At 58.8% G+C, this 54,715-nt stretch carries 61 protein-coding genes, 2 other RNA genes and 1 pseudogene (2 of these 64 only partly in view); 17 read left to right on the top strand and 47 right to left on the bottom strand.

Features of this window, described 5'->3' with window-relative positions; translation table 11 throughout:
- The 40 genes from ACP7E4_RS02440 to ACP7E4_RS02245 all read right to left on the bottom strand — a co-directional run.
- A protein-coding gene (locus ACP7E4_RS02440) for a phage tail tape measure protein (protein WP_426111327.1) crosses the window boundary here: on the bottom strand, positions 1-297 show its 5' portion. It extends 1,932 nt beyond the left edge of the window; only the first 297 of its 2,229 coding nucleotides appear in the window; its start codon is at positions 295-297; the stop codon falls past the left edge of the window.
- 181 nt (positions 298-478) lie between these two features.
- Positions 479-883 carry a hypothetical protein gene (locus ACP7E4_RS02435; RefSeq protein WP_426111325.1) on the bottom strand — a complete coding sequence of 135 codons (405 nt, stop codon included), beginning with the start codon at positions 881-883 and terminating at the stop codon, positions 479-481.
- 4 nt (positions 884-887) lie between these two features.
- Complete coding sequence (locus tag ACP7E4_RS02430) at positions 888-1,259, bottom strand: phage tail protein (RefSeq protein ID WP_426111323.1); 372 nt, start codon at positions 1,257-1,259, stop codon at positions 888-890.
- A gap of 13 nt (positions 1,260-1,272) precedes the next feature.
- The gene (locus ACP7E4_RS02425) at positions 1,273-2,370 is read right to left on the bottom strand and encodes a phage tail sheath C-terminal domain-containing protein (protein WP_426111321.1); all 1,098 of its coding nucleotides are present in this window, start codon (positions 2,368-2,370) and stop codon (positions 1,273-1,275) included.
- Positions 2,367-2,558 (bottom strand): hypothetical protein, encoded by a 192-nt coding sequence (locus tag ACP7E4_RS02420; protein ID WP_426111319.1) that lies wholly within the window; start codon positions 2,556-2,558, stop codon positions 2,367-2,369. Before ACP7E4_RS02420 ends, ACP7E4_RS02425 begins: the two co-directional genes overlap by 4 nt.
- Positions 2,558-3,124 (bottom strand): phage protein Gp37, encoded by a 567-nt coding sequence (locus tag ACP7E4_RS02415; protein ID WP_426111317.1) that lies wholly within the window; start codon positions 3,122-3,124, stop codon positions 2,558-2,560. Before ACP7E4_RS02415 ends, ACP7E4_RS02420 begins: the two co-directional genes overlap by 1 nt.
- Entirely contained in the window at positions 3,124-3,615 is a 492-nt protein-coding gene (locus ACP7E4_RS02410; protein ID WP_426111314.1) for a phage protein Gp36 family protein, read from the bottom strand. The genes ACP7E4_RS02415 and ACP7E4_RS02410 overlap by 1 nt, the downstream gene beginning before the upstream one ends.
- Entirely contained in the window at positions 3,612-4,142 is a 531-nt protein-coding gene (locus tag ACP7E4_RS02405) for a hypothetical protein (RefSeq protein ID WP_426111312.1), read from the bottom strand. The genes ACP7E4_RS02410 and ACP7E4_RS02405 overlap by 4 nt, the downstream gene beginning before the upstream one ends.
- A gap of 9 nt (positions 4,143-4,151) precedes the next feature.
- On the bottom strand, positions 4,152-5,045 hold the full coding sequence (locus tag ACP7E4_RS02400) for a Mu-like prophage major head subunit gpT family protein (RefSeq protein ID WP_426111310.1): 894 nt from the start codon (positions 5,043-5,045) through the stop codon (positions 4,152-4,154).
- 28 nt (positions 5,046-5,073) lie between these two features.
- Positions 5,074-6,051 (bottom strand): phage protease, encoded by a 978-nt coding sequence (locus ACP7E4_RS02395; RefSeq protein ID WP_426111308.1) that lies wholly within the window; start codon positions 6,049-6,051, stop codon positions 5,074-5,076.
- Positions 6,052-6,126: 75 nt separating this feature from the next.
- Positions 6,127-6,654 (bottom strand): hypothetical protein, encoded by a 528-nt coding sequence (locus ACP7E4_RS02390; protein WP_426111306.1) that lies wholly within the window; start codon positions 6,652-6,654, stop codon positions 6,127-6,129.
- Positions 6,655-6,855: 201 nt separating this feature from the next.
- Entirely contained in the window at positions 6,856-7,326 is a 471-nt protein-coding gene (locus ACP7E4_RS02385; protein WP_426111304.1) for a phage virion morphogenesis protein, read from the bottom strand.
- A 118-nt stretch (positions 7,327-7,444) separates the two neighbouring features.
- The gene (locus ACP7E4_RS02380) at positions 7,445-8,725 is read right to left on the bottom strand and encodes a PBECR2 nuclease fold domain-containing protein (RefSeq protein ID WP_426111302.1); all 1,281 of its coding nucleotides are present in this window, start codon (positions 8,723-8,725) and stop codon (positions 7,445-7,447) included.
- The gene (locus tag ACP7E4_RS02375) at positions 8,725-10,275 is read right to left on the bottom strand and encodes a DUF935 domain-containing protein (RefSeq protein ID WP_426111300.1); all 1,551 of its coding nucleotides are present in this window, start codon (positions 10,273-10,275) and stop codon (positions 8,725-8,727) included. Before ACP7E4_RS02375 ends, ACP7E4_RS02380 begins: the two co-directional genes overlap by 1 nt.
- Positions 10,275-11,828 carry a hypothetical protein gene (locus ACP7E4_RS02370; protein ID WP_426111298.1) on the bottom strand — a complete coding sequence of 518 codons (1,554 nt, stop codon included), beginning with the start codon at positions 11,826-11,828 and terminating at the stop codon, positions 10,275-10,277. Before ACP7E4_RS02370 ends, ACP7E4_RS02375 begins: the two co-directional genes overlap by 1 nt.
- Positions 11,825-11,974 (bottom strand): hypothetical protein, encoded by a 150-nt coding sequence (locus ACP7E4_RS02365; RefSeq protein WP_426111296.1) that lies wholly within the window; start codon positions 11,972-11,974, stop codon positions 11,825-11,827. Before ACP7E4_RS02365 ends, ACP7E4_RS02370 begins: the two co-directional genes overlap by 4 nt.
- A gap of 238 nt (positions 11,975-12,212) precedes the next feature.
- Positions 12,213-12,725, bottom strand: coding sequence for a DUF3486 family protein (locus ACP7E4_RS02360; RefSeq protein WP_426111294.1), 513 nt, complete (start codon positions 12,723-12,725; stop codon positions 12,213-12,215).
- A 4-nt stretch (positions 12,726-12,729) separates the two neighbouring features.
- A complete protein-coding gene (locus tag ACP7E4_RS02355; RefSeq protein ID WP_426111292.1) occupies positions 12,730-13,038 on the bottom strand; it encodes a hypothetical protein in 309 nt (102 codons plus the stop codon).
- Complete coding sequence (locus ACP7E4_RS02350) at positions 13,035-13,367, bottom strand: hypothetical protein (RefSeq protein WP_426111290.1); 333 nt, start codon at positions 13,365-13,367, stop codon at positions 13,035-13,037. Before ACP7E4_RS02350 ends, ACP7E4_RS02355 begins: the two co-directional genes overlap by 4 nt.
- Positions 13,364-13,576 carry a TraR/DksA family transcriptional regulator gene (locus ACP7E4_RS02345; RefSeq protein WP_426111288.1) on the bottom strand — a complete coding sequence of 71 codons (213 nt, stop codon included), beginning with the start codon at positions 13,574-13,576 and terminating at the stop codon, positions 13,364-13,366. The genes ACP7E4_RS02350 and ACP7E4_RS02345 overlap by 4 nt, the downstream gene beginning before the upstream one ends.
- Entirely contained in the window at positions 13,563-14,162 is a 600-nt protein-coding gene (locus ACP7E4_RS02340) for a DNA-packaging protein (RefSeq protein WP_426111286.1), read from the bottom strand. Before ACP7E4_RS02340 ends, ACP7E4_RS02345 begins: the two co-directional genes overlap by 14 nt.
- Positions 14,159-14,773, bottom strand: a complete 615-nt coding sequence (locus ACP7E4_RS02335; protein ID WP_426111284.1) for a transglycosylase SLT domain-containing protein — start codon at positions 14,771-14,773, stop codon at positions 14,159-14,161. The genes ACP7E4_RS02340 and ACP7E4_RS02335 overlap by 4 nt, the downstream gene beginning before the upstream one ends.
- A gap of 2 nt (positions 14,774-14,775) precedes the next feature.
- Positions 14,776-15,066, bottom strand: a complete 291-nt coding sequence (locus ACP7E4_RS02330) for a putative holin (protein WP_426111282.1) — start codon at positions 15,064-15,066, stop codon at positions 14,776-14,778.
- Positions 15,066-15,383, bottom strand: a complete 318-nt coding sequence (locus ACP7E4_RS02325) for a hypothetical protein (RefSeq protein WP_426111280.1) — start codon at positions 15,381-15,383, stop codon at positions 15,066-15,068. The genes ACP7E4_RS02330 and ACP7E4_RS02325 overlap by 1 nt, the downstream gene beginning before the upstream one ends.
- A 121-nt stretch (positions 15,384-15,504) precedes the next feature.
- Positions 15,505-16,017 carry a DUF4339 domain-containing protein gene (locus ACP7E4_RS02320; RefSeq protein ID WP_426111278.1) on the bottom strand — a complete coding sequence of 171 codons (513 nt, stop codon included), beginning with the start codon at positions 16,015-16,017 and terminating at the stop codon, positions 15,505-15,507.
- Positions 16,018-16,467: a Mor transcription activator family protein gene (locus ACP7E4_RS02315; RefSeq protein ID WP_426111276.1), complete on the bottom strand. Its 450-nt coding sequence runs from the start codon at positions 16,465-16,467 to the stop codon at positions 16,018-16,020.
- A complete protein-coding gene (locus tag ACP7E4_RS02310; protein ID WP_426111495.1) occupies positions 16,464-16,877 on the bottom strand; it encodes a gp16 family protein in 414 nt (137 codons plus the stop codon). The genes ACP7E4_RS02315 and ACP7E4_RS02310 overlap by 4 nt, the downstream gene beginning before the upstream one ends.
- Before the next feature lie 18 nt (positions 16,878-16,895).
- An RNA gene (locus ACP7E4_RS02305) (hammerhead ribozyme type II) lies at positions 16,896-16,966 on the bottom strand.
- Entirely contained in the window at positions 16,965-17,636 is a 672-nt protein-coding gene (locus ACP7E4_RS02300) for a DUF2786 domain-containing protein (RefSeq protein WP_426111274.1), read from the bottom strand. Before ACP7E4_RS02300 ends, ACP7E4_RS02305 begins: the two co-directional genes overlap by 2 nt.
- Before the next feature lie 18 nt (positions 17,637-17,654).
- An RNA gene (locus ACP7E4_RS02295) (hammerhead ribozyme type II) lies at positions 17,655-17,725 on the bottom strand.
- A complete protein-coding gene (locus ACP7E4_RS02290; protein WP_426111272.1) occupies positions 17,724-17,954 on the bottom strand; it encodes a hypothetical protein in 231 nt (76 codons plus the stop codon). Before ACP7E4_RS02290 ends, ACP7E4_RS02295 begins: the two co-directional genes overlap by 2 nt.
- A 56-nt stretch (positions 17,955-18,010) precedes the next feature.
- Positions 18,011-18,652 (bottom strand): DUF3164 family protein, encoded by a 642-nt coding sequence (locus ACP7E4_RS02285; protein WP_426111270.1) that lies wholly within the window; start codon positions 18,650-18,652, stop codon positions 18,011-18,013.
- Positions 18,649-19,041 carry a hypothetical protein gene (locus ACP7E4_RS02280; protein WP_426111268.1) on the bottom strand — a complete coding sequence of 131 codons (393 nt, stop codon included), beginning with the start codon at positions 19,039-19,041 and terminating at the stop codon, positions 18,649-18,651. Before ACP7E4_RS02280 ends, ACP7E4_RS02285 begins: the two co-directional genes overlap by 4 nt.
- The gene (locus ACP7E4_RS02275) at positions 19,031-19,525 is read right to left on the bottom strand and encodes a hypothetical protein (protein WP_426111266.1); all 495 of its coding nucleotides are present in this window, start codon (positions 19,523-19,525) and stop codon (positions 19,031-19,033) included. Before ACP7E4_RS02275 ends, ACP7E4_RS02280 begins: the two co-directional genes overlap by 11 nt.
- Positions 19,525-19,707, bottom strand: coding sequence for a hypothetical protein (locus ACP7E4_RS02270; RefSeq protein ID WP_426111264.1), 183 nt, complete (start codon positions 19,705-19,707; stop codon positions 19,525-19,527). Before ACP7E4_RS02270 ends, ACP7E4_RS02275 begins: the two co-directional genes overlap by 1 nt.
- Positions 19,691-20,065 (bottom strand): hypothetical protein, encoded by a 375-nt coding sequence (locus ACP7E4_RS02265; protein WP_426111262.1) that lies wholly within the window; start codon positions 20,063-20,065, stop codon positions 19,691-19,693. Before ACP7E4_RS02265 ends, ACP7E4_RS02270 begins: the two co-directional genes overlap by 17 nt.
- Entirely contained in the window at positions 20,065-20,802 is a 738-nt protein-coding gene (locus tag ACP7E4_RS02260; RefSeq protein WP_426111260.1) for a hypothetical protein, read from the bottom strand. Before ACP7E4_RS02260 ends, ACP7E4_RS02265 begins: the two co-directional genes overlap by 1 nt.
- Positions 20,802-21,521: an AAA family ATPase gene (locus tag ACP7E4_RS02255; protein ID WP_426111258.1), complete on the bottom strand. Its 720-nt coding sequence runs from the start codon at positions 21,519-21,521 to the stop codon at positions 20,802-20,804. The genes ACP7E4_RS02260 and ACP7E4_RS02255 overlap by 1 nt, the downstream gene beginning before the upstream one ends.
- Positions 21,522-21,580: 59 nt before the next feature.
- Entirely contained in the window at positions 21,581-23,614 is a 2,034-nt protein-coding gene (locus ACP7E4_RS02250) for a DNA-binding protein (RefSeq protein WP_426111256.1), read from the bottom strand.
- Positions 23,607-23,951: a helix-turn-helix domain-containing protein gene (locus ACP7E4_RS02245; RefSeq protein WP_426111254.1), complete on the bottom strand. Its 345-nt coding sequence runs from the start codon at positions 23,949-23,951 to the stop codon at positions 23,607-23,609. Before ACP7E4_RS02245 ends, ACP7E4_RS02250 begins: the two co-directional genes overlap by 8 nt.
- Before the next feature lie 148 nt (positions 23,952-24,099).
- On the opposite strand from ACP7E4_RS02245, the gene ACP7E4_RS02240 reads away from it, so the two are divergent.
- A complete protein-coding gene (locus ACP7E4_RS02240) occupies positions 24,100-24,816 on the top strand; it encodes a LexA family transcriptional regulator (protein ID WP_426111252.1) in 717 nt (238 codons plus the stop codon).
- Between the two features lie 270 nt (positions 24,817-25,086).
- Here the strand turns inward: ACP7E4_RS02240 and ACP7E4_RS02235 are convergent, their stop codons facing one another.
- Positions 25,087-25,323: a DUF1127 domain-containing protein gene (locus tag ACP7E4_RS02235; RefSeq protein ID WP_426111250.1), complete on the bottom strand. Its 237-nt coding sequence runs from the start codon at positions 25,321-25,323 to the stop codon at positions 25,087-25,089.
- A gap of 66 nt (positions 25,324-25,389) precedes the next feature.
- Between ACP7E4_RS02235 and ACP7E4_RS02230 the strand changes: the two genes are divergently transcribed.
- On the top strand, positions 25,390-26,271 hold the full coding sequence (locus ACP7E4_RS02230; protein ID WP_426111248.1) for a LysR substrate-binding domain-containing protein: 882 nt from the start codon (positions 25,390-25,392) through the stop codon (positions 26,269-26,271).
- Here the strand turns inward: ACP7E4_RS02230 and ACP7E4_RS02225 are convergent.
- Positions 26,261-27,007 (bottom strand): sulfite exporter TauE/SafE family protein, encoded by a 747-nt coding sequence (locus ACP7E4_RS02225; RefSeq protein WP_426111246.1) that lies wholly within the window; start codon positions 27,005-27,007, stop codon positions 26,261-26,263. The two genes, ACP7E4_RS02230 and ACP7E4_RS02225, sit on opposite strands and share 11 nt — an antisense overlap.
- A 152-nt stretch (positions 27,008-27,159) precedes the next feature.
- On the opposite strand from ACP7E4_RS02225, the gene ACP7E4_RS02220 reads away from it, so the two are divergent.
- Positions 27,160-27,633: a MarR family winged helix-turn-helix transcriptional regulator gene (locus tag ACP7E4_RS02220; protein ID WP_426111243.1), complete on the top strand. Its 474-nt coding sequence runs from the start codon at positions 27,160-27,162 to the stop codon at positions 27,631-27,633.
- Between the two features lie 262 nt (positions 27,634-27,895).
- Entirely contained in the window at positions 27,896-28,315 is a 420-nt protein-coding gene (locus ACP7E4_RS02215; RefSeq protein ID WP_426111241.1) for an organic hydroperoxide resistance protein, read from the top strand.
- Positions 28,316-28,378: 63 nt separating this feature from the next.
- Here ACP7E4_RS02215 and ACP7E4_RS02210 read toward each other — a convergent pair whose 3' ends face one another.
- Entirely contained in the window at positions 28,379-28,948 is a 570-nt protein-coding gene (locus ACP7E4_RS02210; protein ID WP_162437515.1) for an elongation factor P, read from the bottom strand.
- 96 nt (positions 28,949-29,044) lie between these two features.
- Positions 29,045-30,190 (bottom strand): elongation factor P maturation arginine rhamnosyltransferase EarP, encoded by a 1,146-nt coding sequence (gene earP, locus ACP7E4_RS02205; RefSeq protein ID WP_426111238.1) that lies wholly within the window; start codon positions 30,188-30,190, stop codon positions 29,045-29,047.
- Between the two features lie 120 nt (positions 30,191-30,310).
- On the opposite strand from earP, the gene ACP7E4_RS02200 reads away from it, so the two are divergent.
- The 6 genes and pseudogenes from ACP7E4_RS02200 to ACP7E4_RS02175 form a co-directional block, all read left to right on the top strand.
- Entirely contained in the window at positions 30,311-30,703 is a 393-nt protein-coding gene (locus tag ACP7E4_RS02200) for a hypothetical protein (protein WP_426111236.1), read from the top strand.
- A 3-nt stretch (positions 30,704-30,706) separates the two neighbouring features.
- Positions 30,707-31,189 carry a GreA/GreB family elongation factor gene (locus ACP7E4_RS02195; RefSeq protein ID WP_426111234.1) on the top strand — a complete coding sequence of 161 codons (483 nt, stop codon included), beginning with the start codon at positions 30,707-30,709 and terminating at the stop codon, positions 31,187-31,189.
- A gap of 124 nt (positions 31,190-31,313) precedes the next feature.
- Positions 31,314-31,520, top strand: coding sequence for a hypothetical protein (locus ACP7E4_RS02190; protein WP_065832671.1), 207 nt, complete (start codon positions 31,314-31,316; stop codon positions 31,518-31,520).
- A gap of 123 nt (positions 31,521-31,643) precedes the next feature.
- The gene (locus ACP7E4_RS02185) at positions 31,644-32,210 is read left to right on the top strand and encodes a DUF1003 domain-containing protein (protein ID WP_426111232.1); all 567 of its coding nucleotides are present in this window, start codon (positions 31,644-31,646) and stop codon (positions 32,208-32,210) included.
- A gap of 286 nt (positions 32,211-32,496) precedes the next feature.
- On the top strand, positions 32,497-33,036 hold the full coding sequence (locus ACP7E4_RS02180; RefSeq protein WP_426111230.1) for a PaaI family thioesterase: 540 nt from the start codon (positions 32,497-32,499) through the stop codon (positions 33,034-33,036).
- A 162-nt stretch (positions 33,037-33,198) separates the two neighbouring features.
- Positions 33,199-33,450 (top strand): annotated as a pseudogene (locus ACP7E4_RS02175) (aldo/keto reductase); the annotation flags it as partial.
- A 61-nt stretch (positions 33,451-33,511) separates the two neighbouring features.
- Here the strand turns inward: ACP7E4_RS02175 and mgtA are convergent.
- A complete protein-coding gene (mgtA, locus tag ACP7E4_RS02170) occupies positions 33,512-36,262 on the bottom strand; it encodes a magnesium-translocating P-type ATPase (protein WP_426111493.1) in 2,751 nt (916 codons plus the stop codon).
- Between the two features lie 484 nt (positions 36,263-36,746).
- Positions 36,747-38,081, bottom strand: a complete 1,335-nt coding sequence (locus tag ACP7E4_RS02165; RefSeq protein WP_426111228.1) for a lysine N(6)-hydroxylase/L-ornithine N(5)-oxygenase family protein — start codon at positions 38,079-38,081, stop codon at positions 36,747-36,749.
- 316 nt (positions 38,082-38,397) lie between these two features.
- Here ACP7E4_RS02165 and ACP7E4_RS02160 point away from each other — a divergent pair, with 316 nt between their 5' ends.
- From ACP7E4_RS02160 to ACP7E4_RS02150, 3 genes are read left to right on the top strand one after another with little or no spacing between them, the layout of a single operon-like run.
- A complete protein-coding gene (locus tag ACP7E4_RS02160) occupies positions 38,398-39,570 on the top strand; it encodes an efflux RND transporter periplasmic adaptor subunit (RefSeq protein ID WP_426111226.1) in 1,173 nt (390 codons plus the stop codon).
- Entirely contained in the window at positions 39,570-41,537 is a 1,968-nt protein-coding gene (locus tag ACP7E4_RS02155; protein ID WP_426111224.1) for a MacB family efflux pump subunit, read from the top strand. The genes ACP7E4_RS02160 and ACP7E4_RS02155 overlap by 1 nt, the downstream gene beginning before the upstream one ends.
- A gap of 7 nt (positions 41,538-41,544) precedes the next feature.
- Positions 41,545-42,936 (top strand): efflux transporter outer membrane subunit, encoded by a 1,392-nt coding sequence (locus ACP7E4_RS02150; RefSeq protein WP_426111222.1) that lies wholly within the window; start codon positions 41,545-41,547, stop codon positions 42,934-42,936.
- Between the two features lie 194 nt (positions 42,937-43,130).
- Here the strand turns inward: ACP7E4_RS02150 and ACP7E4_RS02145 are convergent, their stop codons facing one another.
- Positions 43,131-44,756: a twin-arginine translocation signal domain-containing protein gene (locus tag ACP7E4_RS02145; RefSeq protein WP_426111220.1), complete on the bottom strand. Its 1,626-nt coding sequence runs from the start codon at positions 44,754-44,756 to the stop codon at positions 43,131-43,133.
- A 278-nt stretch (positions 44,757-45,034) separates the two neighbouring features.
- Here ACP7E4_RS02145 and pvdM point away from each other — a divergent pair, with 278 nt between their 5' ends.
- The 4 genes from pvdM to ACP7E4_RS02125 form a co-directional block, all read left to right on the top strand.
- Positions 45,035-46,363, top strand: a complete 1,329-nt coding sequence (pvdM, locus tag ACP7E4_RS02140) for a pyoverdine-tailoring dipeptidase-like protein PvdM (RefSeq protein ID WP_426111218.1) — start codon at positions 45,035-45,037, stop codon at positions 46,361-46,363.
- A 30-nt stretch (positions 46,364-46,393) separates the two neighbouring features.
- Complete coding sequence (locus tag ACP7E4_RS02135) at positions 46,394-47,272, top strand: formylglycine-generating enzyme family protein (protein WP_426111216.1); 879 nt, start codon at positions 46,394-46,396, stop codon at positions 47,270-47,272.
- A gap of 190 nt (positions 47,273-47,462) precedes the next feature.
- The gene (locus ACP7E4_RS02130; protein ID WP_426111214.1) at positions 47,463-49,112 is read left to right on the top strand and encodes a cyclic peptide export ABC transporter; all 1,650 of its coding nucleotides are present in this window, start codon (positions 47,463-47,465) and stop codon (positions 49,110-49,112) included.
- A gap of 210 nt (positions 49,113-49,322) precedes the next feature.
- Positions 49,323-54,715, top strand: the 5' portion of a protein-coding gene (locus tag ACP7E4_RS02125) for an amino acid adenylation domain-containing protein (protein WP_426111209.1). Its footprint extends 2,398 nt past the window's final position; 5,393 of the gene's 7,791 nt are visible here — the first part of the coding sequence; its start codon is at positions 49,323-49,325; the stop codon falls past the right edge of the window.

The raw sequence follows: 54,715 nt of genomic DNA, 5'->3' as shown, positions 1-54,715 counted from the left end.
TTTCTTTGCCGCAGCCGACATCGCTTTCAGCTCGGCAGAGGTCTTGCTGACTTCCAACCTTGTTTCAGCGCCAGCCTTCGCTGTTTCACGCATGGCCCCACGGACGACTTTATAGCTCGTCGCCCCGGCCTGGCCTATCTTGGTCATGGCCCCGGCAGCCTTCCAGCTTTCGTCGGCCAGGGTTTTGGCGCCTTCCTTGCCTGCTTTGCGAAGGTCGCGATTGACCTGCTCGATTTCGCGCCGGCTGTTACCAGCATTGGCCGTGAAACGAAGCGCGACACGCAGATCAGAACTCATCGAACACCTCAGGAGGTCTTACAGGAAGAAGAAAGGCCCGTCATCGAGCCTTTAGGTGGTGGTGGTGTCTAGCGCTTGCCCTTCTTGCGTTTTCCGGGCTTACCCTGACGACGGCTGACATAGCGCGTGGCCGTGGACTTGCCGACGATCAGATCCACACGGGTATCGATCTCGGCGCGGGTCATGGCCCTGAATTCGGCAAGGCTGTAGCCGAACCGGATAAAGGCATGCTCGATGCGGCGGAAGTTGATGAGGCCGCGCTCGGCGGCGCGAGCTTTTTTTCCAGCTCTTCATCCGCAAGAGCGATGACTGATAAATCGCTTTCGGTCAAACCTTCCCGCAGCAAGTCGGTGGTCAGGGCTTCTGCCGGAATCGCTCCTAGCGAAAGCAGCTGACGCCGGAAGGTTTCCAGCGTCACCAGCTGGAAAGGGCCGTCCGGGTGTTCTTCCTGTGCGGCGATCAAGTCACCGGCTACACCGACTCGCAAAGTGAATGTCCGGTGGCGAGTGCCTGCGTAGTAGACGCCGATGGGCAGTTCGCGGGTGATGGTCAGACCATCCCATTGCTTATTGGCTTGCACGCTCATGAGGTCACTCTGTGTAGTAGTTGAGAGCGGAAATGGTCAGGTCACGCGTGGCCTCACCTTCGACCTGGTACTTGCTGCCCATCTCCATCAAGGCGCAACCCGTCCAGGTCTCGCGCTTACCGCCGCCGTCCTGCGGATAGATTGTCAACTTGGCATCCAGCAGAGCGCGCCAGTCCGGCTCACCGTCTTTCGGGATGGCAACCGCGATTTTCAGTTCATGCTCTTCGATGCCCTTGGACGTACCACTTGGCCGACCGGTACGGTTCATGGTCTTGACGACCTTGCGCCCGGTCTTGAGGCTAGGCTCCATACTGGTGACTTCGTATTCCGTGCCGTTGATTTCGAGGACGATTTGCCCTACGTAGCTATCAGCCATTTGAATGTTCCCCTTACAAAATCATGTCGATGCGACCGGCAAAGACATGCAGGCCATTCACAACGTCAGCTGGGATCGCGGATGCAAGCCAGTTCGCGTCTTGGGTAGAGCGTTCAACGATCAGGCCCTCGGCGTTGTCATCTACGTTCTCGATGATCTCCACCTCTTCCAGCTTTTTGAGCACGTCCAGCAGCTCACCACGAACAGCAGCCGGAGTCCTGGACGAGAGTTTGGCGCGCGGGAAGCGCAGGCGAATGCGCTCGCGGCAGGCATTGCGCACATAGAACAGCGTGCGAATAGATGTCAGGTCGAGCAGGGAGACATCCGCCGCACCCGCCGCCGACTTGGTGTAAGTCGTGATCGCACGAACGATTTGAACGACATCACCGGCCGCGACTTCCAGAGGTGTCACCCCATTGGCGAGGGCGGTTTCTTGTTCAGTACGGCCCAGCCGCTGAGCAATACCCGGCACTTTGATACCGGCTAATGCCAGCGTATTGAGTGGCCGCGCAGGATCTTCTTCGGAGGCAATGACTGCGGCGTAAGCGGCTGCAACCTGTCGTGCTGTCGATGCAGTTCCAGGGAATGCGGCAATCGTGATCTTCGCAGCATTCAGTGACGTGGCGAGCGTCGTGGCGGCTGACAGAGTGCTGACAACTGCCGCAACGCCGACGATGCTTTGTTGCTCAATGGACCCGGTGTAGGTCTCGATGTGAGTCCTCAAAGCGGTCAGTGATGTTTGGCTGTACCAGGCTGGCACCAGGAGAGTGAAACCGCCCAAGGCCGTGGCGTCGAGCGCATCCGTAATGTTCGGCTCAGCATCGCCCTGAACCACAACACCCACCACAGATAATGCGACGTAGCGATAGGCAGCGATGGCTGCCGCGACCATCTCTGCCGCAACGTCGCCGCACGCTGCCCTTGCATCGTCAGCGCTGTAAACCCGCGTAGGCACATTGGCCGCGATAGTTGCGCCTGCTCCCAACGGAACAATCAGGCAAATGCTCTGTGCGTTGCTGGCGAGCGTTCGAACAGCCAGGCTGGTGTTGAACTCCATGTAAACGCCAGGCTTACGGGTCGAAGCCGGGATAGTGTCAAAAGTTACGCTCATTCGGCGGACTCCTGTTGTGCGGTTTCTTTGGCACCGGCACGTTTTTTCGGCGCAGGCAACAACTCACCTGCCGCAATACGGCGACGGTAGTAGGAGGTATCTGGCACCTCGACCGGATCGGCCTCGATGCTTTTGAGTGGTTCGTTTTCCATCGGAACCCGATGACCAGGTGCAGCGATGACAAGCATTAGGCGTCCCTCAGTTGAACTTCATCAGTGACGGTTGCGGCTGGGTTTCCGGCCGGGACGTGGTAGCTCAATGCGATACCCTCCAGCCAAGGCAATGCCTGCTCTGGCTTGACCCAATCCAGCTCGATGACAAAGGACTGGCCCAACACGGACAGGTGGTCACTCGCGAATTTTCCGTTGACTAGGTTGGAAAGCTCCGTGGGCACGATGGCTGCGCGGTCAGGCCATGGCTGCCAGTCAACCAGCTTGTGCATGCAGGCTTCCCAAAGGGAGTAGCTGCCAGGATCGGTCGGAGTCGTACCGCGCCGAGTCTCCTTTTCGCCACGGGGGTGACGGGTAGCAATCACCAGGCGAAAGGTGATTGATATGCCGTAACGCCCTTGGCTGCGCTTACGAAGCGTGGCTTTTGGCACCATCAACAGCACTGCCGGGCAACGCTTGAGCAGGGTCGCCAACAGATCAGGGTCCGACAGCTCACCGCCGTAACTCTCGACAACCAGACGCGGCAGCACCGAATTCAGCTCTTTCAGCCGCGCCTCAATCAGATCCTCAAGCTCCCCGAGCATCAGAGCCCCCTCAAACTGCGGCGGGTCATCAGCCGTGGCTGACTGGTGACTTGCAGACCGGACTCCCCAGCCTCAGACGCCCCTTGCTGCTGATCCTCAGCCGCGAGTGTTTCCAGGCGCTTTATTACGTCCTTGTAGATAACCCGGACTGTCGAGGTTTCCGCACCGGCATCGTCATACAGGTGATACCTGGCGATCTCGGCCAGATCATCCGTGACCCAATCAGGAGCGTCAGAGCCCACCGGGCGGAAGCGCAGATAGAATGAAACCTCACTGCGCGCCCGCGTTACCGCATCGGCAATCCTTGCCAGAGTGGCAACGGCGATGGCGATATCTTCAGCAGACCAATCGTCCAGGGGCTCACCGGCCGCTGCCGCCACCAACAAGTCCGGCTCAATGACGCGCTTGTCATCCGGTACGGCGACCTCGGTAATATCGCGGGCGCCGAATCGGACCAGGAGCTGGCTGGCAGACGGCAACGACAGGTTCACTTGGCGTCGTCCTTGGGCTTGTCCGCCTTCGGCTTGTGAGCCTTCGCAGGCACTTTCGCTGGCAGCAAGGCAGCCGCATCACGGTCAGCGTATTCCTGATGGGCCTCATCCCAGCAGGCATCAGCTTCGGCCAATCGCTTGGCAGACTCGCGGGCGATGTGTTCCAGGTGCGCTTCGTCCCATGCAGTAGCTACAAGAGCCGATTCCGCATCGGTCGAAGCTCCGGCATCGACCAGGAGTTGGCCCCCAGCGTCACGAATTGACGCAGTGCTTGGCGCAGGCGACTGCGGCAAAACTTCTTGTGGGGCGCTGGACGCTTGCGGTGCCGGAACTTGCGAATTGTGTACATCAGTCAACTCCCGATCCGGCTCACCCGGTTTATAGGCGATGATCAATTGAGGCTCCAGCAGCAGGGCCTTCAGTTGTTCTTCCGTGAAATGATCGTCCGCGTAAGGGGTAGGCTGGTCGGAGTGGGCGATGCCAAAACGCCGAAAGCCGTTACGCTTTGCCGTAATGATGATGGTCATGGCGCCCCCTTAGCCCAGCCAGCTTGGCGACAGGACTTCAGCGGTGCCCGCCCATTCGTTGCCGTTGTCCGCGTCCTTGACCACGATCTTGCGTGCCGCACCTTCCAACTGGGACGGCACAACCAGCAGACCAGGGGTAACACCCAGCGGACGGCCACCGTCACCCGCAAATGCTTTCATTGCAGCGCGAGCCGAACCGTAGTTTTCGGCGGTCAGCGGCGCTTTCGAGCAATAAGCGAACTGCCAGAAGCCAAAGCCGACGTTGACGCGGGAATCAACGCCATAACGATATTCGTCGCGCATGAACACGTTTTCATCGTCAGGGCTGGTCATCGCTTTCAGGGCGTAATCGCGACGCTTCTGGAAGATGACCGGCTTGATAGCGCGGCTGACATCGAGCAGATACCAGGCCGGGCCGGTGCCTGCCTGATAGTTACTGACCGACACGGCTTCACCCGTACCGTCGGTATTGGGATAAACAGGGTGGTCGGTGTCGAAGAAGTATTGGCCGTCGTAACAGGCCGTGGTCAGGCCAGCTTTGAGCAGACCGAACACCAGTTCGTCCGGGTGCGCACTGGCGGCACGTCCCATTTCGGCGAACAGCGGCTTGTAAACGCCGATCTCATCGTCTTCGATAGCATTGCGAGGAACACCCACCGACGATTCATAGCTTTTGTTAGCAATGGCGTAGCTGTGCGCCGCCATGTTCTTCATTACGCGGTCGCCGATCCACTCGCGGAATGTCGGAAACTGGCCCAACCAACCATAGGTGTTACTGGCCGAAGACGAAGGAACCAGGGTAGCAATGCGCTGCCAGTCAGTGGGTGTCGCTGTGATAGCGGTCTGAAACTCTGCCTTGTACGCGGTGAACAGCGCGTTCAAGGTCGCGGTGGAAATGATCATGAATGCTTCCTATATATAGAAGGAGGGCTTACGCCTTACCTTTGGTGAATTCGTCGGCGCTCATCCCCATCAACGCGGCTACCTGTTGTTCCTCTGCGTTCAACGCGGTGCTGTGCGCCTGGTTGGGCTTTTGCTCGCCTAGGCTGGACGCAGCAGCAACGACCGGCGCCGCCTCCACGAACGCCTTGAAGCGAGCCAGGCCCGATTCGTCCTGGCAGGCGGCGCGGTGGTAATCGACCGTCGCAGGCGTGATCTTTCCGGCCTGAGTAGCGGCGGTGATCAGCGCGTCCACTTCCTTGTTGTGCTCAGCCTTCTTGTGAGTCGCTAGCGCTTGTTCTGCGTTGGTTGCCCGCAACTGCACTGCGTCGTAGTCGGCGCGGGGCATGAACTGTTCAAGGTTCGGACGCTGTTCGGTGTTGGCTGCCTGCGCCGTAGCCTTGAGGCTGGTCGCGGCGGCAAGGGCTTGATCTTCGGTGGCGGTGTCGGGCAGGCCGAGCAGTGCCAAAAACGCTGGGGAGAGTTTCACTGTGTGCTCCGGGTTTTCTTGGTTGAGGGCTGTCATCAGAAAATTCGGCTTGTTGGTCAGGCCCGCACTCACAAGCCGCGCGATGCGTCTGGTGTCCGGGTCAAAGTCGAATACGGGGGAAGTGAAGCGATACTCGCGGGCTTCTACCTGCATCGCCGCGCGAGGGGTCCAATCAACCTGGCCCCACAGTGCGCCGTCGCGGATCTCAAGCGACTTGATCCACGCCCCGGCTGGGGCGTCCTGACCGACCGGCGCCCGCAATTGCGTTGCGTGCTCCCAGTCCAGGGGCAAGTCAATGGCGCGCTCGGTAAAGCTGGACTGCACCAGCGATTGCGAGGCGTCATCAAACAACCAGGTGCGGCCATCACGCCCGGTGACGACCGGACCTGCGGGGATAAGCTCAACCCAGTCGGGGGCCTTCCCATCGGAAAGCTCGACGGAACTGAAGATTTCGGAGTTGAGGGCGAGTTGAGTTTTCATGCCGCCAGTGTCGGCGGCATGTCATGCGGAGGGAGTTTCGGGGGGGCTTAAGGTTAGCGCTCTATGCGCAGACCATCAGTGCTCGATATGAAGGTACTTGTGAAAAACCTTGTCGATGTCCTCTAGCACCTGGTGCATCCTGCCAGCAAGCTCAGTAAGTTCAACGTTCAAGGACTGGCCGTTAAAGTCATCGTTCGCGACTTTACGCCGCAACCCATTGTCAAAAAGCCTCGTTGCCAAGTCCCATATATCGCGGTCCAGGTATGCCTGGATCTCTTCGTCGAACAGCCATCTTGCGCCTGCCACTCCCTTCAGATAATCCTGCTGAGCCGCAAAATACTGCTCCTGCTGCATAGTCAGTGTTGAGATCAAGAACCTCTTCGCAGCGTCGTAAACTACTACCCGCCTATCGTACAAATCGAGCTTAAGCTTATTTCTGGCTATTCGAGCTTGCGTGCGAGCGATTACCAGAGCGAGCCCCGCAATTGCTGGCGTAGTCAAGGCCGTCACCCACGCCGTCCAATGAACGCCAACAGGCGGCGAAGGTGGCGCAGAGGAAACCTGAGAGAACACGTTAAAAATCTGTACAAGGTAGTGGTCCATCACAGATCCCGATGCGCAGAAAAAGAGAGACCGTTTATATCGGATGTCGTCGATCCCCACAATTCCGGTATATCTCTCACGCATCTTGCCATCGGATAGCGCTCAAGCTCCGTCTAACGCCAATCTAACGCCCCTACAGTTTGTTTTTGCGGCGGATGTATCTGCACGCGGACTACACGCCGCCTGCACGATTCTAAGCGGTCAGCCCTCCACGGGTTCCAACAGGTAATCCTGGATGATTGCGAGGATCTCCATCTCATCATCCGAGGACAGCCCAAGGTATGGCCTGGCAGGGATGTCACCCCATGGCAACGGCGTCCCTTTACTGCTCGTTCCTGACGCGCCTTTCTTCTGTCCGAACTGGTGAACTGCGCCGTATGGGCGGTCAGTACCGAATGCCAGTTCATTGCCGGTGACGGCATGGCGGAACGTGTCCTGAAGCGCTCCAGACTCACGCAGGATGCCTTTACCCTTCTTCTTTGCCAGCGTTACAGGAGAGAGCGGCGCCCAGGGCGACCCGTCCGGGGCAACCTTCTTCCGAAAGCGCTCATCTGTTGACTGGTGCAGATACTCCGCGATATCAAGAAGCGGAGTGCGCAACTCCCCTAGCCGGTTCATCAGCTCGTCCAGGGCAGCGCCTACCCGGCTGTCGTCCAACTTCACATCAAGCATTGCGCCTGCCATCCTCACCCCCTACTATCGAGACTTGTCCATTGAGTGAGCAGTCCCCGCCAGGACCTCCAGGCCTACACTCAGGATTGTTATCGCGTGTGGCGGCGCGCGGTGTTGATCATTCATCTGTTGATCTGCGATACAGCCGTACACCTAACCTGAGTTGTTCCAGGTAGTCAGGGTCGTTCGACTCCGGCGAAAAGGTTGTAACTCCGTCCCACCCGTCTTCCCCAACCTCAAACACCGACAGTGCCGGTACTGGCTCGCCATCTACGTGATAGCGTGAAATGTACCGCCGCCTGACCACCGCTTTGTTTCTGGAATAAAGCCACTCCAGCCTAACCCACACCTCATCCGGGTCTTTGATCGCATCAGCGAGCAACAGCAGCTCGCGCGCGTGACCACGCTTACGGATCTTCAAAGCGCCGGTTTTGGCACTGGTGAACAACTCCCGGCCGATGACGACGGCATCGCCAGTCACGTCCTTGAATACCACCGGGCTTGCCTCGGTCGCGCCAAACTCTGCCAGGAAGCGACCGGCATACTCTGCATCTGATAGCCCCTGCGGCAGCATTCGGCCGGGTGCCATCTCGCGAGCTGGCGGCAGCGCACCAGGCGGACGGCGGTTGGGCAGACCAGCACCTTGCACGCTACTGGCCCGCGCGCCCGGATCGGGCAACGGATCGTAGGCACGTAGCGGAGGCACTGCGGCGTTGAGGCGGGATTGACCTGGTGCAAACTCAAAGCCGGGATCGATGCCCTTTGGCACACGAACAGTGCGCGGCCCGTTCGGACTGTTCACGCCAATGGTCTTGTCTTCGTACTCGATGACCGGAGCCGGGCCAACGCTCAGTCCCTGCCGGTCCACGTCCCTTTGGCTGACCATGAACTTTTTGCACTTGCAGCCCCACCCGTTTTGCGGGCTATGACTGAACCACCACGGGTCATCCAGCGGGAGTGTGGTCCCGTCCCAAGCAAGATGTTGGGGCCGTGGGTGCGCAGAGTCTCCGTGTCGGTACACACCGAACGGACGCCGCTTGCGCAACTCCGGGTCGGCCATCTGCTGTTCACGGCCAGCGTTGTACGACTGCCGCAGGTTCGTCTCATAGATGACCCTCGACCGCCAGCCCCGACCGCCGTTGTAGTCCCAACCATGCTTTTCAACGATCTGGTCGAAGTCCTTGCGGAACTGGTCCAGCGTGAGCCCTGATGTGATGGCCTTCTCAACAGCACCGCGCATGTCAGACAGCAGCCCTTGCTTAGTCGCACCGGCTACAACGAAAGCCCAGTCGTGTTCGACGTTGTAAACGTCGGTCCAGGCGCGGGTCGGGATGTCAGTCTTACCCCGGAAGTAATCAATCTGCTCCTGGAATGGCAGCGAGCCGTGAGAGACGGCCATTACAGCCCCCTCAACACGTCATAGCGACCGGCCATGCTCGCAGCCACCATACCGTCAGCCAAGGCATCAGCCAGTTGCACGGTAGACATCTCTGGATAGACCTCAATCAGTCGATCCCGCAGCTCTTCCAGGCTATTCACTGAGTCAACCATTTCCCGGATCTGATCAATCATATCGTCCATGGTCGTTGCCGCATCCTGCCCCAAGCGGTCAACCTGATTATCCACGATGTCCGGGATGGACGCGGGCAGCGCCGGGGCCTGCTCTCGGTTGGTGGCCTGGCTAAGCGCTGGCTTAGCAGCAGGAGCGCCCAGCAGCTCCGCCCCTGCTGCTGGCTCTGGAATATTGAGCTTGTCCCGGATCACCGATTGCTCAACACGCAGGCCCAAGGGAACAAGCGCCTTCAAGGCATCGACCAGAAGCTTGGTGTCTTCCGGCTGGGGCACGTCAATGACCAGCTTCGGATAGGCCCGACCAGGTGCAAAGTTCAGGTCGCACCAGGGACGGACAAAGTAGCGGTTGAGCGTGTTGGACTCAGCCTTCGCGTCAGCCTGCAACAGGTCTATCCGCACTTCGTTGTGAATGGTCGCCTGCGCCTGGCTTGAGCCATCGTCGGTGGACATCGTCTGGCCGACCACTGCCTTGCTGATTTGCTTATCCCACCATTCAGCCAGGCCCTTGAAGAAGTCACCGGCCCCGGCAACGTTCGCGGCTTGGGTGAAGTCGATGCGCATGCTGTCTGGAATGACGGCGGCGGCATCACTGCCCAGGTTTGCTACAGCAGACATCAGCGTCGAGATGTCATCCTTGCTTGCACCCGGCCCGTAACGGCCAACACGCATGGGCATACCGAAGATATCCGCGAAGCCCATCCAGTCCTTCCATGTCCACGCCTTGCACATATAGCCAACTGCGGCCACACGCGCCAAGCCACCCCGGATCGGCAGCCCCGAACGAATTCTCGGCAGATGGACGATGAACTTGTACGGCGCTAGCTCAACACCGAATATCGGATCAGCCTCATCCAGCAGGCGTAGCTCCCGCCCCGTATTTTGATCGAACTGGAAAAAGCGTTGGTCGCGCGCTTCGAAGCGCGACGGGTTCCAGGTCTTGCCGCTACGGTCCCAAATGATTTCCGATACCGCGTAGCCCTTGCCCATTGCGTCTGTGAGGTCGGCTTGCAGCTCGCCGAACTCGGGAGCATTCACCACTTCGCTCAAGGCATCAGCGCGGCGCACGTCTTCCGGGTCATCGCTGGCCGCTTCTACGCGGATGTTGAGCCCCGATATCGCGAGCTTGCGCGTGCCCAAGACAGATGCGTAGTGCATGTCCCGCTCTTCCATCTCTTCAGCGAGCGTCAAATAGTCATGCGCGGAACCATCGGCGGCGGCTTGCAGGATGTTTGCAAGGCGACCTGGTGTCAGGCCACTGGCAACCGACTGGTGCCAAATTTGGCGAATGCCGGTGGTTCTCGCCGCCGCCAGTTCTTCAGTGAGTTTGTCGTATTGAATCGGTCGCCCATACTGATCGACGATTTTGGACTGAGCCATTACCAGATGCCTTTCGATGTGCGCCAGCCAGCGCCCAGCTTGATTTCGCGATCATGCTGAGAAGCGGGCTCGACGCGGTGGTATTCAAATATTTCGGTGTCCTGCCGGGATGCATAGTCCGCGAGCACTGCTGCGATACCGGCGTCACCGTGACGCTTGCCCCCGGTCTTTTCGCCTTTCTCGGTGGTACGTTTTTCAGGGATACGTGCCACACCCTTGACCATGCGAAAGGCGCGCACATCGCTTACTACATCCTTGTCAGCCGGAATGTCGTAGAAGGTGTCGTCTTCCAGTGCTGCTTTGAAGGGGGGCATATTTTCGCGATACCAGCCCTCCGTGAGCATGACGCGCTCGATACGATTGAAACCAAACTCAATGGCGGTTTCTTCCGAGAGCTGGGAGCCGTTGCCTCTGGCGTCGTCAGCGCCTTTTAGAAAGTTCGGCAAGCGGTCGAGTATGTAGAACTTGATCTGACGCTGTTGCTTGAATGGCACGTTACGCAGCTCGACGACAAAGGGTGTTCGCTTACGTAGGTTCTGCTCCTTGAGCAGCGGCCAAATGACCGAAAGGTCACCAGAGCGCGCGAAGTCCATGCCGTAATAGCTTTGGACATCCAATGGGATAGCCTTTAGTAGCGGCTTTAAATATTCTTCACACCACTCTAGCGACTCTGCCAAACGCACGGGTTCAGCAATGACCTCATACCCTTGAGGGTAGGAAAGGCGCAACACCGGCACCTCGCGGTTACTCCGTTGCTCGACCAGGGCAAGGCTGAGAAATGCGCCACCACCGTGAGAGGGCACGCAGTCCAGTTCTTCTTCAGCAGCATCACCGTAGAAGTCGTAAACGTCCTGCACCCATGCGGCTTCGGCGTCAGGCTCATACGCAATGCCTTTACGCAGGCACACACGGTTGTAGAGCCCGTCTTTCACGGCATCGCGGAACGTGCAGCGGAACAGCTTGCCCTTTCTTTTACCTGCAAGAATTTCTTGGATCAGTTCATTGAAGGCGTTTTCCGTGCCGTCGTGCGTACTGATCACATGCACCTCACCGCCCCAAATAAGCAGCGCGAGCGCGGCTTTAAGCAGTTCGGCCAGATCCTGGTGGAATGCAGCTTCATCGATCACGACAACACCCTGACGACCCCGAAGGTTCGACGGGCGACTGGTCAGCGCAACGATGCGGTGACCGCTGGGAAAGACAATGGTATAGGTCTTGATGTGCTTATCTGGGTCGCTGTCCGGCCAGATACCTTCCTCGATTTCTCCGGCCGCATAGTCGAAGGCTCGGGCCCACATGGCACAGGCCTGGATATACTCGACGGTCATGTCCTGGTTGTAGCCCAGGTAATAAACCGTCTGACCACCGGCTGCCTTAGCGGACGCCGCGACCAGCACATTGTCAGCGGCTTCCGCCCATGTCAGACCGATACGTCGGGACTTCTCTCCGACCTTGAGCGGGGCGCGGACGCCTATCCATGTTTTCTGGTATTCCAGCAGCACCGCTGGCGCGTCCAGGGTGGCAGTACTGTCCAGCACAACGGGGACGCTCATGCCTTCTTCCTTCGATCCAATGTCCAGGCCAGTGCCAAAAACAGCGCAACATTCATGTCACTGGTCAGCAGCATTCGGGCATTTTCTTCGGTGGCAAGAAGCCCCGTAAGGGAGAAGCAGGCGCATAACGAGTAGACGTAGTTCAAGGCGCTATGTCCTCTTCGCTAATAGCAACAGGGCGCATGCCAGAGTCGGTTAGATGGCAAGCCATCTCTTTATGGGTCAACTCTTTCCGGGCGAGCATTCCATCGCGCAGGGATATCAATATCAAGTTGCCCCGGCATTCATTAAGCGAGGCGTCGTATCCAATGATGTAGCGCTCTGCCCGGTTGTGAGAGTCAACCTGTCGTCCAGCAACAACGTCGTGCGTCTCCCATAAATATTTCACGATGCCATCCCCAAGATTTCACGGCGGATTTCATCCACAGTGCTGGCGTTCAAGCCACCTTTCTTGGCGATCTTCTCCACACGGGCAGCGGCGGCTTCGGCCTTGTCGCGGAACTCCGCTTGCCATTTCTTCTGCACGACAGAGGCTTTTCCTAGTTCCGCCACGGCCTTGGCGACTTTGGGGAGGTCGATCTGGTCGCCGTTGGTCATCAGCAACTTAAACAGGTGCTCTTGAACAAGCCGCATCAATGCTTCGTTCACTGCGCCTTCGTCATCAGGCGCCGCCTGGACAACCGCCCTGGCCTGTTCGGACGCCATCTTCAGCGAGGCCAGCTTTACTTCGAACTCAGAGCCGTAGCGATGCAGCGCGCTCTTGCCAATGGAATAGCCCCGGCTCTCCAGTTCGGAGGACAGCGATTCATAGCCGGAAAAGTTCGACTCAACCAGGGACTGGTCCAGCCACTCTTTGACCTCTACCGGTAGTGCAGCGACTTTGCTTCGCGGCGGCATGGGATCACCAGTATTTGACGGGGCGGGCGATGCCTGCGCGGCAATCGACGGTGTACTCAGCGATATCCACGCCCAGCGATGTCAGGCCGCAGATCCACGGGCCGGAAGGGGTTTTATCCAAAGTGACCATGGAACGGTCCTTCAAATACTCCAGTTGCGTCCGAAGCTCCAACGGGGTGGCATCTGTATAGACGGCCTGAATCGTGGACAACACAAGTGCTTCATGCGGATCAATCGGCCGCGAGGTATTCAGCGTTAAAAGGATGTACCAGCGCATAGATTCGCGCCGGATCTTAGGGGCATCAATGCTCATTCGCGGGCTCCTTTGAGCTGTACGTTTTCAAGCTTCAAGGCCAATGCATCAAGCTTGGCCTCTAGAACGGTTTGGTTGCGCACGTAATCTTCGCGGCGCACGTAATGCAACGGCATCTCCCCTCGCAGCCGCTCAAGGCCGATCTCGACCTGGCGCAATCGTTCGGAGTCTTTGGCGACCGCTTCGAAACGGTCATCCATCATCGAAAACCGTTGATCCAGTCGGCTTTCCATTTGGCCCAACAGCAACTTGACCAGCCCGGCAAACATGGCGAGAAGAGTTATTGCAGATCCAACCATCTGCCATACCGGCAGTTCAATCGTCGTCATTTGCGCGCCAACTTTTCGTGGAATGACTGACAGTCGATGCAGAGCAAGACACCTGGCAGCGCGAGACGCCGACCCTCAGGGATTGCCGCTCCGCATTCACAAAGCAATGCTGAGGCACCAGCCGGTTTCGGCACCTGCGCCAAATGCGCCGCAATCGCGGCCTCTCGGTTCGCTTCCTCGACCTCGGATGCGCGATCAAATACGTCCATGGGTGTTCCATTCGATAAGACTTTTGAGCTGAGCGCGGCACGACGCGTATTTCTCGTTGTTGCGCACATGGTTGGTTAACAGGTCCTGCTGGGTTACGCCGCTGGCGAGTTGGTCAGCGGCTCCGGCTCCTCCGGCAGACGCAGCAGTGTCTCCGGTGGACTTGCTTGAAAGCATTGCGTCGGGGCTGATGGCGCTGTTCCACACGCGGACAAAGCCAGTGGTAAAGACAGCAACAGGCAAAGGCTCAGGCGGCGCCTCCAAGGCGCGGCGGTATAAGGTCGTGACACGGGAAATCTCTCCGTTGAGCTGTTCGGTGTGCTTGCGCAGTTCGATATTCTTGGCGACCAACTGCGCGGCCAGGCCATCGCCGCGTTTGGCCTCGGCAGCCAAATTCAAAGCGGCGGTCTCGGCTACTTTCCGAGCCGCCGTTTCGATCTCACTGCGATAGTCAGAGAGGGCCTTGTCGCCCTCGGCTTTCGCAACGCGGAATCCTTCGTCGTACCCGCCCTGGCGATTCAGCAATGCCAAACCAATGAGGACGACTGCGATCACCAGCGGCGCGAGGTACTTGGCGACGTAACTCATGAGCAAGCCCCCGTACCCCAGCCCGCGTCGATGTAGAGGCGTTCCCAGCGTTTGAGAATCAGTTGTGGGTACTGTCGGTTTTCACGGAATGCGGCGGGCGAGCGGCCCGCGTTGAACCGCTCTATCGAGTTGAACCAGACCAGCGAATCGGCGCCCTTTGCCGATGCCAGCCTACGGTCACGGATCAGCCACCCAAGGCCGCCGTTATAGGAGGACAACACCATTGCGCTCTGCTCGCAGGCATCCCGAGCGGTGATGCGATCAGCCAGCCATCGGTCGTAGCTGATCAACGCCATCAGTGACCAGGAGGCGCTTTCCGGCTCAACCTTCCCCAGTGTTACGGGGAAGATCTCGGCCAGCCAGGTAGCGGTCGAGGGCATCACCTGGCCCAAGCCTTGCGCACCAACGGGCGACCGTGCATCAAGCCGCCAACGGCTTTCCTGGTGAACCTGTGCGGCGAACATCGCCACAGGCGCATCAAGCCCCCATTCAGCCTGAGCAATGCGCGTCAGGCTGCGGCGGTATTGGTCGGCTTCAGTTGGAATTGCATCCGCAAACGCATGACCACAGGCCAAGACGCAAGCGATGCCGATCAAAAGGACTCTGCGCATGTTCAGAGCCCCAAGGTCAGGCCGAGAACGCACGCCATAACAACGATGGCGCGTCGAATTCCGGCCATGGCGCGATAGGCACGGTCTACGTGGTTCGGTCGGGCATAAGGGAACAGGCCACGGTCGATCCAATAGCCGAGCACACCGCCCAACGTGACCAGACCAGATTTGTAGAGAATGACCGGAAGCTTTGTCGGAGCAACAATCGCAAGTACAGCGATCAGTGCGACCGTAATCAAAGTCCAATCGGTCATACGCGGCGCGCGGGGACGCCGCTTAGGGATGTAAGCCATCAGCGATATTCCTGAGTTTTAGTTATGGCGGCACGGATACCCGCGAGAGAGCGCGCAGCTACGACGGGGTTGCCTCGCACGGCAGCAGGCGCTTGGTAGGTGCCCAAATCGGGCGATGGAAGACGTGATTTTGGGCGCAGCTTTTCTTTCTGCTGAACGTATTCCGCTACACGGCGTTCATGCGCATCGACAATTAATTTGACCATCTCCACCCAGTCGGGCGGGCACTTGTCCATCAGTGCCTTTTGCCCGTCAGCGAATGGCTCACTGATAACGAGCTGGGCGTATTGCCTGAATGAACGAGGGGCTGCGGGCATGTGGCGAACCTGCCGGAGAAGATGACGGGGCTAGATTCGCTCAGGGGGGTAGAGGGTTGTGTTTCTTAAACGCACAAGAAAAAGCCCCGCACTTGGCGAGGCTTTGTCGTAACAGTTGGTCTCAGACCACCGGATGAACGAGCTTATCGGCAGCGAACAAAAGGAGCATCAGGACTCCCCAAACAACCAATGGCGCTTGGCTTTTGTTCAGAGCCCGCGACCGTAAGCAAAGATAGAGAAAGGGCAAGAGCACCGACCACATCGCAGGTTTCGCGTACCCCGCTTTTCGAAGCTTACCGATGTCGATGCAGGCGACAACAATAAAAATGATAGCCCCAGTGTAGGGGCCGCTACCAGGGGAGACGATACCGATTAAAACGCCAATCACCGGAGATAGTGCAATCAGCCACACCAACAGATCGGATATTTTGGCACTGGTCAGTGGCGGCGGCGTTCCCGCCGCGACTGGTGCCAACTCAGTGCTTCCAAGCTGTACCCAATCAGCAAAGCCAGTACGCCACACGAGTGTGCCGGGGCCGACCTGCTGACTGACCAGTAGTTCTTCAAGCTGAGATTGAATGACCGGGCCTTTCCTTTCGCCCCTCTGCTCGTAGAACCACTGTGTTTCTGACATTTAATGCAGACTCCCTTCTATGTCGTCATAGCCAAATAGGTCAGGGCTGTTGCGTCGATGCAACGCCCTTTGCCGCGCGATGATCTCATAAATGGTCGGTGAAGCAAGTTTGTACATGCGGACCAGATCAGTTGGGGGAATGTTGCGTTCGTGCCAATCGCGGTAAATGGCGGCGTCGCGCATGGCCTTCTTCAAAGCGTCGCCACGCGGTAGGTAAACGACAGACCCGCCCATCGTGTCACAAATGGCGAAGACGACAGCCCGAGCAAACTCGGGCACGTCGTCTAACCGATCTGGCAGCTTGCCGCGTAACTCGGCCTCGGCGATTTCGACCATCTCCTTAATCGTGCCCTCCCAGCGATGCATGACCGCCGGGTCTTCCATGTGCGCCAAAACCTTGTTCGGGTCCAGCTTGTTGGTGTCGTCCGGGAACAGCTGTTCGTTGCTCATTGGGTTGGCCTTTGATGCCTTTTGGCATCGTAGGTCAGCGCGGCGACCATGCTTCCAAGCTGCTGAGGGTTCAGCCATTCCACCCGGTCAACCTTGAACATGCGCAGTGCCATGCCATCAGCATATGCCCATGAACGACCGGCCTCGGCCATGAATGCTTCAATTTTGCCGACCAGTTTCTGACGGTCTGCGGCAACCTTCGGCGCGTCCCGTCCCTTGGCTTTAGGCTTCGGCTCCCAGCCCAGCCGCTGGAACTCCGCCAGAACGGCAGCGATTTTCACCGGTGTCAGATCCTTTGCGGACGTGACACCGGCAACACGCTTGAGCACCGCCCGGTAGGTTTCGTCGTCCAGGGCCAAATCCTTCTTGGCAATGTGGATCTTTGAAAGCTGTATGTTGCGTCGATTCATCATCTCCTTACCTCCGTTCGTTGGCTGCTCATCAGTACCCGAATGCCACCCCGGATAGACCGCCCCGGCAACGCGGAGCGGTTTCGCTCAGTTCAGAAGTGCCTGATCTCGACCACCGACACCGTGATTCAAGCGAACATCGCTTGCAGCAAGGATGCCGTGCATAGCATCCGTCACAGTGCGATTGCTGAGCTGTTTGCCTGAGTTGCGATGCAGCGGTTTTGACTGCGTAGTGTCCGGGTGATGCCTAAGCATGTACGCCGCAGCCGCTGGAGATGGAACGGCGCTACCTGCAAATGCCATTACCTCTTTACGTACCTGGTACACCCAGGCATCGCAAAACACATCTGCACGCTTGGTCTTGGTCGAAGCCTTGCAACGACTGAGCTTTTCACTGATGAAGCCCTGGCGCGCCTTACGTAATTGGCGAAGCAGAACGGTCATCGTGTAACTGGCTACCTCGGCAAACTCGCCAATGAAACGCCATTCACCAATGCCCGCCATGAACAGAAATTCACAGGAGTACGCACGTTTGACGCAGCCAGCCAAATTGGCCTCCCAACTGACCGGATTAACTTTCGAGCCGCTGCGGGACGCCGATTCCTGAATGTCAGACAGAGCAACATCTACGGCCTCGATGCGGAATTTCTCCATTAGGGATCGAGCTTGCCGCATGGCTGCGGCAGCCTCATGCGGGTTGTCACTTGCCGCAAGGCGGAGCAGTTTCTTGATTTTGTCTACGGCTTTGCTGTAGTCCATTTCGTCAAATCTCGGGGATTAGGGCTGCTCTTCAGTGCCAGGCAACCACGCCTGACAGACCACCCCAGTTGCCCAGGGTGGTTTCGCTTAATGGATAGTCGGGTTGAGGGCGATCTTTTCGCGCATTGCCTGGCAGATTTCGCAGGTGCAGCCAAAGTGGTTGGCTGCCCCTTCAAACGGGATACGGGCGATCAGTCGCACTGACTGAATCATGGCCGCTGCTACGAAGCCTGCTTTAGTGCTATTGGTTTGATGGTTGTCTACGGAGATAGAGACGCCATCGCCATTGTCTTCGACGGTGATCTGAAACTTTGCCATTTGTAGTGTTCTCTTGATTGGTTTGTGTCGGCTGGTTTTTTAAGGATCGTTTCAGGTCAGTGCAAAGTCGCTTGCGCTGTGTCCGATACGAAAATGCTCGCGATATCCAAGGGGATAGGGGCGTACTGGTCGGAATCACCAATGCGCTCATAGACCCGGACATAGCTCTTGGAGCCGACGACCTGAACGGCTTCGCTGATGGCTTGCATCGCCCGTTGCCATCGTTCGTCCTGAATCTCCAGCCTGCGCAGACCCAGCACGCGACCCGTGCTGATTTCACCGGCCTTATCGGTACGGAACGCCTCATTAACCAGGACACGCACTTCGCTACGCGCACCCTGCACCCACTCAGCCGCACATTCGTCGATCAGCACGCGGGCGGCCTGAAGCCGTTCATCGAACTTGATGGAGTCTTGGACGGCATGAATGATCTTGTAGCGGCCATCGAAGGTCAGCAGGGATACGTTGCCCTTTTTGCCGCCGATGGTTGCCCCGTATTGCTCGGCAGACATCTCGACGAACGCCTTGATGTCGCCGAACGCGGCAGTCTTGAACTCGCCCAATACCTTGGACACTTGCTTAGCCTTCTCGACCAGCTCCATCACCAGCTCATCACGGGCCAGATCAATTGGCTTGATCAAATCGACCGGCACCAAATGCCCTTTGGCGTCTTGGCGAAAACCTTCCGGGATACTCATGGTTGTTCTTGCTCCATATCTGTTTGAGGTTTGGCAGTGCGGTGTTTCAGGCCGCTCAGGATCTCGCTGATCTTCTGACGGCCGTTGGCGCGTTGTTCTTCTGTCAGTGTTGGCTTTGGTGACGCCGTGTCTTCTATCCGAGCAGGTAGCTCACGGATAAGCCTTGCCGGTGCAGGCCAGCGCTCACAGCTTGCGAATAACGTTTCAAATGCTGATCGGATGCGCGCGGCGTCCCGGTGCTCTTCCCATCGCTGGCTCTTCATGAGCGCCACCAACCAAATATCCAGCGTGAGGGTGATTGCGTCAGCGGCCGGTGCCCCATCCAGCCTCAGTGCCACAAGTCCCGACAGGCCGGACACCAGCTCCCGTTCAAACCAGTCATCCACCATGCAAACGGCCTTGCAGCGCGGCGAGTGCTGCGGTGGTCTGGCTGGGGCGCCCTTGTACCAATTGCTTTTGGGGGCCGGGCTCAGATGCAACCAATGATGTCCCTGACTCTCCCTGCCATCCGGTGATGACCTGGTAGAGCCAGCCATGTCCTTTCAGCGGCGTTACAAGACGCCCTGTATCCCGCGCAGCGATGGCTTGTTCTATCGCCCATACCCAACATTCGGGCGGCGCGTTAAATACCATTCCGTTCCGTTCAATACGCTTGGCTTGCAAGTCCGGCAGCAGCTCACCCAGCAGCTTGCCGACGCGATCCATCGTCAGCTCGCGCGTCTCCGGGCGGAACAGACCGATGTAGCGAACAACGGCGTTGCCGAGTGGACCCGAAAGCTTGAAGGCCACGCCTAGCGCCTCCCTGGCGCCATCGTGAGCAATCAATGCGTCCAGACTTAACGTCGTGCCGCAGTTGGGGCATCGAGTACGCATCAGTGCAGGCTCCCGCGTTGCTTGAGTTGTTCCCGCTGGTCCGCAACTTGCTGAGCCAGACGATAAGTTGAGGCCATGCCCACCCATTGCCCGCCGTCGTAGACCCGAATCATTCCCCGTCCGGCAATCAAAATTTGAATCGCTGGAGCCACATCGCGCACAACATCAGTGGACTGTTGCATTACCGGCACCTGAACAATTCGGGTTGAAGGGGCAGTGCTGGCATGCTTTCCAGTGCTGCATCGCTTGCGGGTTGTGCGTCGGCGCCTGCTTCTGGCGGTAGTTTTGGCACTGCTCGTTGGTCAGCACTTCACCAATTGCCACGCACTCAATACGGCCCAGCGCTTCCATTACTCGCCGCTCAACGCCCTTGGTCGTTGGGCTCCTGTAGTTGTTAGTCAGCAACAGGCTTACCGCCGTGCGACTGATACCAATACGGAGGGCAGCCTGAGTACGGTTGGTAACGCTTACTTCGGCGGCAAGAAGCCTTACAAACAACGGCGGCTGCTCACCCCAACGGGAAATATCTACATGGTTCATTAGGCCAACTCCAACTGAGTCCGCTGGAGCAGATCAATAGATGGAGCGCTAGCACCTTTACTCATAAACTCTGACAACAACTTTTTCATGCGCAGGTTTTGTTGCTGTAAATCGTTTTCAGGAGTTGATTCGACTGTTACGCCACCTTTAGTGGCTCGTGCAAAAACCACCTTGTCCAGATTGGGGTCATACACTTCGATAGATTCAGTCCGACGAACAATCGGATGGCGTGGACCAACGCCACGGCTTGACGCCAGCCTATAGGTCCTGGCCCTTGCGACTTCGTAATCACTGCCGATCAAATAGCCCGCCCGTACAAGATGGACGAAGTAATTCAACACATAAGCTTGGGATACCTTCATATCCTCAGTGCTCGCCATCTCAGCGGCTTGTGCTGCTGTTACTTCTCCCATGATGCGGATGGTTCGCCATAGGCTTTCAAGCACCAAACCGTCCTTCGAAAGCTCGCCCTTGGCATTGACCTTTGGGAAATGGGCGCCTTCATCACGGATCAGTCGCCATCGATTATCCGCGACCAACTCAGCTTTATCGACCAGTTCAATGTATTGCCCTTTAGACAATGCGTTGATGTACTGGCGAACGCTGTCATCTGACTGTCCCGAACGCTCTGTTACCTGACGTGCAGTAAAGCCATCACGATTATTACGAACGACTTCCCACATAAACTGCCGAGGTTCTTTTCCGCCGATTAGGCGAAGTTCTGTTGGCTTACCCATCAGTTGACCCTCCGTACCGGCGCATCTCCGCTGTCAAAGCCACGCTTCCAGTCGGCAAGTGATACCGACGTTTTCATTTTGGCGGACATTTCCGATTGGACTTTATGAAGATTTACTGCGGCCCGGCGAATACAGCCGCGAACAGCAGTGTTCATTGCATCCAAAATATCATCAGAAAAAGACATGTCCGGGTATGTAGATTTCGCCAGCTGTTGCAAGTCTTCCAACGATGCTGGTTGTGCTGGGACCCACTCCAGAACTCGATTATGAAGTCGTTCAAGTCGAGCGAGCGATGAAGGGACGCGCTCCTCACCAATCAAAATAATAGTGCCTTGGCTTGCGTTGTAGATATCCGTCAAGACGTTTGCTACGGCCTTGTCGAGCAGGTACTGAACATCATCAATGATCAATGGCCGCATTGAAGTTGAAAGCTGCACCGCAACCTGATCGACCATTTCCGACATGGTTCTGGCGGGGTACACGGACATCTCACGCAAAATAGCTTGAAGGAAAGCTTTCTTACTCCAGGCGTCACGGCATTCCAGGTAATAGGCACGGTAGCTATTCGCGGCAAAAGCTGCGGCGGCGCTCTTTCCGTAACCGCTCGGGCCATACATCGCAACGACACCAGGGAGTCCTATCGGACGCGCTTGGGCACGTTTAATTGCGCCTGCCAGCAACGCAACATTTGTCAAAGGAACAATCTTAGTTACACTCATTGTGCTACATCTCCGTATGAGGCGGGATTCCAGCCCGCTTACTGCTTGAAACACGGGTGTCAGCCCGTATGCTGAAACACTTGTTGCATCACGGCGAAGTCAGCATGGCGGGGGTATGCTTCCCACCATCTGGCTTCAGCCGTAGTCAATTCGTCATCGGCTCTAACCCGTTTATCCAGCTTCACCCACAGTCTGTAGCGGGCTACATCGCTGTCAGGGATTTCGAATTCCGGCTCTACCAGTCCCAGTTCCTGGACTACTTCTTGCGCTTCCTGCATCAATTCAGCTGAGGGCGTGGCTGATGGCCCATTACCGCGAGCAATCATCGTCACGCTATGGCCGGTTAACGTTTCCAGCTTGTCCATTCCGCGCTTAATCTGTCCTTGCTCGCGCTTTGCCCTGCTGCGCTCCAGCATGCTCATTGGCATGTAGTCGGATGAATTACCATCCAGCAGCGCTTCACCGATCAATTCTCCGTCTAACGTGTATGCCCAAAGGCGCCCAGCATCTCTAACGTCGTAGCCAATACGTATTTCTTGTCCATGCAAGTGCCTTAAGTCATCAAGGAAATACACCTGGTTGAGCCAAGCAATTTCGCCTCTGTGCGTTTTTCGAATGAGTTGAGGTCTCATCAGTGACTCAACCAATTCCGGCGTCGCGGCTAACGCCTCCCAGCCTTCAATAATGGCGGCTTCCCATGCCTCATCTGGACTCGGGTGCCTCATCAGTCCCGTGTAAGGGTCGCGAATCTTTTCAAGTCCACGATGGGGAGCGCTGTTGTAGTTTTCTATTTCGGCTTCAACTCCGGCGATAAACTCACCAAAAGTCGGCATCAATCTTGTAGCTCCAACCTCTTTTAACTGCTTTCGCCCCAACCGATGCACGCGGGTGCCCGCCTGTTTATCCATGTCGGCACCGATATAACTCGTCAATTTTTTTGCAGCACGTACCCAAATCGTTTTATGGCCCCGCTCAGACAAACCACGCGCCTGACTGTTATAGGGAATTGAGTGCTGCATAGTCCCGCCCAAGCGATCTACGACTTCCCGCACCGTATCGTTATCAAAGCCGGAACCGTTATCTACATAGAAAACAGCAAACATGCACTTGCGCACTGCATCGCGAAGAGCATCCAAAACCCCGATAGCTGACTCAGCTTCACCAACAGAGATACCTACTACTCTCCGGGTGGCGACATCCAGCACCGTGGTTATCTCAGGCCGATACGGCTTGCCGGTAATCGGGTTGATTACCTCTGCGTCAAACTTGTGGCCGTCAGCCGTATATACGTCACCAGGGAACATCCTTTTTGTTGACCGCCGTCTGAATGGCTGCAATGACTTGAGTTCTTGCGGGCTCATGCGACCTACGTTCAAGGCTTCCGGCGATAGCTTTTTCAGAAAACGGTGAACCACATATAAACTGGGTAGATCCCCGTGATATGTCCGCGCGAACTCCGAATAACTCGCCACCACACTTGGCTTCGTGGGGCGCTGGTAGCACCGCAAAAAATCCTTTGCCCATACCGGTATGTTCAGATTCGGACGCTGGCGCAGAGGCGCTATGCCTTTTTCGCCACTCTTTCTATAAGCAGAAATCCACCGTTTAAGGCTCCGTTCCGACAACGAGCGATCCCCTCCCTTCTTATGATTTGCCAGCTCTACCCGCTCTGTCAGATATGGACTCAGAGCGCCATTACGTGCCTGGCTAACCAGGATGGAAATTGCCTTTGCCTGAGATACCGCCGAGCACATGCGGTCAATCTCACGAATAAAACAGAGTCTCGCCAGCATTACCTCGCGCTGAGCGTCGTTCATTCGCGCTTGATGGTCGCTGCCCGTGACATCAGTTTTAGCCGCTAACGATGTTGCCGGAGCAATCATTGACAGCGAGGGCTCCTCCGTAACTGACTGAGCGATGATCGCGGTTTGTGTTTCTGGTGGCAGACATGCGAATGCGTACTCAATCGCCTTGGTCCCCAAGCGCCGTTGGCTCTCCCATTCCAGACGAATGGCAACCTTACGCACGCCCGGCACAGTGCCCGGCAACCCCGGCATTCCGACCAGTTCCTGAGCCGTATACCAGCTACGCATCGGAATCTTCCTGCTGGGTTTTACTGTGACCTACCGGACTATCTCCGGTATGCTTTCGATATACCGAATTGGCTTCAGCTCTGTTCGGGCGTTGGCGAATCGGAGTGCCATCTACGTTCCAGCGCTCCGGCCAGAGTTGAATGGGTTTAAGCCCTAATGCCAAAGCGATGGCACGCTCTACCCGTGGGTATGGACGCAGCTTGGCATTGCGGATGGCTCGCTCATTCAACTTATGTTCCCGCGCAAGCTCGGCCAAATTGGTTCCGCGTACTCGGAGTTGGAATTTGATCCACTCCCAGCGGCGTTCCATGTCGAGAGGTATATCGAAGCTTTCCATTTAAGAACCATCGTCAAGGGTGGTTTTTTTCGGCTCTCTAACAGCCGGTTCAGGACAATATATCCCGTATGCGGGATGCGGTAAACCAGATACGGAGGTTTTTATTCCCGTTTTCGGACTGTTTCATCCAATAATCGGAAAAATACAATTGAAATCAGGCTCTTACGATGAAAAGAAACAACCGCATTCGGAAGAAAATGCAGTTTCTTTTCCGCATTCGGGAATAGAAACCCGGATATCGGAGGTTGTAGGACTTTTCGATACCAAAAAGGCAGCGGCCCTCGCGGCCGGAGTCGGGTTGTCGACACTGCACAGGTGGATTGCCGGGGAAGGAATGCCCGCATTCGATTCGCTTGCCGCACTTGCGTCGGCGAAAGGGGTATCGCTGGACTGGATAGCCGCAGGCAAAGGCGAGATGCAGCAGGGCTCCGCAGGGGGCAGTGATGATGTCTACGCTTATGTGCCGCTGTATGACGCACGCATCAGCCAAGGCCATGGGGCATGGAGCGAGGGCGCGCGAATCCTCACCATGCTTGCCTTCACTAAGTACAGCCTGCATAAAAAGGGGCTGGTGGCCTCACAGCTTGCAGCCGTGCGTGTAGATGGAGACTCAAACGAGCCCATGTTGAAGGACGGCGATACCGTGATGGTCGATCTGTCGCGTAACGCCATTCAGGGCGAGGCGTTCTACGTCATACGGCTGGACGACTTGCTTTACGCAAAGCGGTTGCAGCGCCTGATAGACGGTGGCGTGTCGGTGATCAGTGCGAATACGGCCTATCCGCCAATCAATGTGCCTGTCGAGCAGCTCGACCGCCTGGAAGTCATGGGCCGTGTGGTTTGGTCCGGCGGTTGGATGATCTGACGACCAGTGCCAAAAAGCCCACAATTTGCGGGCTTTTTCATTCTTGGGCCATTTTTTCGGCTTGCATCTCTTTTGGCACTGTTCTACCTCGCCAATGATGCTAAAGCCCCGTTGTTCCTGCCTCGCCCGTTTTCTTCCTGTTTCTTCCCGCCAGTTTCCTTTAGTGCCATATCTCTCACTGCCTCACAGACGTGCTTGTTTGAGCGACAGTTCTAACGGCATGTGAGGCTCCCTGTGAACCTCAACGCTACCTGATAGCACCGGCTCTTGTCAGCGCTTCATCGGATCAATCCAGAAGTGCTGCTCGGTCTCTTGATAGACATCCGCGCGACTCAGACCGAGATCCTTCAATGCCTCATCGCTCAACTCGGCCAGTTGCCGACGCTGCTGATGCAGCTCGTACCAACGCGAAACATGGCCTTTCACAGACTTGAGCAACCGCTCGATCCAGGAATCATGCGAAAGCGTTTTCAGTACCAGTACATAACCTTTTTGACCTTTCATCATTTTGCCCTCCAGTGGGATGACTAAAGTCTCGCTCTGGAGCTAAGATCAATCCAACGAATGTTTCTTATGCACTGCATCTGGGAGATTGATGTATTGGCCAGCTTCCCGAGTATCGATACCGAACTGCTGCGCACCTTTGTCGCCATCGCCGACGAGGGCGGATTTACCCGGGCGGGCGAAGCGGTCAACCGCACGCAGTCGGCGGTCAGCATGCAAATGAAGCGGCTTGAGGAAGACTTGATTCAGCGCCCGCTGTTTCAGAAGCAGGGTCGCAACGTCAGCCTGACGATGGAAGGCCAGGTGCTGCTGGGTTATGCGCGCAAAATCCTCAAGCTGCATGGCGAAGTGTTCAACACCCTGCGCGAGCCGCATATGGTGGGCATGGTGAAAATCGGTACGCCCGATGATTACGCCATGCGTTTTCTGCCCGGCATTCTGTCGCGCTTCGCCCAGGCCTATCCGCTGGTACAGATTGAAGTGCACTGTGAGCCGTCGAAACAGCTGTTGCAGCGTCAGGACCTGGATTTGAGCATCGTCACGCGCGAGCCGGGAACCGAGATCGGGCAGATTCTGCGTCAGGAACGCTTTGTGTGGATGGAGGCGCAGGGCTTCTCGCCCCATGAGCACACGCCATTGCCGCTGGCGATGTTCAACACCGACTGTTTCTGTCGAACCTGGGCCTGCAATGCGCTGGATACCATGCAACGCGATTACCGCATCGCCTATACCAGCGCCAGCCTCGCGGCAATCAGCGCAGTAGTGACAGCGGGGCTGGCGATTACCGCGCAGCTGGAAAGCCTGCTCACGCCGGATCTGCGCATTATTGGCGAAGCTCAGGGTTTGCCGCAGTTGCCGCTGGCCAGCATCGTTCTGCTGCGCAACCCGCACAGTGTTTCACCGATCACTGAATGCCTGGCCGAACACATCGCCGAAGGCTTCAAACTTTAAAGGCAAGCACTACGGCGCAGATCACCAGAAAGCCACAGAACAGCGTACGCAGCAGACGCTCGGGCAGCGAGTGAGCCAGTTTCACTCCCCAACTGATACTCGCCAGCCCGCCGATTGCCAGGGGAATACCCATGGACCAGTTGACGTGGTCATGCAGTGCATAGGTAAACAGGGTGATTGCGGTACTTGGGGTCGCCAGGGCCAGCGCCAGACCTTGGGCGACAACCTGAGTTGCGCCGAAGAATCCGGTCAGGATCGGCGTGGCGATGACCCCGCCACCGACCCCGAACAAACCGCCGGTGATGCCCGAACCGACACCCAGCAACCACAAGCGATTGGTGTGCCGCAGCTCGGTGCTGGCATCTCCTTTACGCCAATACATCTGCACCAGGTTGAACACCGTCAGGATGATGAGAAAGACCACGAAACTGATGCGCATGATTTGCGGGTCCAGCCGGACCGCCCACAGTGAAGTCAGCCAGGCGAAGCAGAAGCTGGGAATGATCAGCATCATGGCATTGCGCAGCGAAATCCGATTGCGCTGGTTGTACCGCCACAACGCCAGTAACACGTTCGGCAACACCATCAACAGCGCGGTGCCCTGCGCCAGCTGTTGATCCAGACCGAACAGCACGCCCAGCGCCGGGATCGCAACCAGGCCCCCACCAATTCCGAACAACCCACCCAATGTGCCCATGGCGGCGCCCAACAACACAAACATCACAACGTCGATCACACCGCTTCCCCCGAATTATTGGCAAGCATGCTACGCATTCTCGCGGGAGTGGCAAATGAATAGCGCGGACCGAGACCAGAATTTATCTGGCGCATTAAAGATCAGGACACTAAATTGTTTGGCAATGACACATTCGTACAGGAGGACTGCCCATGAACGCAGACGATATCTCTACACCCGACGTCGCTGAGCGATGCGAAGCCTTGCTGCTCGATAATCAGCTGTGTTTCGCCCTCTACTCGACCTCGTTGTTGATGACCAAGGTTTACAAACCGCTGCTCCAGGCGCTGGGACTTACTTATCCGCAATACCTGGCGATGATGGTGCTATGGGAACAGGACGGCTTGACCGTTGGCGACGTCAGCACCCGTCTGCTGACCGATCCCGGCTCCCTGACGCCGCTGCTCAAACGCCTTGAAGGCGAAGGCTTCATCACCCGCACGCGCAGCAAGGAAGATGAACGCGTGGTGCTGCTGCGCCTGACCGAACAAGGTCGCGCATTGCAGAAGCGAGCCATGGACGTACCGGGCTGCATCCTTTCCGCCAGCGGTCTGGATCTACAGAAAATGCAGAAAATTCAAAACGACCTGCTCGAGCTGCGCGGGAATTTGCGTGAGCATGTTTGATTAGACCCCTTCCGTTGGAGGCTTGCCCGTGAATCGGGCTTTCACGTGGCACATTTTTCGCCTGAAATAATGCCTTCGCGGGCAAGCCTCCCTCCAACGGGCACAACTGAAATCCGTCCCCTCAAAATATTAGCTTGCGCGCAAACTATTCGTGCGCTACATTTAATTCGTACTCAGTTAGCGCACAAACATTTAGCGCAAACAGGCAAGTTTTTCCAAAACCAGTCCCTACTATCAGTTTTCTTTTTCGCGAGGCAACGCCATGGACACTCTCTACACAGCAATCGCAACTGCAACCGGCGGCCGTGACGGTCGTGCTGTTTCCAGCGACAACATTCTCGACGTCAAACTCGCCACGCCAAAAGAACTCGGCGGCGCAGGCGGTGCGGCGACCAACCCTGAGCAATTGTTCGCTGCCGGTTACTCGGCCTGCTTCATCGGCGCCCTGAAATTCGTCGCCGGTCAAAGCAAACGCAGCATTCCGGCAGACGCCTCGATCACTGCCCATGTAGGCATCGGCCAGATCCCTGGTGGTTTCGGTCTGGACATCGACCTGAACATCAACCTGCCGGGCCTGGAACAAGCCGACGCAGAACAACTGGTCGAAGCCGCTCACCTGGTGTGCCCGTACTCCAACGCTACTCGCGGCAACGTTGATGTGCGTCTGCATGTAACGGTGTAAACGCCGCCCACAAAAAAGCCCGCATCGCTGCGGGCTTTTTTGTTACAGCGGTAAAAGCTGTGCTTATTTGGCACGGCCTTTGTAGGAACCGCCGTCACGGGTGTCGATTTCGATCTTGTCACCGATTTCGATGAAGTCAGCAACTTGCAGTTCAGTACCGTTGCTCAGCTTCGCAGGCTTCATCACCTTGCCGGAAGTGTCGCCACGAGCCGAACCTTCGGTGTAGTCAACTACACGAACGATGGTGGTCGGCAGCTCTACGGAAACCAGACGCTCTTCAAAGAAGATCGCTTCGCAAACGTCGGTCATGCCTTCTTCAACGAATGGCAGAACGGCTTCGATGTCTTCAGCGTTCAGCTCGTACATGGTGTAGTCAGTGGTGTCCATGAACGTGTAGGTGTCGCCGCTGATGAAGGACAGGGTCGCTTCTTTGCGATCCAGGATCACGTCATCGAGCTTGTCGTCAGCGCTGTAAACGATCTCGGTCTTGTAACCGGTCAGCAGGTTCTTCAGCTTGGTCTTCATGATCGCGCTGTTACGACCGGACTTGGTGAATTCAGCTTTCTGAACCAGCCAAGGATCGTTTTCGAGACGAATCACGGTACCGGGTTTGAGTTCTTTACCAGTTTTCATTGCGTATATCCGAATTTGGATGGAAGTTGCCGAGGCTCTGTACGAGAAACCGCTTTCCCGTGTGGCGAAAAGGTCTTTTTCGTACAGAGCCTAATCTCAAGGCCGCGTATCATACGAAACTCCACAAAACAGTACCAGCGCCGCAGCAAGATCAGCGTGCGAGGCCTGTTCCAGACACCAGCGCCCGGCGTGGTTTTCAATTTCCGGCCAGTGTTCCATCAGCGCCAGCCAGCTTGCACTGCCCTCGCGCCCGGCATTCCAGGCCCGCCAGAAATCGGTCAGGGCCTGAGCGGCAGGCTGCGAGAGCCCCGCAAGGTATAGCTCAAGGAAGGCATCGAGCTTGGCCCAATGCGCATCATCGTCCTGTTCATAGATGTGCCAAAGCAGCGGTCGCCCCGCCCATTGCGCCCGCACGAAGGAGTCTTCGCCGCGCACGACGTTGAAATCACAGCACCATAACAGCCGGTCGTATTCCTCCTGCCTGACGAACGGCAACACCTGCACGGTCAGGGCGCCACGTTTTTCCAGCGCCCCGGCCGGCAAACGGTCGACGCCCAGCCAGCGTTGCAGATCACCCAGGATTCGGCCTTCCGGAACCAACAGATGAGTGGCTCGGCTGTCCGTCGACAACGCATCCAGCCAGCCGTCCAGGCCCGGATTCTCATAAGCGAAAACCGAAACAAGCCGGGCACCCTCTTCAGGCACAACCGCCAGCTGTTTGAGGAAAGTCCTTTGGGCAGCCTTGTTCTGCTGAAACGCCTGACGCGCTTCGATCAGGCCGTTTTCCCGTAGCAGGCCACCGGTCGTCGGACGAAATCCCGGAAAGAAGAAGAATTTGCGCAAGCCGTTGGACTGCACCGACGGCAAACCATGGCAACCGGTAACCCAGTCCTCGGCGCTCAGGTATTCCAGATTCACCCACACGGGCCTCGGCGAGCATTGCAGGATGGCTTCGGTGTAAGCAGGCGGCAATCGGCAGGCGAATGCCTCGATGATCACGTCAGCGACTTCCACGGGTTGCCACTCTTTCGGCCAGTGGTGAACGCTGACGCCCTCCTGCCACTGTTGCGCCGCGTGGGCATCAGCCGCTGGACACAGCCGCACGAAAGCCTGCAGATCATCGACCCACAAACGCACCGCCACGTCGTGCTCGGCCACCAATTGCCGGGCCAGGCGCCAGGTCACGCCGATGTCGCCGTAGTTATCGACGACGCTGCAAAAAATGTCCCAAGAGGCTTTCATTCCCGGCTCCCTGCGGCCCAATAATCAAAAACGCTGATTGTCCGTCAGAACAACCCGCATTCACCAGCCTTAGGTCATGGCACAATCGCCATCACCTGCCGTCAACGCCGAGAACACGTCATGCCCCTTTCAAGTCGTCGCGAGCTGAACGTCTCTGTCCACCCGTTGAAGCTGATTGCCTGTATTGCCTTGGGCATCTGGCTCGGCATCGCTGCGGTGGTGTTGACCGGCGTGCTGGTTTTTCGGGCGATGCCTGAGGCGCAGACTCAGGCGGTGAGCAACGCAGTCACCCGATTGAGCACGCCAGCGGCGGCTCCGGCCGAGTCGGACAAGACCATGTTCGAGAAGTACGAACAGAATCTGCGCGAGAGCGAAGCGCGGCAGGCCATGGAACAAACCCAGGAACAGCAGCAAAAAAGCTTCAGTGCGCCGAAATGCAATTTCTGGCTGCAACAAGACCGAACGGCGCCGAGCGACAAGAGCCGCGCCAATGTGATCCAGTTCTGCGGATAGACCATGAACAAGCAAACCGTCCTGCAAGCGATCATCGACAAACTCAAGGTCGATCTGGGTGTTGCCCAGCGGGCCGCGCAGACCGCCTACGAAACCGCGACCCACGAAGAGAACATCGCCGAGAACAAATACGACACCCTCGGTCTTGAAGCGTCTTATCTGGCGGCAGGCCAGGCCCGGCGTGTGGAGGAAATCCGCCAGTCGCTGCTGCTTTATCAGAAATTGAACCTGACGCCCTTCGATGAGCAACGCGGTATCCAGACGGGTGATCTGGTAACGCTGCAAACCGAGACCGGTGCCGAACAGCACCTTTTCCTCGGCCCGGATGCCGCCGGTCTGAAGATTCATCTCGAAAACGCGATCATCACAGTGATCACGGCCCGAGCGCCTCTGGGCCAAAGTCTACAAGGCAAGTTCGAAGGAGATGAGCTGCAAATCACCGTCAATGGCAGCCAGCAATCGTTCGAAGTCACGCAGATAGTGTGATCAGCTATTCATTTACAGGGTTGATCGCTCCAGCTTTTTCTGGGTATGGTGGGTCGTCGCCACAAAAACCCGTGACCGGGACTGAATAGCCGGAAGCAAGGACTTAGTAAGTAGGAGATATTTCATGACAAACGTCATTACTTTCCCTGACGCCCATGAACGTGATCACCTCAAGTCAAGTGACCATCCTGGGCTGAGATACCTGAACAAGAAAGAGCGACTGCTGATCGACCAATTGCGTCAGACCAGCCATGCAGGACGCCAGTACGTCTATGACTACGCGAGCATCATGCACCTGTCCAAACCGCTGCATCCTGAACCGGTGGATTAAACACTCAACAGTGTGGGATCCCCGTCAGTTCAAAAACGTTCAGCACTCATTCAGCCCTCCTGAAGCACCAGACCTGCACAAACGCCTATAGTGGCCGCACGTATTGGTTATCAGGAATCCGCCATGAATACCGCAGCGCCAGTGCCCGCTTCAATCGAGCCCGCTGTAAAAACCGTCGATCATCTGCGCTTTCACAAACGTCACGCGCACTTGACCAGCACCTTTGGCAACGATTCGTTCGCCCTCAAGGCGGAAGCGTTCGCCCGGTTTTTCGGCACGCCGACATTCCTTGGTGCGCAAACCGTCATCGTCGTGCTTTGGGTTGCCTGCAATGCGACCGGCCTGACCCATTTCGATATCTACCCGTTCATCCTGCTCAACCTGGCGTTCAGCCTGCAATCGGCCTATGCCGCGCCGCTGATTCTGCTTGCCCAGACGCGTCAGGCCGCGCGGGATAAAGCCAACGCCGACGCCGATGCCCAGCATCGCGAAGACCTGGCTGTCGCCAACGAGCAGCGGCTGGCGATGGCTGCGCAAAACGCTGCGCAGATGTTGACACTGCTGGAGCAGAACACTCGCTTGACCGAGCTGACCAAGTCCCTGACTGAGCGCATCGAATCGCTGACGCTGGACATGCACAAGCATTTCGTAAAGCGCGACACGGCGGACTGCACAAAACCGGCTCAATAACCCGGGCTGCGTACAAGCGGCCCATCCCTTCGAGGACAAGTCCTCTCCCACCAAAGCAACGCGTACTGTGGGAGAGGACTTGTCCTCGATAAAGCATTTGAGACTGAACCAGGCGTAAACCTTTCAGGACTAGACAGTATTCAGAAAAAACTCCGGCGCAGGGCTGATCTACGCTTTTGCAGCAGCACTGGGAATCTTTATATTGCAGCCATAATCAATCAGTAGGATTATGGTCGTAATTTTTTTTTTTTTAGGGTTCTTGAGTGATCAATCCGGAGTCATTGCCATGCAAATCCTCTCCCGTGACGAAAAAACCGCCCTCTGGCTGGAAGAAGAACAAGCCATCCGCGCCAGCCTCGGCCCGGCGGGCACCACGAGTCTGGCGGAAGTGGCCCTCATGGAGCCCACGGACTTTCTCGAACGCATCAAGCGCGGCGAACTGCCCTGCCCGCCCATTGGGGAACTGATGGATTTCATTCCCCTGCGCTGGTCGCCGGGCGAGTTCATCTTCCAGGGCACTCCCGATGCCCGGCATTACAACCCGCTGGGCAGCGTGCATGGCGGTTATGCCGCGACGTTGCTGGACTCATGCATGGGCTGCGCGATTCATACCCGACTCAAGAAAGGCCAGGGCTACACCACCCTGGACCTGCGCATCAGTTATGTCCGCGCCCTGAGTCATGGCACCGGCCCGGTTCGCGCGGAAGGCAAAGTGCTGCATATCGGCCGCTCCACCGCCCTGGCCGAAGGACGTTTGTACGATGTCGATGACCGGCTCTACGCCATCGGCAGCACCACTTGCATGATTCTGGACATGAACAGGTGAGGCCGATTCCCGAAGGAACAGGAACGATATCGACTCGACACTGACCAAACAGACACGCTCATTCGTGTTTGCCAGGCAATTATCCCTTTCCGGTTCGACTGTTTTTCCCAAGGACCAGGCCGGGATACTGCGCTCACGTCTTATATCTCACGGAGTACCGCAATGACAGTTCCAGCATTTGGCCTTGGCACCTTTCGTCTCAAGGATCAGATCGTCATCGATTCGGTCACCAATGGTCTTGAAGTCGGCTACCGCGTCATCGATACCGCGCAGATCTACGGCAACGAAGCCGAAGTCGGCCAGGCCATCGCCGCCAGCAGCGTGCCACGCGAAGACTTGTTCATCACCACCAAGATCTGGACCGATAATTTTGCCGCCGACAAGCTGATCCCGAGCCTCAAGGAAAGCCTGGCGCCACAGTGGGATTGATCTGAAAGGGTCGAGCGATGTTGCAGGAAACATCGCTCGATGCGCTTTACTGCCAGCCGAAACGCCGGCTGTAGAAGCCTTTAACCGCTTGGGTCAGCGCCATGTAAGTCAGGAGGATCAGCGGCAGATACACGAAGTACATCAGCGGCAAGGCCTGCAATTTGAAGTAGCCCGCCAAAGGCCCCATCGGCAGGAAAATCCCGACCGCCATGATGATCCCGGTCATGATCACCAGCGGCGTCGCGGCACGGCTCTGGATGAAGGGAATTTTCGGTGTGCGGATCATGTGGATCACCAATGTCTGGGTCAGCAAACCCACCACAAACCAGCCGGACTGAAACAGGGTTTGATGTGCCGCCGTGTCGGCACGGAACACGAACCACATCATCAGGAAGGTGATGATGTCGAACACCGAGCTGATCGGTCCGAAAAACAGCATGAAGCGCCCGATCTCGCCCGGCTGCCAGCGCTGCGGCTTCTTGAGCAGTTCTTCATCAACGTTATCGAACGGGATGGCGATCTGCGAAACGTCGTAGAGCAGGTTCTGCACCAGCAGATGCATCGGCAGCATCGGCAGAAAGGGAATGAATGCGCTCGCCACCAGCACCGAGAATACATTGCCGAAGTTGGAGCTCGCCGTCATCTTGATGTACTTGAGCATGTTGGCAAAGGTGCGCCGTCCTTCCAGTAAGCCCTCCTCCAGCACCAACAGGCTTTTTTCCAACAGAATGATATCGGCCGCTTCCTTGGCGATATCCACCGCTGTGTCAACCGAGATGCCGATGTCCGCCGTGCGCAGTGCCGGCGCATCGTTGATGCCATCGCCCATGAACCCCACCACATGGCCATTGCTTTTGAGCAGGCGCACGATGCGCTCCTTGTGCGCTGGCGTCAGGCGCGCAAACACGTTGTGGGTTTCGACGGCCTGGGCCAGCGCTTGATCGTCCATGCGCTCCACATCGCTGCCCAACAGCAGTCCCTGCTGCGCAAGACCGACTTCGCGGCAAATCTTGGCGGTGACCCGCTCGTTGTCGCCGGTCAGCACTTTCACGGTCACCCCGTGCTCGGCCAAGGCCTTCAAGGCTGGTGCAGTGCTTTCCTTGGGCGGGTCCAGAAACGCCACGTAGCCGATCAGGGTCAGCGCCTGTTCATCGGCGACGCCATAGCTATATTTCTGCACCTGGGACTCACGGGCGGCGACCGCCACCACTCGCAGGCCTTCGTCATTCAACCGGGCAGTGACATCGCGAACCCGCGCCAGCAAGCCGGCATCAAGCGGCTCGATAATGTCGCCGTGCCGCACCTGAGTGCAGACGCTGAGGATCTCTTCCACCGCCCCCTTGCAGATCAATAGATGAAACTGGTCCGACTGCGCCACCACCACTGACATCCGGCGTCGGGTGAAGTCAAAAGGGATCTCGTCGACCTTGGCAAACACCGTTGCCACATTCAGTTCACGATGCACTTCCCCGTGCTCAAGAACCGCGACATCCAACAGGTTTTTCAGTCCCGTCTGGTAGTAGCTGTTGAGGTAGGCCATGTCCAGCACCACGTCGGACTCCTCGCCCCACACATCCACATGCCGCTCCAGGAAGATACGATCCTGGGTCAGGGTGCCGGTCTTGTCCGTGCACAGCACATCCATTGCCCCGAAATTCTGGATGGCGTCCAGGCGTTTGACGATGACTTTCTTGTGCGACATGACCACCGCGCCCTTGGCCAAGGTCGAGGTGACGATCATCGGCAGCATTTCCGGGGTCAGCCCTACCGCGACCGACAAGGCGAAGAGCACCGCCTCGGCCCAGTCACCCTTGGTGAAGCCATTGATGAACAGCACCAGCGGCGCCATGACCATCATGAAGCGGATCAGCAGCCAGCTGACCTTGTTGACCCCGGCCTGGAACGACGTCGTCGTACGGTCAGTGGCGGTGACCCGCTGCGCCAGTGCGCCGAAATAGGTGCGATTGCCGGTGGTCACGATCACCGCCGTTGCCGAGCCGGAGACCACATTGGTGCCCATGAACAGGATGTTCTGCAGGTCCAGTGGCGTGCTGGCTTCAGCTTCCTGCTGGCAAACGAATTTCTCCACCGGCATGGATTCACCGGTCATGGCGGCCTGCCCGACGAACAAGTCCTTGGCACTCAGCAGACGGCAATCGGCGGGAATCATGTCCCCGGCAGACAGGTGAATCAGGTCGCCGGGTACCAGCAAGCGGATCGGCAATTCGATGCGCCGGGTGCACTCGGACAGGCCACCGTTACGAGAGGGATTTTCAACCTGTTCCCCCGGCTCCAGCTTGCGCAGCACAGTGGCCGTGGTGCTGACCATGGCCTTGAGGGCGTCGGCCGCTTTGTTGGAGCGGGCTTCCTGCCAGAAGCGCAGCAGGCTCGACAGCACCACCATCGTGGAAATCACCACCGTGGCTTCCAGGTCGTCAGTCAGAAACGAAATCAGCGCCAACAAGGTCAGCAACAGGTTGAATGGATTGGTGTAGCAGTGCCAAAGATGCCGCCACCACGGCAAAGGTTGCTCATGGGCCACCTCGTTCAGCCCCACTTGCTCGCGGCGTGTCGATGCCTGGCTTTCACTCAGGCCAGCGGCGTGGCTGTGCAAGTCGGCCAGCAGTTTTTGCGGGTCACTGCGGGACGCGTTTGTCAGCGTTTGCGCCAACGTATCGGGTACTTCGCGGCTGACGCTGGCGGGCGCGATGCTTTCGAAAATCGTCAGCCGCCGGAAATGCCGATCGATGTGACGGCTGCGCAGAAAATGGGCGAAAACTTCTTTCAAGAAGGACATTTTCAAGGCTGTCTCCTTACTGCAAAACAGGAGAAACCAGGCAGGTACCACCGTCACGGCCCAACGCTAAGGCAGGGCACAGCGCGGCTCGCCTGTCGCACGACAGACGCGTCCGTACAGCGGGCAAACGCAGGCGCAACAACGCCGCGATCAGCTGCTGATCATTTCAGTATCGATGAGGAGGCTTCGAAGGGACGGCCACAGGTGACCGGTTACCAGGGATGCCGTTTCTCGCCTTGGGCAAGATAACGGCAGGAGAGGCGCTGCGCGTTAACGTGCCAAGTGTGTGCAGGTTGCAAGAACCTGCCGACTACTGTCACTCGAACATGTACCCACGAGGGTCTCCATTGGGGGGGTTGTGGCGCGAAGCATACCCTTGGGTTTTGGCCGGGTAAACCAGGGTTGCCCGATAAAAACGGGCAACGCTCCGGTTGTTCAGGAAGGGTTCAGATTGCCGGTCTGTAACTGACGAAACCCCGGCTATTCAGCCCACCGCCAACACCCGTTCCAGCACCGCTGCGCCACGATTGCTCTGGGCCACATTGGCATACAACGACGCCGCGATTTCGTCGGCGCGGATCGGCAGCACTGACAGCAGTGTGTCGCTCAAACCGTGGCTGGCCTCGCAGAAACCCTGCATGTAGACCGACGCCTGGCAGCGCGCATCGGTTTTGATCCGGTAGTCACGAGACACTTCGAAATCGCCCATATACTCAGCCAATGGCGCCAGCAAGTGGCGATGCAACTGGCGCTCGTAGCCGGTTGCCAGGACCACGGCATCGTAAACCTGGGTTTTGCTTTCGTTGCTGGCAAGATTGCGCATCACCAGTTCGATACCCTGCGCCGTCGCCGTGGCGGTTTCCACCGTGGTCAGGCTGTGGAAGGCGTGGCGGGCAATGCCGGAGACTTTCTGGCGATAGAACACGCCGTAGATGCGCTCGATCAGATCAATGTCCACCACCGAATAATTGGTGCTGTGGTATTCGCGGATCATCTGTTCGCGTTGCGCGCCACCCTGGCTGAACATCAGGTCAGTGAACTCCGGAGAAAACACTTCATTGACGAACGGGCTGTCATCGGCCGGCTTCAGCGCCGAGCCGCGCAGGATCATGTCCACCTGCACCGACGGGAAACTGTCGTTGAGATCGATGAACGCCTCGGCCGCGCTCTGCCCACCGCCGATGATCGCGATGCGCATCGGCTTGCCGTTGACGCACGCCTGTCTGGCCATGCGCTCCAGGTATTGGGAATGATGGAACACCCGGCCATCATTTTTCAGGCCCGCGAACGCTTCGGGAATTCGCGGCGTACCGCCTGGGCTTACTACCACTGAACGCGTGGTGCGGACGTGACTCTGGCCTTGGGTATCCCGGGACAGCACCCGCAGCGCCTCGACCTTGCTGTTGTGCAACACCGGCTCGATGGCGGTGACTTCCTCGCCATAACGGCTCTGCTCGCCGAACTGCCCGGCGACCCAGCGCAGGTAGTCGTTGTACTCCATACGGCACGGGTAAAAGGTGCCGAGGTTGATGAAGTCCACCAGACGGCCGTGTTGCTTGAGGTAATTCACGAACGAGAACGGGCTGGTGGGATTACGCAGCGTGACCAGATCCTTGAGAAAGGAAATCTGCAGCTCGCTCTGGGTCACCAGGGTGTTGCCGTGCCAACGATAATCAGCCTGTTTGTCGAGGAACAACACATCCAGCGCTCCGGCCGCCTCGCCGCGCTCCTGCAAGGCAATCGCCAGCGCCAGGTTGGAGGGGCCGAAGCCGATGCCAATCAGATCGTGAACCACGGCAGATGCAAGAGCCTGTGTCATTCCAGTGTCCTCAGGAGGTGTTGCGCACTCAATCGGGATGGCCAGCAAGGTGGCCTGTTGCAATAGGGAACGAGAGCTGTGAAATAAAATTTAACAAACCGCTGTACGACCCGGGATTTATCCCGTGGGACCGGCTTTAGCCGGGAGGGCGAAATATCTGGCGACACATCTGCTGCGAATGCCCGGACCTCTTCCCGGCTAAAGCCGGTCCCACACAGGCTGCACGGCTCTCGGGCTGCCATCCCAATCACCTTAAATTCTCGCCCCCCGGTCACGTTTACCACTCAGTCCCTTGCCTTTGACGGTCATCCCTTGCATGAAACCGCCCCGCCCTGCCCGACGCCTGCTGCTCATTGCCCTGTGCCTGCTTCCCGTTATCGCCTTTGCGACCTGGCAAGCCCTGCCTTCTGGCCGAGCTGATCTGCCCACGGTGCAGGTGGTGCGTGGCGACATAGAAAGCAGTGTCACGGCGTTGGGCACGTTGCAGCCGCGTCGCTATGTGGACGTCGGCGCCCAGGCTTCGGGACAGATTCAGAAGATCCATGTGGAAATCGGTTCGCAGGTTACCGAGGGCCAGCTGCTGGTGGAGATCGATCCTTCGACGCAAAAAGCCCGCCTCGACGCCGCGCGCTATGCCATCGAAAACCTCAAGGCCCAGTTGCAGGAACAACGCGCCGAACACGACCTCGCCCGGCAACGCTCACAACGTCAGAAAAACCTCGCCGCTGGCGGTGCCACTCGTGAAGAAGACGTGCAGAGCGCCGAGGCCGAACTGCGCCGCACCAAGGCCCGCACGCAGATGTTCCAGGCGCAGATTCTCCAGGCCCAGGCCAGTCTGCGCAGCGACGAAGCCGAGCTGGGCTACACCAAGATTTACGCGCCCATGAACGGCACCGTCGTCGCGCTGGACGCTCGGGTCGGTCAGACGCTCAATGCCCAGCAGCGCACGCCGTTGATTCTGCGTATCGCGCGACTGTCGCCCATGACGGTCTGGGCCGAAGTTTCCGAAGCCGACATCGGCCACGTCAAACCGGGTATGCAGGCGTACTTCACCACCCTCAGCGGTGGCGGGCGCCGCTGGCCGAGCACGGTGCGGCAAATCCTGCCGATTGCGCCGATCCCCCTTGAACAGCTCAGCCAGGGCGGAGGCAGTCCGGTCGCTGCGGGCAAGGGCAGCAGCGGCCGCGTGGTGCTCTATACGGTTTTGCTCGACGTTGAAAATGACGATCAGGCGCTGATGGCGGACATGACCGCGCAAGTGTTTTTTGTCGATGGCCAGGCCCGGCAAACCCTGACCGTACCGGTCGCCGCGCTGCAACCCGGCCGTGACAGCCAGAGCCGCATGGTTCAGGTGGTGGCGAAAAATGGTGACATTCAACAACGCCAGGTGCGGACCGGGATCAGCGACCGGCTGCGTACCGAGGTGCTGGAAGGCCTCGCCGAAGGCGACTATCTGCTACTCGGCCCGGCCAGCGGAAGTGGCGGCTGATGAGCACGCCATTGATCGAACTGCAAAATCTGCGCAAATCCTACGGCGGCGGCGACACGCCTCAGGTTGACGTGTTGCGCGGCGTAAACCTGGCGATTTATCCCGGCGAATTCGTGGCCATCGTCGGCGCCTCGGGCTCGGGCAAATCGACCTTGATGAACATCCTCGGCTGCCTGGACCGGCCCACCAGCGGCTGTTATCTGTTCGCCGGTGAAGACGTCGCCGGGCTCAACAGCGACGAACTGGCCTGGCTGCGGCGCGAAGCGTTCGGCTTCGTGTTTCAGGGCTATCACCTGATTGCTTCCGGCTCGGCCCAGGAAAACGTCGAGATGCCGGCGATCTATTCCGGCATGCCCGCCAGCGAACGCCACTCCCGCGCCGCAGCGCTGCTGGAACGCCTGGGCCTGGCCAGCCGCAGCGCCAATCGGCCGCATCAGTTGTCCGGAGGACAGCAACAACGGGTATCGATTGCCCGCGCCTTGATGAATGGCGGGCACATCATTCTCGCCGACGAACCCACTGGCGCGCTGGACAGCCACAGCGGTGCCGAAGTCATGGCCTTGCTGGATGAATTGGCCTTGCAGGGTCATGTGGTGATTCTGATAACCCACGACCGGGAAGTGGCGGCGCGAGCCAAACGGGTCATCGAAATTCGCGACGGGGAAATCATCAGCGATACGGCCCAAGACACAGCCGCGCCTGAACGACCGGTCTCGGGCAGCCTGCAAGCGGTGGACTTGAAACAACGCCTGAGTCAGGGCAGCCAGGATCAGGGCGCCTGGAAAGGCGAGCTGGTCGAAGCGGTGCAAGCCGCGTGGAGGGTGATGTGGATCAACCGTTTTCGCACGGCGCTGACCTTGCTCGGCATCATCATCGGCGTGGCGTCCGTGGTGGTCATGCTCGCCGTGGGCGAAGGCAGCAAGCGCAAGGTCATGGCGCAGATGGGCGCGTTCGGCTCGAACATCATTTACCTGAACGGCACGGCCGCCAACCCGCGTGCGCCTCAAGGCATCGTCAGCCTGGGCGACGTCAAGGCACTGGCCGTGCTGCCGCAGGTTCATAAAGTCATGCCGATCAATGGCAATTACGCCAGTGTGCGTTTTGGCAATCTCGATCAGCGGGTCTACGTCGGCGGCAGCAACACTTCGTTTCAGAGCATCTTCAACTGGCCGATGTCGGCTGGCAGCTTCTTCACCGATGCCGATGAAGCCTCCGCTGCCGCTGTGGCGGTGATTGGCGAACGGGTCAGGGAAAAACTGTTCGGCCAGGTCAATCCGCTGGGGCACTACATCCTCATCGAGAATGTGCCGTTTCGGGTGATTGGCGTGCTGGCGACCAAAGGCGCCAGCTCCGGCGACAAGGACAGCGACCTGCGCGTGGTGGTGCCCTACTCCGCCGCCAGCGTGCGTCTGTTCGGCAACGAAAACCCCGAATACGTGGTGATCGCCGCCGCCGACGCGCGCAAGGTCAGGGACACGGAAAAGGCCATCGACCAATTGCTGCTCAGCCTGCACAACGGCAAGCGCGACTTCGAATTGACCAACAACGCTGCCATGATCCAGGCCGAGGCGAGCAGCCAGAACACCCTGTCGTTGATGCTCGGGTCGATTGCGGCGATTTCGTTGTTGGTGGGCGGCATCGGCGTAATGAACATCATGCTTATGACCGTTCGCGAACGAACCCGGGAGATCGGCATTCGCATGGCCACCGGGGCACGTCAGCGGGACATTCTGCGCCAGTTCCTGACCGAAGCCGTGATGCTTTCAGTGGTCGGTGGTGTTGCCGGCATCGGCCTCGCGCTGCTGATCGGTGCGGCGCTGCTGCTCGGCAAGGTGGCCGTGGCGTTTTCCCTCAGCGCCGTGGCCGGAGCGTTCGCCTGCGCGCTGGTCACCGGCGTGGTCTTCGGCTTCATGCCCGCCCGCAAGGCAGCTCGCCTCGATCCGGTCACGGCGCTTACCAGTGAATAACCCTTCGATGAAACCCAGACTCAGCCTTCTGACCCTGTGCCTGCTGCTCGGCGCTTGTGCCAGCCCCTCCTCGCCGATCAACAGCGGCATCGACGCGCCTGCTGCCTGGCAATCGCCGTGGACCGCCGCCGCCCGTCAGACCAGCGAACACTGGTGGCAACAGTTCGACAGCCCGCAACTGAACCGGCTGATCGAACAAGCGCGGGTCGGCAGCTACGACCTGGCCGCCGCCATGGCGCGGGTTCGGCAGGCGCAAGCGGATAGCGTCATTGCAGGCGCTTCCCAGGCACCGGAAATCACCGGCGGCGCCAACGCCAATCGACAACGCCTGATCAGCGGCAAAGGCTACCGCCAGCTGGATGCTTATGAGGCGGAACCCACGGCAAAGTTTTTCGATGTCAGTTTCAGCGCCAGCTATGAAGTGGATTTCTGGGGCGGCAACGCTGCCACACGACGCAGCGCCGAGCAGAACCTGCACGCCAGCGAGTTCGATCAGGCCACCGTCGAGCTGACGCTGCTCAGCGCCGTGGCCGACAGCTACGTGCAAAGCCTGGCCCTGGACGAACAGACCCGCATCGCCGAGCTGAATCTGACCAATGCGCAGCACGTATTGAAACTGGTGCAGACCCGTTTTCAATCCGGCTCGGCCACCGCGCTGGATCTGGCCCGCCAGAAAAGCCTGGTCGCCGGTCAACAGCGGCAGGTGCCACTGATTCGGCAACAGGCACAAGCAGCGCGCATCACCCTTGCGACCTTGCTGGGCCAACCGGTTCAGCAGCTGACCCTGGAAAACCAGCCTTTCGAGCGCTTGAACTGGCCGGATGCAAGTCCCGGCCTGCCCAGCGAGCTGCTCAGCCGCCGCCCGGACATCGCCAGTGCCGAAGCCAGACTCGCCGCTGCCCAGGCCGACATTCAGGTGGCACGCGCGGCGATGCTGCCAAAACTGACCCTGAGCGCGAGTTTCGGCTCTGGTGGCGACGTGGCGTCCGACATCCTGCGCAGTCCGTTCTACAACCTGGGCGGCGGGCTGCTGACACCGATCTTCAACAACGGCCGCCTCGGCGCCGAACGCGACAAGACCCTCGCCCGTCAGCAAGAACTGCTGGAGACCTATCGCGGCGCAATCATCAGCGCCTTCGCCGACGTGGAAAAAGCCCTGAATACCATCGACGGACTGGACCAGCAGCGGCGATGGCAAAGCGAAGAACTGCACCAGGCGCAAAGGGCTTTTGATTTGGCGGAAAATCGCTACAAAGCGGGGGCTGAAGACATGCTCAGCGTGCTGGACACCCAGCGCACGCTGTACCAGGCGCAGGAACAGAACGTCCAGCTGCGGCTATCGCGGTTGCAGGCGAGCGTGGCGCTGTACAAGGCGTTGGGGGGTGGGTGGAAGATGTGAGGTGATCGGTTGTTGGAGCGAGCGGGCGACGCTAGTGGGACCGGCTTTAGCCGGGAAGGCGTCGGATCAGGCAACACATCAGCAGCGGCGCCTGAAAGCCCTTCGCAAAATGGACCCGGCCGTCAGGACGGAACCTCAATAAGCCGCACCACAAATGCTGTTGGCGCCACCCGATTCAAAGCGCGGCGCCCACCTCACCAAAACCACCTCTTCACCGAAATATTCCGCGCATACCACGGCCGCCTTGGCACGCGGCGGAACAGGTTGGCGATTTTCTTTTCGTCGCCGAAGGTGATCTTCAAAGCCAGCTTCATGACCTCCGGGTCCATCTCCATACTCTTGCCGGGATCGACACCGGGCGCGGTGCTGCAACCATGGGTCAGCGGACCCAGCCACGGGTCGTCGATTTCCACCCAGCGACCCGGCGCGAACCAGTGCACGCCGTTGACCATCAAGCGCTGCACCTGGCCCGGATGAAAGCGCTCGTGGGCGCGAAACCAGTCTTCGATGCGGTCATCGATCCAGCCATGAAAACCCCAGAACACCGGGTTCACATGGGAAGAAAACGGGTCGCCCAAAAAGTCGTTTTGCGCCTCGTACCAGCGCGGGGCGAAGTCGGACGGATCGCGGGCCATGGGCACCGGCTGACCATTGGACGGATCGCGCGGCACCGACGCCCAGCGCATGTGCAGCCAGTCGTGCAGATTCAGCTCCACCTCGGAACCGAACTGGCCGAGGGTCAGCTTCGACAGGTAACGCGGGTCGCGGTATCGGGATTCCCAGACTTCGAAATTGGTGTGGTAGGTCTCGGCGCTTTTCACATCGCTGACCCACTGGCTGTACTCGTCGTCCCCGGCGGCGCGCCAGGTCGGCGGCAAGGCGCAGCCGTCGTGATTGTCAAAGTACCGGGCGAATCCCTGGCGATCGCGCTGCAATTCCGGCTGCGGCAGGGGGAAACGTTGCCACGATGGCAGCTCCTGTACCGCCCGCGCCGAACCCAGCATGTGCCGGTGCATGAAGAAAAAATCCACGCCAGAGCCGTTGCGATCCTTGCGTGGCCCGCGGGCGTCACGCTCCTTTTCCCGCGGCCCCGGCTGCCAGCCTATCCCGCGCAAGGCGTCGCGCTTGCTCTCGGACAGCTTGTGCCATTTGTCACGGGACGCGTGCCAGAGTTGGTGGAACAGGCGATGTTCCGGGCTGATCAGCAGGGCCAGCAGCGGCGGCTCAAGACCGATGCGCTCGCGGCCTTCGGGGAACAGACGCTTGACCGCAATGAAGCGATTGTCCAGCTCGATCAGGGCAGGATCGCGATCCAGCCGATAAATGCGCCCACTGAGCGTCGCGCTGCCAGCGTTGCCAAACGCGGCCCAGACTTCATCGAGCACAGCAGTGAATTCGTAGGCGGGTGTTTCGTGCTGCGCATCCGAAGACGTCAGGCGCCAACTGAGCGACGCACCATTGGCCGCGGCAAGATCACCGAGCAAACTGTAATGCGGCACGGCTTCGGCACGCAGATTGGCGCCGGTATCCAGCACACCACGAATGCCCCGGCCACGCGGGGCGATGTCGAGAAACATCTCCAACCCATCGCGGGGCAAACCATCGAGCCCGGCGTCGGCGCCTTCAAGACGAATATCCCAGACACCCCGCAAGGTATCCGCCAATTGCCGGCCAGCCGCGTCCGCCACATCAAAGGATGCTTCGCCGGGAGTGATCGGTTCATCGGGCCCTTTCAACTCGCGATGCGCGTAATAGGCAGCCGGCACCGCAGCACCGGTCAGTGCCAGGCCCGCCAGAAAGCCTCGTCGAGAAATCGTCATCGCCCTACCTGTATCAGCCCTGAAACGGGCGTTATCCAAGCTAGAACGTTGGATTGACGGGGAAATTTAAGGCGAAGAGGCGTTGATACTGTGGGAGCGAGCTTGCTCGCGAAGGCGTCAGCCCTGACACCGAGCTGTGTCAGGTAAATTCCCGGCGATCAGACTGGCCCATTCCCGGATAAATCCGGTCCCACGGGTATTCCACCCGCCATGGCATCGCGCCTAAATTTCCCCACCAACCACTCGTTCTTCCCAGATAGCAAATCCCTGGGGCTGCAATGAACAGAAAAGCGTTATACATCGGTCTGCCTCTGGCGCTGGCCGTGACCATCGGTGCAGCCGCGCTGGCTTGGGAACTCTGGTTCAAGGGCTATCCGAACTACCCGCTCAAGGTCATGAAACAGGCCGAAGCGTTGCAGGAACGCATCGTCTCGTTCGACAGCCACATCACCCTGCCGTTGAGCTTCGGCACCGAAGGCAAGGAAGCCGACAAGGACGGCAATGGCCAGTTCGATCTGGTCAAGGCCGGACGCGGGCGCTTGTCCGCAGGGGCGCTGACCATCTTTGGCTGGCCGGAAATCTGGAATGGCGACAACGCCCCTCACCGCCCGACGCCAGGCTTCGTCGAAGAGGCGCGCAATCAGCAGGAAATCCGCTACAAAGCGATATCCGGCATGGTTCGCGACTTCCCCAATCAGGTCGGTATCGCCTACACCCCCGACGACATGCGCCGCCTGCAAGGCGAAGGCAAATTCGCGATTTTCATCAGCATGCTCAACGCCTACCCCCTGGGCAACGACCTGAGCCTGCTGGATAAATGGACGGCGCGGGGCATGCGCATGTTCGGCTTCAGCTACATCGGCAACAACGACTGGGCCGACTCGTCACGTCCGCTGCCGTTCCTCAACGATACTGCCGACGCGCTCGATGGTTTGTCCGCTATCGGCAAACAGGCCGTGCAGCGCTTGAACGATCTGGGCGTGATCATCGATGTTTCGCACATGTCCGACAAAGCGTTGCTGCAAGTCAGCCAGCTGAGTCGCACGCCCATGGTCGCGTCGCATTCGGTGCCGCGCGCCATGGTCGATATCCCGCGCAACCTTAGCGACAAGGATATGCAGCTGATCAAGAACAGCGGCGGCGTGGTGCAGATAGTGGGCTTCCCGGCGTACCTCAAGCCATTGAGCCAGGCCAGCCAAGACAAACTCAATGACCTGCGCGCCCGCTTCGATCTGCCACCGCTGCCCAACCTGGCCATGGCGCTGATGCCCGGCGACCCGGTGATCGCTGCCTGGTCGGAACAAAAATTCGGCCAATACGCCAGTGGCCTCTACGCAATTCTGGATGACGAACCCAAAGCCGGCCTCAAGGATTTGGGCGACGCCATCGACTACACCGTGCGCAAGATCGGCATCGATCATGTGGGCATCGCCTCGGACTTCAACGAAGGCGGCGGGCTCAAGGGCTGGAAAGACGTCAGCGAGACCCGCAACGTCACCGCAGAACTGCTGCAACGCGGCTATTCCGAGACCGATATCGCCAAGTTGTGGGGCGGCAATTTCATGCGCGTCTGGCAACAGGTTCAAGACGCCGCAAAACCGCTTTGAAACGCCTTTTCCCGACAACGAGACGATGCCATGAATATATTTGCGTCACGCAAAATCGCCACGCTGCTGGGCGCGGCCATGCTCGCGCTGCTCTTGCCCACCCTGGCTCAGGCAAGCACTCCCGAGGCTAAACCAGGCAGCGTAATCAGGGACTGCAAGGATTGCCCGGAACTGGTGGTGTTGCCTGCGGGCACCTTCAGCATGGGCTCGCCCGATGATGAAATGGGTCGGCAACCCGATGAAGGACCGCAGCATGACGTGACCTTCACGAAACCCTTCGCCATCAGCCGCTTCCAGGTCCTGAGCGGCGAGTGGAACGCTTACCTGCGCGACACCGGCTACACGATGCCGGACGGCGACAAACGCCCCGGTCGCGAATGCATCGCCGGCAAGCCCCGCTACACCATGACCAATCGGCACCCGGCGGTGTGCATGGACTACAAGGAAGCCACCGCGTACGTCGCCTGGCTGTCGAAAAAGACCGGCAAGGCTTACCGAATGGTCAGCGAATCCGTGCGCGAATACGCGGCGCGTGGGGGCACTTCCGGGCCGTTCCCGTTCCCGCTGGATGAAGGCAAGGAATACAGCATTGCCAAACATGCCAACACGTACGGCCCGGAAGACGGCTTCAGCTTTGCCGCGCCAGCCGGCAGCTTCGCGCCCAACGCGTTCGGTATGTACGACATGCACGGCAATGTCTACGAGTGGGTCGCCGACTGCTACAACGACAGCTACAACGGCGCGCCCACCGACGGCAGCCCGTGGCTGACCGGCGACTGCACCTTGCAAGGCATCCGCGGCAACGACTGGACCGAAGCGCCGATCTTCTCCCGCTCCGGCAACCGCAACAACCTGCGTCCCTACCTGCGCGGCGACTGGCTGGGGTTCAGGGTGGTGAGGGATTTGTGAATAACCCGCAGTGATTCCGTTGGAGGCTTGCCCGCGAAGGGGTCATCGCAGGCGATAAATATTTCGAATGAAATTACGATTCGCGGGCAAGCCTCGCTCCAACGGGTTTTTGCGCCCCCCGCTAAATCCCTCGCCTCATCACTCGTTCCTTTGCACTGACAACCCGTCATTGTCTCGACCGAGGTAGCCCATGTCCGCAGCACCGCGCAGCGCCCTACGTGAACTCTTGAGCCTGCTCAAGCCCTATCGGCCCATTGTCATCGCTTCTGTCCTGCTGGGCATCATCGGCGGGCTGAGCGTCACGGCGCTGTTGGCCACCGTCAACCAGGGGCTGCACAGCGACGGCGGCATGAGTCGCGGCGTCGTCATCGCGTTCGCCTGTCTATGCCTGCTGGCACTGCTGAGTACAATTGCGGCGGACATCGGCACCAATTACGTCGGCCAGAACATCATCGCCAAGTTGCGCAAGGATCTGGGCGCCAAGGTACTTTCCGCGCCCATCGAACAGATCGAGCGCTACCGCACGCACCGGCTGATTCCGGTGCTGACCCGCGACGTCGACACCATCAGCGATTTCGCTTTCGCTTTCGCGCCGCTGGCGATTTCCATCACGGTCATCGTCGGTTGCCTGGGTTATCTGGCGGTGTTGTCCTGGCCGATTTTCCTGATCACGCTGCTGGCCATCGGCATCGGCTGCGCGGTGCAGTTCGTCGCCCAGTCGAAAGGCATCAAGGGTTTTTATGCCGCCCGTGAAGCCGAAGACAATCTGCAAAAGCACTATTCGGCGATTGCCGAGGGCGCCAAGGAATTGCGCATTCATCGCCCGCGTCGGCACGCCATGCTGACGAAAAACATTCAGGGCACCGCCGACCATATCTGCGCCACCCATGTGCGCTCGATCAACATTTTCGTGATCGCCAAAAGCCTGGGCTCGATGCTGTTCTTCGTGGTCATCGGCCTGACCCTGACCCTGCAAAGCCTGTGGCCCAGCGCCGATCCGGCGGTGATGAGCGGTTTCGTGCTGGTGTTGCTGTACATGAAAGGCCCGCTGGAAACCCTGATCGGCAATCTGCCCATTGTCAGCCGCGCACAAATTGCCTTCCGGCGCATCGCGGACCTGTCCGAGCGCTTCTCCTCGCCGGAACCGCACTTGCTGCTGCAAGCGGCCGACAAGCCTGCGCCGAGCATGGAGCATCTGGAATTGCGCGATGTGCAGTACGCGTTCCCGCCCGTGGAAGGCAGCGCGCCGTTCAAGCTTGGCCCGGTGAACCTGAGTATCGAACCGGGGGAAATCCTGTTTATCGTCGGCGAAAACGGCTGCGGCAAGACCACTCTGATCAAGCTGCTGCTGGGCCTGTACACGCCGCAACAGGGCGAAGTACGCCTCAACGGCAACAAGGTCGACGCGCAAGGGCTGGACGACTATCGGCAGATGTTCACCACGGTATTTGCCGATTACTACCTGTTCGACGATCTGGTGCAGAACGACAAGACCCTGCCCAGCGACGCCACGCGTTATCTGGAACGTCTGGAAATCGCCCACAAAGTCAGCGTCCGCGACGGCGCCTTTACCACCACCGACCTGTCCACCGGCCAGCGCAAGCGACTGGCACTGATCAATGCCTGGCTGGATGAACGGCCGGTGCTGGTGTTCGACGAATGGGCGGCCGACCAGGACCCGACCTTCCGGCGGATTTTCTACACCGAACTGCTGCCGGATCTCAAGCGCCTGGGCAAGACCATCATCGTCATCTCCCACGACGATCGGTATTTCGATGTGGCGGACCAACTGGTGCGCATGAGCGCCGGGCAGGTGGTGAGCGAGCGGGCGATGGCGTGAAACGAAATTAAACCTGTGGGAGCGAGCTTGCTCGCGAAAGGTTTCCGGCGCAAAAGATGTATAGCCTGAATTAGCGCCTTCCCGGATAAATCCGGTCCCACAGTTCGGACATATTCAGCCAGCACAACTGCCAGCCCCGCTAAATCTACCCCTCCCCCCTTCGTCTTTCTGACAAAGCCAATTCCTCTGCCGACGGCGACGAGAGCGATCATGAATCAATTCAATCAACAACCCGACGACGACCTGCTGGCCCTGCTCATGGCTGATGAGCAAGGCACCGAACACGGGATCAAGGCCTCGGCCACACAAGGCCCGATGCCGGTTTCGTTCGCCCAGCAGCGGTTGTGGTTGTTGCAGCAGTTCGCCCCGGACAGCGCCGCCTACAATCTGCCGCGTGCCTTGTCGATCAAGGGTCGGCTGGATGTTGCGCTGCTGGAAAGCGCACTGCGCAAAGTGGTGGATCGTCACGACATCCTGCGCACCCGCTTCGAGGATATCGACGGCACGCCACAGCAGATTGTCGAGCACAACGCGCAGTTGAATCTGATCCGCATCAACCTCGCTGATCACAACACACTCGCCGGCCATATTGCCGCCGAAGCTGCTCGTCCGTTCGATCTGGGCAACGCACCGCTGATCCGCGCCACGCTGCTCAAGCTCGACGAGCAGGAGCACGTGTTGCTGCTCACTTTGCATCACATCGTCTCCGACGCCTGGTCCAATCCGATTCTCATGCAGGATCTGGTCACGGCTTTTCAGCGCCTGAGCCTTGGCGATCCCGAAGCTCTCAAGCGTCCGGCGATTCAGTACCTGGACTACGCCTGCTGGCAGCGTGAGGAATACGTCACTACCGAGGCTCACGATCAGGCCGCCGCATACTGGCAAAACTATCTGGGCGACGAGTTACCAACGCTTGCACTGCCGACCGATTTTCCGGCCAGTGCGGTACGGAACAACAGCCAAGGCAGCGTTGCACTGACGCTGCCCGAAGCATTTTCCCGACAACTGCACGGGTTCTGTCAGCAGCACAACTTGTCGCCATTCGTCGTGCTGTTGGGCGCGTGGCAATTGCTGCTGAGCCGCTACAGCGGCCAGCGGGACTTCACCGTCGGCGTGCCCAACGCCACGCGTAATCAAAGTGCAACCCAGGAACTGGTGGGCTTTTTTGTCAGCAGCCAGATCTACCGTGCGCGTCTCGATCCGGAGCAATCCGTCAGCGACTTCCTGCATGACCTGCGTCACGCTTCACGGGCGGCGCTGGAACATGCCGATTACCCGATTGAATTGCTGCTCAACCAACTGAATCTGCAACGCAGCACTCAAGCCAATCCGCTGTTCCAGACCCTGCTCAACTGGCGTATCGCCGAGCCGGTCGAAACCACCCTGCAACTGGGCGACTTGCAACTCACTTCGTTGCCAGTGACTCTGCCTCAGGCGAAGTTCGACCTGAGCATCGATATCGAATATTCGCGACACAGCATCCGCGCCGACCTGGAATACCGCTCCGAGTTGTTCCTGCCCGAAACCATCGAGCGCCTGGGCCAGCATTGGCAGAACCTGTTGCAGGCGGTGCTCGATAATCCCGAGCAGCGTATCGGCGAACTGCCGATGCTCGGCGCGCCGGAATTCAAAACGCTGCGAGACTGGAACGCCACGCAAACCGCTTATCCGCTTGATCAACCGGTGCAGCGCCTGATCGAACAACAGGCGCAGCAAACTCCGGACGCCACGGCGCTGGTCTTTGCCGATCAAGCCCTGAGCTATTTTCAGCTCAACCAGCAAGCCAACCAACTGGCACACCAACTCATGGCGCTGGGCGTCGGCCCTGAAGTGTTGGTGGGCATCGCCGTCGAGCGCAGCGTGGCCATGGTGGTCGGCCTGCTGGCGACTCTCAAGGCGGGCGGCGCCTACGTGCCGCTCGACCCGGAATACCCCCGCGAGCGGCTGGCCTACATGATCGAAGACAGCGGCATCAAGCTGCTGCTGACGCAAAAAGAGCTGCTCAATCAGCTGCCCACCGAGCGCGGGCTGAACGTCCTCAGCCTCGACGAACTGGATCTTTCCGACTTCCCGGCGAGCAATCCCGAGATCAGGGTTGCCCCGGAAAACCTGGCGTATGTGATCTACACCTCAGGCTCCACCGGCCAACCCAAAGGCGCGGGCAACCGGCATTCGGCGTTGACCAACCGGCTGTGCTGGATGCAGCAGGCTTACCAGCTGGACAGCAGCGACACCGTGCTGCAAAAAACTCCGTTCAGTTTCGACGTTTCGGTCTGGGAGTTTTTCTGGCCGTTGATGACCGGTGCGCGCCTGGCCATGGCCGCGCCAGGGGATCATCGCGATCCGGCGAAACTGGTGGCACTGATCGAACGCCATCAGGTCACCACCCTGCATTTCGTCCCGTCGATGTTGCAAGCCTTCCTGCTGGATGAAACCGCGCAGCGCTGCACCGGTTTGCAACGCATTGTGTGCAGCGGCGAAGCGCTGCCAGTGGACACTCAACTACAGGTGTTCGCCAAACTGCCCAACGCCCGCCTGTTCAATCTCTATGGCCCGACCGAAGCGGCCATCGACGTGACCCATTGGACCTGCCGCGAGGAACAGCGCGACAGCGTGCCCATCGGCCAGCCCATCGCCAACCTGACCACGCACATTCTCGATGGGCAATTGCAGCCAGTACCCATCGGCGTGATCGGCGAGTTGTACCTGGGAGGTGCAGGCCTGGCCCGTGGTTATCATCAGCGTCCGGCGCTGACTGCCGAACGTTTCGTCACCAGCCCGTTCGGCGATGGCGAGCGTCTGTATCGCACCGGCGACCTGGCCTGTTATTGCGCTGACGGCGTGATCGAATACCGTGGTCGCATCGACCATCAAGTGAAGATTCGCGGCCTGCGCATCGAGCTGGGGGAAATCGAAACCCGCCTGCTGCAACTGCCGGACATTCGTGAAGCGGTGGTCCTCGCCGTCGACCAGCAACTGGTGGGTTATGTGGTGCCGGTGCAGCCCGCCGAAGCCGGCCGTCACAGCCGTTTGCAGGAGGCAATCAAGGCCCGCCTCGCCGAGCATCTGCCGGATTACATGGTGCCCGGCCAGTGGGTATTTCTCGCGCAGATGCCGCTGAGCGCCAACGGAAAACTGGACCGCAAGGCCCTGCCCGCGCCCGACGCCGCTCAGCGGCAAAACGCTTATGTTGCGCCGCGCACCGAGCTGCAACAGCGCCTGACCGAGCTTTGGCAGGACGTGCTCAAGCGCGAAACTATCGGCATCACCGACAACTTTTTCGACCTGGGCGGCGACTCGATCATCTCCATTCAACTGGTCAGCCGCGCGCGTCAGGCCGGTATCCAGTTCAGCCCCAAAGAGCTGTTTGAGCATCAGACCATCGTCCATCTGGCCAACATCGCGCGCATCGACGACGTCGGCCAACTCATCGAGCAAGGTCCGGCAACCGGCGCGGCAGTGCTGCTGCCGATTCAGCAGGCGTTCTTTGAGAAAAATCTGACCGAGCCGCAGCATTGGAATCAGTCGGTGGTGCTCAAGCCGAACGTCACCCTGGACGCCGACCTGCTTGAGCAGGCCGTGCGCGCGCTGCTCGCCCATCACGATGCGCTGCGCCTGACTTTCAGCGAGACGCCCCACGGCTGGACATCCGCTTATCAAGCCATGCAAGCCAGCCGCTTTGAGCTATGGCAGGCGCACATAAGTGGCATTGCTGACCTTGCGCAGCTGGGCAACGACGCGCAACGCAGCCTGAATCTGCAAGACGGCCCACTACTGCGCGCGGTGCTGGTCAGCCTCGACGACGGCAGCCAGCGCTTGCTGCTGGCGATCCATCACCTGGTGGTGGACGGCGTTTCCTGGCGGGTCTTGTTCGAGGATTTGCAGAGCAGTTATCGCCAGTTGCAGTCCGGCCAGTCGATTGCTTTGCCTGCCCGAACCAGCGCGTTTCGCGCCTGGGGCGAACGCCTGCAAGCCTACGCAACAGAAAGCGCAGCGCTGCAACAACAACTGCCGTTCTGGCAGCAACAACTGGCGGGCGCGTCTGACCCATTGCCCGGCGCCCGCCCCGCTGCCCGTCTGGATAATGCACTGGCCGTTACCGTGCAAACCCGGCTGGATCAACCCCTCACCCGCCAATTGTTGCAGCAGGCGCCAGCGGCGTATCGCACTCAGGTCAACGACCTGCTGCTGACCGCGCTGAGCCGCGTGCTCAGCCGCTGGACCGGGCGCGACAGCAGCGTCATTCAGCTGGAAGGTCACGGCCGCGAAGCGCTGTTCGACGAGATCGACTTGAGCCGCAGCGTGGGTTGGTTCACCAGTCTGTACCCGCTGAAGCTCTCGGCGGCGGCGACCTTCGAGGACTCGATCAAGACCGTCAAAGAACAACTGCGCGCCGTCCCCGACAAAGGCATCGGTTTTGGCCTGCTGCGTTATCTGGGCGACGAGGCGACCCGCGTTCAGCTCAGCCAATGGCCAACGCCGCGCATTACCTTCAACTATCTGGGCCAGTTCGACGGCAGTTTCGATAGCGCCGCCGACAGCCTGTTCAGCCCTTGCGACGAAAACGCTGGCGCCGAGCAAAGCCCGGATGCGCCGCTGGGCAATTGGCTGACCCTCAACGGCCGGGTCTATGCCGGCGAGCTGAGCATGGGCTGGACCTTCAGCCGCGAGATGTTCGATGAAGCGCTGATCCAGCGTCTGGCCGATGAGTACGCTTCAGAGTTGGCGGAGCTGATCGAGCACTGCACGCGACACAGCGGCATCACGCCTTCGGACTTCCCGCTGGCGCAGATCAGTCAGCAACAGCTGGACGATTTGCCGATTGCTGCCGCCGACATCCAGGACATCTACCCGCTCGCGCCGATGCAGCAAGGCATGCTGTTCCATACCCTGCACGAGCAAGCGGCGGGCAATTACCTGAATCAGATGCGTCTGGACGTCAGCGGTCTGGACCCGGAATTATTCGATCAGGCCTGGCAAGCGGTCATCGACCAGCACGACATCCTGCGCACCTCGTTCCTCTGGAGTGGTGAGCTGGAGCAACCGCTGCAAGTGGTGCATAAGCACATGAGCATGCCGTTCAGCGTGCTGGATCTGCGCACCTCCGCCAATCAGCCACAGGCGCTGAATGAGCTGGCGCAACAACAATTGCAGCAGGGTTTCGACCTCAGCCAGGCGCCGTTGCTGAACCTGATCGCCGCGCAAACCACTGACAACAGCCATCACTTGATCCTCACCCACCACCACATTTTGTTGGACGGCTGGAGCACCTCGCAGTTGCTGGGCGAAGTGTTGCAACGCTACAGCGGGCGGCCGCTCGCGGCGCACCAAGGTCGCTATCGGGATTACATCGACTGGCTGCAACAGCAGGATCACGCTGCCAGCGAGACGTTCTGGCGCGAGCAATTCACGGCACTGGACGAGCCGCTGCTGTTGGCGCAAAACCTGATGCCTCCCGTGGAAGCGCTCGCAGGTCACGCCGATTACAGCCTGGCGCTGGACCCAGAACAAACCGCCGCGTTGAACGAGTTCGCCCGGCAGCAGAAAGTCACCTTCAACACGCTGCTGCAAGGCGCGTGGTCGCTGCTGTTGCAGCGCTACAC

The sequence above is a fragment of the Pseudomonas sp. DSP3-2-3 genome, assembly GCF_049898225.1.
Classification (GTDB): Bacteria; Pseudomonadota; Gammaproteobacteria; order Pseudomonadales; family Pseudomonadaceae; genus Aquipseudomonas.
This window is presented reverse-complemented; position numbering and strand designations above follow the sequence as displayed.

Excerpts from the sequence above, each read along its gene's own strand:
- ACP7E4_RS02215 (WP_426111241.1), top strand. The coding sequence starts at position 27,896 with ATGGACACTCTCTACACAGCAATCGCAACTGCAACCGGCGGCCGTGAC.
- ACP7E4_RS02345 (WP_426111288.1), bottom strand. The coding sequence starts at position 13,576 with ATGGACGTATTTGATCGCGCATCCGAGGTCGAGGAAGCGAACCGAGAG.
- ACP7E4_RS02150 (WP_426111222.1), top strand. The coding sequence starts at position 41,545 with ATGAAACCCAGACTCAGCCTTCTGACCCTGTGCCTGCTGCTCGGCGCT.
- ACP7E4_RS02165 (WP_426111228.1), bottom strand. The coding sequence starts at position 38,081 with ATGACACAGGCTCTTGCATCTGCCGTGGTTCACGATCTGATTGGCATC.
- ACP7E4_RS02230 (WP_426111248.1), top strand. The coding sequence starts at position 25,390 with ATGCACTGCATCTGGGAGATTGATGTATTGGCCAGCTTCCCGAGTATC.
- ACP7E4_RS02245 (WP_426111254.1), bottom strand. The coding sequence starts at position 23,951 with ATGGAAAGCTTCGATATACCTCTCGACATGGAACGCCGCTGGGAGTGG.
- ACP7E4_RS02265 (WP_426111262.1), bottom strand. The coding sequence starts at position 20,065 with ATGAACCATGTAGATATTTCCCGTTGGGGTGAGCAGCCGCCGTTGTTT.
- ACP7E4_RS02270 (WP_426111264.1), bottom strand. The coding sequence starts at position 19,707 with ATGCAACAGTCCACTGATGTTGTGCGCGATGTGGCTCCAGCGATTCAA.
- ACP7E4_RS02235 (WP_426111250.1), bottom strand. The coding sequence starts at position 25,323 with ATGATGAAAGGTCAAAAAGGTTATGTACTGGTACTGAAAACGCTTTCG.
- ACP7E4_RS02250 (WP_426111256.1), bottom strand. The coding sequence starts at position 23,614 with ATGCGTAGCTGGTATACGGCTCAGGAACTGGTCGGAATGCCGGGGTTG.
- ACP7E4_RS02130 (WP_426111214.1), top strand. The coding sequence starts at position 47,463 with ATGTCCGCAGCACCGCGCAGCGCCCTACGTGAACTCTTGAGCCTGCTC.
- ACP7E4_RS02350 (WP_426111290.1), bottom strand. The coding sequence starts at position 13,367 with ATGACGACGATTGAACTGCCGGTATGGCAGATGGTTGGATCTGCAATA.
- ACP7E4_RS02425 (WP_426111321.1), bottom strand. The coding sequence starts at position 2,370 with ATGAGCGTAACTTTTGACACTATCCCGGCTTCGACCCGTAAGCCTGGC.
- earP (WP_426111238.1), bottom strand. The coding sequence starts at position 30,190 with ATGAAAGCCTCTTGGGACATTTTTTGCAGCGTCGTCGATAACTACGGC.
- ACP7E4_RS02400 (WP_426111310.1), bottom strand. The coding sequence starts at position 5,045 with ATGATCATTTCCACCGCGACCTTGAACGCGCTGTTCACCGCGTACAAG.
- ACP7E4_RS02390 (WP_426111306.1), bottom strand. The coding sequence starts at position 6,654 with ATGGACCACTACCTTGTACAGATTTTTAACGTGTTCTCTCAGGTTTCC.
- ACP7E4_RS02195 (WP_426111234.1), top strand. The coding sequence starts at position 30,707 with ATGAACAAGCAAACCGTCCTGCAAGCGATCATCGACAAACTCAAGGTC.
- ACP7E4_RS02160 (WP_426111226.1), top strand. The coding sequence starts at position 38,398 with ATGAAACCGCCCCGCCCTGCCCGACGCCTGCTGCTCATTGCCCTGTGC.
- ACP7E4_RS02405 (WP_426111312.1), bottom strand. The coding sequence starts at position 4,142 with ATGACCATCATCATTACGGCAAAGCGTAACGGCTTTCGGCGTTTTGGC.
- pvdM (WP_426111218.1), top strand. The coding sequence starts at position 45,035 with ATGAACAGAAAAGCGTTATACATCGGTCTGCCTCTGGCGCTGGCCGTG.
- ACP7E4_RS02370 (WP_426111298.1), bottom strand. The coding sequence starts at position 11,828 with ATGAGCGTCCCCGTTGTGCTGGACAGTACTGCCACCCTGGACGCGCCA.
- ACP7E4_RS02300 (WP_426111274.1), bottom strand. The coding sequence starts at position 17,636 with ATGGACTACAGCAAAGCCGTAGACAAAATCAAGAAACTGCTCCGCCTT.
- ACP7E4_RS02180 (WP_426111230.1), top strand. The coding sequence starts at position 32,497 with ATGCAAATCCTCTCCCGTGACGAAAAAACCGCCCTCTGGCTGGAAGAA.
- ACP7E4_RS02275 (WP_426111266.1), bottom strand. The coding sequence starts at position 19,525 with ATGCGTACTCGATGCCCCAACTGCGGCACGACGTTAAGTCTGGACGCA.
- ACP7E4_RS02315 (WP_426111276.1), bottom strand. The coding sequence starts at position 16,467 with ATGAGCAACGAACAGCTGTTCCCGGACGACACCAACAAGCTGGACCCG.
- ACP7E4_RS02310 (WP_426111495.1), bottom strand. The coding sequence starts at position 16,877 with ATGAATCGACGCAACATACAGCTTTCAAAGATCCACATTGCCAAGAAG.
- ACP7E4_RS02380 (WP_426111302.1), bottom strand. The coding sequence starts at position 8,725 with ATGGCCGTCTCTCACGGCTCGCTGCCATTCCAGGAGCAGATTGATTAC.
- ACP7E4_RS02355 (WP_426111292.1), bottom strand. The coding sequence starts at position 13,038 with ATGAGCATTGATGCCCCTAAGATCCGGCGCGAATCTATGCGCTGGTAC.
- ACP7E4_RS02280 (WP_426111268.1), bottom strand. The coding sequence starts at position 19,041 with ATGGTGGATGACTGGTTTGAACGGGAGCTGGTGTCCGGCCTGTCGGGA.
- ACP7E4_RS02430 (WP_426111323.1), bottom strand. The coding sequence starts at position 1,259 with ATGGCTGATAGCTACGTAGGGCAAATCGTCCTCGAAATCAACGGCACG.
- ACP7E4_RS02220 (WP_426111243.1), top strand. The coding sequence starts at position 27,160 with ATGAACGCAGACGATATCTCTACACCCGACGTCGCTGAGCGATGCGAA.
- ACP7E4_RS02395 (WP_426111308.1), bottom strand. The coding sequence starts at position 6,051 with ATGAAAACTCAACTCGCCCTCAACTCCGAAATCTTCAGTTCCGTCGAG.
- ACP7E4_RS02290 (WP_426111272.1), bottom strand. The coding sequence starts at position 17,954 with ATGGCAAAGTTTCAGATCACCGTCGAAGACAATGGCGATGGCGTCTCT.
- ACP7E4_RS02155 (WP_426111224.1), top strand. The coding sequence starts at position 39,570 with ATGAGCACGCCATTGATCGAACTGCAAAATCTGCGCAAATCCTACGGC.
- ACP7E4_RS02190 (WP_065832671.1), top strand. The coding sequence starts at position 31,314 with ATGACAAACGTCATTACTTTCCCTGACGCCCATGAACGTGATCACCTC.
- ACP7E4_RS02145 (WP_426111220.1), bottom strand. The coding sequence starts at position 44,756 with ATGACGATTTCTCGACGAGGCTTTCTGGCGGGCCTGGCACTGACCGGT.
- mgtA (WP_426111493.1), bottom strand. The coding sequence starts at position 36,262 with ATGTCCTTCTTGAAAGAAGTTTTCGCCCATTTTCTGCGCAGCCGTCAC.
- ACP7E4_RS02260 (WP_426111260.1), bottom strand. The coding sequence starts at position 20,802 with ATGGGTAAGCCAACAGAACTTCGCCTAATCGGCGGAAAAGAACCTCGG.
- ACP7E4_RS02200 (WP_426111236.1), top strand. The coding sequence starts at position 30,311 with ATGCCCCTTTCAAGTCGTCGCGAGCTGAACGTCTCTGTCCACCCGTTG.
- ACP7E4_RS02375 (WP_426111300.1), bottom strand. The coding sequence starts at position 10,275 with ATGGCTCAGTCCAAAATCGTCGATCAGTATGGGCGACCGATTCAATAC.
- ACP7E4_RS02435 (WP_426111325.1), bottom strand. The coding sequence starts at position 883 with ATGAGCGTGCAAGCCAATAAGCAATGGGATGGTCTGACCATCACCCGC.
- ACP7E4_RS02335 (WP_426111284.1), bottom strand. The coding sequence starts at position 14,773 with ATGCGCAGAGTCCTTTTGATCGGCATCGCTTGCGTCTTGGCCTGTGGT.
- ACP7E4_RS02185 (WP_426111232.1), top strand. The coding sequence starts at position 31,644 with ATGAATACCGCAGCGCCAGTGCCCGCTTCAATCGAGCCCGCTGTAAAA.
- ACP7E4_RS02415 (WP_426111317.1), bottom strand. The coding sequence starts at position 3,124 with ATGCTCGGGGAGCTTGAGGATCTGATTGAGGCGCGGCTGAAAGAGCTG.
- ACP7E4_RS02325 (WP_426111280.1), bottom strand. The coding sequence starts at position 15,383 with ATGCCCGCAGCCCCTCGTTCATTCAGGCAATACGCCCAGCTCGTTATC.
- ACP7E4_RS02330 (WP_426111282.1), bottom strand. The coding sequence starts at position 15,066 with ATGGCTTACATCCCTAAGCGGCGTCCCCGCGCGCCGCGTATGACCGAT.
- ACP7E4_RS02360 (WP_426111294.1), bottom strand. The coding sequence starts at position 12,725 with ATGCCGCCGCGAAGCAAAGTCGCTGCACTACCGGTAGAGGTCAAAGAG.
- ACP7E4_RS02210 (WP_162437515.1), bottom strand. The coding sequence starts at position 28,948 with ATGAAAACTGGTAAAGAACTCAAACCCGGTACCGTGATTCGTCTCGAA.
- ACP7E4_RS02285 (WP_426111270.1), bottom strand. The coding sequence starts at position 18,652 with ATGAGTATCCCGGAAGGTTTTCGCCAAGACGCCAAAGGGCATTTGGTG.
- ACP7E4_RS02255 (WP_426111258.1), bottom strand. The coding sequence starts at position 21,521 with ATGAGTGTAACTAAGATTGTTCCTTTGACAAATGTTGCGTTGCTGGCA.
- ACP7E4_RS02385 (WP_426111304.1), bottom strand. The coding sequence starts at position 7,326 with ATGCTTGATGTGAAGTTGGACGACAGCCGGGTAGGCGCTGCCCTGGAC.
- ACP7E4_RS02320 (WP_426111278.1), bottom strand. The coding sequence starts at position 16,017 with ATGTCAGAAACACAGTGGTTCTACGAGCAGAGGGGCGAAAGGAAAGGC.
- ACP7E4_RS02340 (WP_426111286.1), bottom strand. The coding sequence starts at position 14,162 with ATGAGTTACGTCGCCAAGTACCTCGCGCCGCTGGTGATCGCAGTCGTC.
- ACP7E4_RS02420 (WP_426111319.1), bottom strand. The coding sequence starts at position 2,558 with ATGCTTGTCATCGCTGCACCTGGTCATCGGGTTCCGATGGAAAACGAA.
- ACP7E4_RS02135 (WP_426111216.1), top strand. The coding sequence starts at position 46,394 with ATGAATATATTTGCGTCACGCAAAATCGCCACGCTGCTGGGCGCGGCC.